Below are 57671 nucleotides of genomic sequence, written 5' to 3' on the forward strand. Positions count from 1 at the left end.
CAGCTGAATCCTTTAATGCAAAAATCAAAGCTTTCAGAGCATCACTAAGGGGCATCGTTGATGAAAAGTTTTTTCTGTATCGACTTGCAAAGATTTATGCTTATCCCCACTAAATTTCCACTGAGCCCAGAAACCCACTGCAAGCTCCGAAGGAGCGCAGCTGTGGGATAAGCATCCTCTCACCCTCTCTTGGTTCCGCAAAGCGGGACCGTCTATTGTGGGTGCGTGACTATGGCGAGACGCCATAGCCTCCTAAGTTTGTCACGGAAGCTTGTAACCCTTATCCTATAATTCGCTTAATTCGTCTCACCGCTAAACTGCGATTTTGCTTTATTCTTGTTCCGGCTTTATTTCTAAAATTTTATAAAATTTCTCTATATAATAAGGTATAAGAAAAAAAAAGCTTACTTTTGCGCCGAAATTATAAAACGAAATCAACAACATGCAAGACAACTTAGTTATTGTCGAGAGCCCTGCGAAGGCAAAGACCATCGAGAAATTCCTTGGCTCCGACTATAAAGTCATGTCCTCGTATGGACATATCAGAGACCTTAAGAAGAAGGAACTGAGCATAGATAAAGATACACTCCAGCCCGCTTACGTAATACCAAAGGACAAGGAAGCGCTCGTAAAGCAGTTGAAGGAAAACGCCAAGAAAGCCACTAAGGTCTGGCTCGCATCCGATGAAGACCGCGAGGGAGAGGCCATCTCATGGCACCTTTGCGAAGTGCTCGGACTGGACGAGGCATCCACCAACCGCATTGTCTTCCATGAGATCACGAAGCCTGCCATTCTCGCGGCAATAGAAAACCCGCGCCATCTGGACATGAACCTTGTGAACGCACAGCAGGCCCGCCGCGTGCTCGACCGCATCGTGGGCTTCAAGCTCTCGCCCGTACTCTGGCGAAAGGTGAAGCCGGCACTCTCGGCTGGACGCGTACAGTCGGTAGCCGTGCGCCTTATCGTAGAGCGTGAGCGCGAGATTCAGCAGTTCCATACAGAGCCTTACTATCGCATTAACGCCATCTTCGCCATCACCAATGCGGACGGATCGCAGCAGGAAGTGAAGGCAGAGCTGGACAAGCGCTTCTCCACACACGACGAAGCGATGGCTTTCCTCGACAAGTGTAAGGACGCCACGTTCCGCGTGGAGACCGTTACGAAGAAGCCGTTGAAGCGTTATCCCGCGGCGCCGTTCACCACATCCACACTCCAGCAGGAGGCAGCCCGCAAGCTCGGATTCTCCGTTTCGCAGACCATGATGGTGGCGCAGCGCCTCTATGAGAACGGTCTTATCACATACATGCGTACTGACAGCGTCAATCTCTCGCAGCTCTGCATCGGTGCAGCAAAGGAAGAGATTGTGAAGCTCTACGGCGAAGAATACAGCTCACCGCGCAATTTCCACACCCACTCTAAGGGAGCGCAGGAGGCACATGAGGCCATCCGACCCACATACATGAGCAACACCACCGTGGAAGGAACCGCACAGGAGCGCCGTCTCTACGATCTTATATGGAAACGCACAGCTGCCAGCCAGATGGCTGAGGCTCAGATAGAGAAGACCACCATCAGCATCGTGGCTGACAAACCCGCCGGCAGCCCCACCGGAAGCATTGAGGAGCACTTCATTGCCAACGGTGAAGTGGTGAAGTTCGACGGTTTCCTCAAGGTTTACCGCGAGTCGTCAGACGACGAGGACGAATCTTCTGCAGACGAGTTCTCGCACATGCTGCCCGTCATCAAGGAGGGCGACGTGCTCACACGCCGCGAGATTACGTCCACAGAGCGTTATTCGCAGGGTCCGTCACGCTACACTGAGGCAAGCCTCGTACACAAACTCGAAGAGCTCGGCATCGGCCGTCCGTCAACATACGCCCCGACCATTTCCACCATTCAGCAGCGCGAGTACGTGGTGAAGGGCGACAAGAAAGGCGAGGAGAGAGGTTATGTCATTGACACGCTCCGCGGACTCAAGGTTACGCAGACACGCAAGGTGGAGATGGCTGGCAACGAGAAGGGCAAGCTTCTGCCCACCGACATAGGTATCGTAGTGAACGACTTCCTCATCGAGAATTTCCCCACCATCATGGACTATAACTTCACCGCCAAGGTGGAGCAGCAGTTCGACCAGATTGCCGACGGCAAGGAAGAGTGGACAGACATGATGCGCCACTTCGACCAGGAGTTTGAGCCTACCGTTGACAAGGTGATGAACGCCCGCACGGAGCACAAGGCAGGCGAACGTCAGCTCGGCATAGACCCGAAGAGCGGACATCCCGTCTTCGTAAAGATAGGCCGTTACGGACCCGTGGTGCAGATCGGTGCAGCCGATGACGAGGAGAAGCCGCGCTTCGCACAGCTTCCTTCGGACAAGAGCATGGAGACCATCACCCTGGAAGAGGCACTCGAGCTGTTCCGTTTCCCGCGCACTCTCGGCGAGTTCGAGGGCAAGACGGTCAGCGTAGGTGCAGGACGCTTCGGTCCTTACGTGCAGCACGACGGCAAGTACGTGTCCATCCCGAAGACCGAAGACCCGATGGCAGTGACGCTTGAGCGAGCCATTGAGCTGATAGAAGAGAAGCGCAAGGCTGAGGCAGAGCGCCATCTGAAGACCTTCGAGGAGGATGACAAGCTGGAAGTGCTCAACGGACGCTACGGACCATACATCGCTTATGACGGCAAGAACTATCGCATTCCGCGCGAACTGCATCAGAAGGCAGCCGAACTTACATACGACGAGTGTATGGAAATCATCAAGAACCCGCCGGCTCCCAAGAAGAGAGCAGCGGCTAAGAAGAAGTAAGCATATACAATATAATGACACGCATTATCCTTATAGGTTATATGGGAGCCGGCAAGACCACTGTCGGCAAGGCGCTTGCCAAGGCTCTCGGACTTCCCTTCTATGACCTCGACTGGTATATCGAGACGCGGATGCGACGCACCGTGAAGCAGATATTCGATGAGTCGGGCGAGGAAGGCTTCAGACGCATCGAGCATAACATGCTGCATGAAGTGGCGGAATTTGAGAATGTGGTGGTGTCGTGCGGCGGTGGAACGCCCTGCTTCTATGACAACATCGACTATATGAACGCCCAGGCGCAGGTGGTTTATCTGAAGGCTTCGCCCGAAGTGCTCCACGAACACCTCAAGATGGGACGCGCCGTGCGCCCCCTGCTGCTCAACAAGACGCCGGAGGAGGTGGAGAAGTTCATCGGGGAACAGCTCGCACACCGCGAACAGTTCTACCAGAAAGCGCAATACACCTTCAACGTGGACCTGCTCGACAACTTCGAGAAGATAAACGATACCGTCAAGGAACTGCGTGCGTTGTTGGATAAATAACATACAGAACTTGCAATAGTTCAATAACATACTGAACCAAAATACAAACCGTTTAAAGAAACAACCCCTTAAAACCAAGAATAGAAAGAAATGAAGAAATGGACCATTGAAGATTCCCGCGAACTCTACAACATAAACGGATGGGGAACATCATATTTCGGTGTCAATGACCGTGGCGACATGTATGTGACGCCGTGTAAGGACAACGTCCAGATTGACCTGCGTGACGTGATGGACGAACTCCAGTTGCGTGACGTCACGCCTCCCGTACTGCTGAGATTCCCCGACATCCTCGACAACCGTATCGAGAAGACATCGTCATGCTTCAAGAAAGCGGCGGAGGAATACAACTACAAGGGGGAGAACTTCATCGTCTATCCTATTAAGGTGAACCAGATGCAGCCCGTCGTGGAGGAGATTATCTCGCACGGACGCAAGTTCAACCTCGGACTGGAGTGCGGTTCGAAGCCTGAGCTGCACGCCGTAATAGCCGTACAGTGCCAGAGCGACTCCATCATCGTCTGCAACGGATATAAGGACCAGAGCTACATCGAGCTGGCTCTGCTTGCCCAGAAGATGGGAAAGCGCATCTTCCTCGTCGTGGAGAAGATGAATGAGATTGGTCTTATCGCCGCTGCTGCCAAGAAGCTTGGCGTCAAGCCCAACATCGGCATCCGCATCAAGCTCGCTTCTTCAGGATCGGGCAAGTGGCAGGAGAGCGGTGGCGACGCATCGAAGTTCGGTCTGAGAGCGTCAGAATTGCTCCAAGCTCTGAAGACTCTCGATGATAAGGGACTGCACGACTGCATCCGTCTCATCCACTTCCACATCGGTTCGCAGATTACGAAGATTCGCCGCATCCAGACTGCGCTGCGCGAAGCAGCCAACTTCTACGTACAGCTGCACAAGATGGGCTATAACATCGACTTCGTTGACTGTGGTGGCGGACTTGGTGTCGACTATGACGGCACACGTTCGTCAAGCTCGGAAAGCTCCGTCAACTACTCCATCCAGGAGTATGTCAACGACTGCGTATATACCTTTGTGGAGGCTTCTGACAAGAACTCCATCCCTCATCCCAACCTTATCACCGAGAGCGGACGTTCGTTGTCAGCCCATCACTCCGTGCTTATCATCGACGTGCTCGAGACCACCACGCTGCCGCAGATGCGCGAGGATTTTGAACCGACGGAGACAGACCACCAGCTGGTGAAGGACCTTTACGAGATATGGGACAATCTCAATCCCCGCACAATGCTGGAGGACTGGCACGACGCCGAGCAGATACGCGACGAAGCACTCGACCTCTTCTCACACGGCATCGTAGACCTCCGCACCCGTGCCGAGATAGAGAGCATGTATTGGAGCGTCTGCCGCGAGGTAAACAGCATGGCGAAGTCGCTGAAGCATACTCCTGAAGAGCTTCGCGGACTGGACAAGCTGCTTGCCGACAAGTATTTCTGCAACTTCTCGCTCTTCCAGTCGCTCCCGGACGCATGGGCCATTGACCAGCTGTTCCCTATCGTCCCTATCCAGCGTCTCGACGAGCGTCCCACACGCAACGCCACGCTGCAGGACATCACCTGCGACTCGGACGGTAAGATAGCCAACTTCGTCACCAACCGTCAGGCGTCGCACGTGCTTCCCGTACATCCCATCCGCAAGAACGAGGACTATTACCTCGGCGTCTTTCTTGTGGGAGCATATCAGGAAATCCTCGGCGACATGCACAATCTCTTCGGCGACACCAATGCCGTGCACATCTCCGTAAAGGACAACTCGTACAAGATTGACCAGATTTTCGACGGCGAGACCGTTGAGGAGGTGCTCGACTACGTGCAGTATAATCCCAAGAAGCTCGTGCGCCAGCTCGAGATTTGGGTGACGAAGAGCGTCAAGGCAGGAAAGATTTCGCTCGAAGAGGGAAAGGAATTCCTCAGCAATTACCGCTCAGGACTCTACGGCTACACGTATCTGGAGTAATGATATATATATGATATTTGAGAGTTGGGAGTTGATAGTTATGTTGTTTGACATATCATAACTATCAACTCCCAACTCTTTTTTATGCCCTACTATCATTAAGTGCTTTTCGTATGACGTTTGGCTTGTTTTGTTTGATGTTGTCTCAATCTGTAAATTATCTGTCAATCTATATAAATTTGCATGTCAATCGGTAAAATTGTACGTTTGACGCGTGGTTTTCATATATCTTGTCCTATTTTTGCAATCGTAAACACCGATTTGCGACATTTCCCGAATCGTGTTATGCAATGAATGTCAAACCTAAAACCTATGTAATTATGGGATTATTCAGTCCGAATGACGAACTCACCAACCTTAAAGAGGATGTGAGTGCTATAAAGAAGCAGGTGGCAGAACTGCTTGCGGAGGTACAGTCGCTCCGTGCTGCAGGGCATCCTGCCGACGCTCAGCCTGCGACACCTGCCACTCCCGAACCGTCCCCTCAAACTTCCGCTCCCGAAGAGAAGCCGGCAGATGCCGTTGCTGAAGAGAAACCAGCAGACAACGCTTCCGCCGCTGAAGAAAAGCCAGACAACACCGAAGCCGTAATGAGATCCTTGGCTGAGATGAAAGGTTCGATTGATGGTCTCGCTGAGAAGATAGACACAGCGGTATATCAGGAGAAACTAATACGTGACCTGCATGACGAACTGCAGAAGATGCGTGCTGGACTCATCACTGACATCAAGCGCGGATACGCCCTTAACATTATCAGTATCTATGAACGCATGGCGCAAACCAGTGCCCGCTTCAATCCGTCTGATGAGGCTTTCGACGCAGAGGCGATGAAGAAGCTCGTAGACGGCGGCATGCTCTACGTGAAGGATATGCTGGAAGACGAGTATTCGCTTACGGCATTTGCTCCCGAACCGGGCTCGCCTTACAAGCCGAAGGAGCACAAAGCCATCCGTGTGATTGACACCACGGAGGAGGAAAAAGCCAATACCGTGTCAGAATGCATAGCGGAAGGATTCCGCGACGACGACAGCGGACGCATTATCCGCCCCGCCCGTATCGTGGTGTATCGCCTTAAACAGTAAATCATTAAACAACAATAATCTTTTAAACCTTTACAAAACATTATTATTATGGCAGAAGACAAATCACGTGCCGTTTATGGCATCGACCTCGGAACAACATATAGCTGTATAGCACAGGTGGACAAGTTTGACCAGGCAGTTGTGCTTACCAACTTTGACGGCGGAACCACCACTCCCTCTGTGGTATACTTTGAGAATAAGGAAAAGGCCATAGTCGGCAATGAGGCAAAGGGAATGCTCTCCACCGAGCCGCAGAACTGCGTGAGCTTCGTGAAGCGCTCGATGGGTGTGGACGCTGATTTCGACAAGTCGTCCAACAAGTTTCCGTACCACATGGACCCGGCAGAGATTTCGGCTCTTATCCTTAAGAAGCTTGTGAAGGACGCCAATGACCTTGGCGACAATCCCGAACCCATCACTGACGTAGTGATAACATGTCCCGCTTATTTCGGAACAAAGGAGCGTATGCAGACCAAGCAGGCAGGCGAGATAGCCGGACTCAATGTCCTCGGCATCATCAATGAGCCTACTGCTGCAGCCATCTCTTACGGCATGAAGACCACAGAGCGCAAGACGGTCCTCGTATATGACCTCGGTGGCGGCACCTTCGACGTTACCATCATCAATGTGAATGGCGGTGCCATCAAGGTTATAGCCACGGGCGGCGACCATCATCTCGGCGGTGTTGACTGGGATATGGAGCTTGCCAACTACATGCTCGCACAGTTTAATGAGCAGACCGGCGGCTCATATACTATGGACGACGAAGAGCTCAAGTATACGCTTCTCCTTGAGGCAGAGGTTAAGAAGAAGCAGCTTTCAGCCAAGACATCCGTAAAGTGCAACATACAGTATAACGGACAGTCGGCTCGCTTCGAGATCACACGTGAGTTGTTTGACGCACTTACCTCTCCATTCCTTGAGCAGACCATCGACGCCACGCGTAAGGTGATTGACGAAGCAAGGGCGAAGGGATATCAGAGCGAACTGGAGTTCCTCCTCGTTGGTGGTTCGAGCCGCATGCCGCAGGTGAAGCAGCGCATTGACGCCGAGTTCGGATGCGACGCCAAGCTTACTGACCCTGACCAGTGTGTGGCAAAGGGTGCTGCCATCTATGCACTCAACAAGGCATACAGAGATGCTGTGGAGGAATATATTGCAGGAGCCATTGAATGTCCTCCTGATCGTATGAAGGGTCCGCAGACTCGCGTCGTGAATGTGACGAGTAAGACCTACGGCACTGATTATACCGGAGACGATGGCACAGCGATGGTGCGCAACCTTATCTTTGCCAACACCTCGTTGCCGACAAAGGCTACTGCATCGTTCCTTACGATGTATGACGGTCAGAAGACCATTACCAATAAGGTGTTTGAGAGCGACTTCACCAATCCCGAGACAGAGTCGGCTGTAGAGGAGCGTTTCTGCACGATGCTGGAGGACCGTTATCTTGCCATTACACGCGAATGGCCTAAGGGCACGCAGATTGACGTTGTGTTCTCAGTGGACGAAGAGGGCATTCTCAGCGTTCATGCCAACGTGGCTGATGAGGCTCTCGACTTCACACTCAAGATTGAGGGCGTTAAGTCGGCGGAGGAACTCGCTGTATCAAAGAACATGATAGGAAAGGCAACCGTCGAATAAAACAACATTATTAAAGACCGAATAAGTTTAAGTAATGGACGAACACATTTTTAAAATGCGCGTCACGAAGTGGGAGGAGGGCGCCGCTTCCCTTCATGGAAGCTATGACGACCTTTCTCCCCAAGAACAGAACGCGTTCAATACCTTATATAATTTATGGCGCAACGCTGCTTTTAGTGACGACCTGAAGAATAGGGTGGAGAGACAGGTCAAACTGCTTAGCGATTCGGACAAGCTACATAACAATAACCGTGACATAGTGCTGGCAAGCAAGAACTTCAGAAGTATGTCGCGAGAGCTTTATGGTACGGATGTGGCAACGCTCCGACAGTTTGTGGCATACATGAAGAACAAGTGTGGAGGTCCGGTAAGAAATAATAATAACAGACCTCAGCCCACAAGCTCGCCCCGTCCAGTCACTAATAACAGACCTCAGCCCACGACGAATCATTCGTTCAGACCGACGGGTAACAGCGGGCATGGAGGAGATGGCAATGATGACACACACTTCAGCCGTGACATGATAGGTTATGCGGTCGGCGTTATGCTGCTCATAGGCATCTGCGTGGCAATGGCAACAGGATGGTCGCATGCCACGGCTCCCAAGCCGTACGATTATGCCAAGTGGCTAAGAACGGAATGGAACGGAGAGACAGGCGGAATGCCGACAACCTTAATTGTAGATACCGTCTGTGGCGACTCTGTTGAGGCACGCCTCATGATAAGCAAGGCAGGTGGTCTGGTGAAAGAGAATCTTAAAGGAAGTCTCGAGATAGCTTCCGAGGGATGTTACGTCTATCTGAGAAATTCTGATCCACAGACAAATGACAGTAGCGTCATACGCTTGCTTGTCGCACAGGAAGCAGTCAGAATGGGAGGGTCCGTGCAGACATCCGACTCCACGTCATTGGCTATGTCGCTCCTGCGTGCTGGCAGCAAGGAGAAGGTTCAGGCCGGCACTTCCCAACCTAAGCAAAGCAAGAAGAACCGCAAGTCACAGAGAACCCGCAAGACGGACAACTCCAACGGTTCGTACAGTTCAAGTAGCTCAACCAACACAAGTTCTGCATCGCATTCAGTAAGAAACAAGCCAACCGAGGAGGCACAGCCTGCAGCCAGCGAGCCGTCACAGCCCGACCCGTCGAAGGGAGGCTTCCGCCTTGAGGTTATAAAGAAGGAATAATCATGAACCAGACAGTACACAGACTTCTCCGTGCGCTCATGATGATGTTCATGTTAGCGCTTTTGCCGTTGTGCACACATGCCCGTCAGTTTGTTGTTGACCAGCCTTTGTCAGACAGCGTACGTTGTGAAGAGGTGGTCAGAAACGACACGGCGTGGACAACGAAAGGCGGGAATGCGCATATATATCTGCGCAATGGCGAGATAATCGATTCCTGCGGCTCTATATATAAGAGCAGCATAGTCTTCAGACACGGCAGCAAGTATTATTATCTCTCGCGCCACTCGCTTCTATGGAGCCGCACCAATGCGGATTATCTCTCTGATCCGATGACCTTCAAGCAGCACCTTGTCCATTCTTCTGTGGGACGTTTCTACAGTACGCTGTGGGCTTGCTGGACTGTTATTGGGCTTTTTGCCGTAGTAGTCATCATGCTGATATGCTGCAGGTTCTGGCCTCTTGCCATGGCTCAGGCATTGCAGGTGGTGATGCCGTTCAGCCTGTTTGCCGTTGCCGTCATTGAGGCGTTGGGCTATTGGGTGATGGGTAGCGACGCGTTCTGGTGGTGTAGTTCGGAGCGATATGGCTTCTTCGGCGTGGTGCTCCGTCTCATACCTTTCGTTTTCGTTGTTGGCTTTCAGGTTGTCAGTATCGGAATGTATGACTGGGTGTTGTTCCTTAACGACGGACCTGACAGTTCTCGCTCCATACACGTCAAGCCGGCAGCCGTCTGCATGGTGTTGTTCCTGCCTATAATGATAGGTCTGATAATCGTTGCAGAGCTTGTCTTCAGCCATACACCCGTATGGGCGGAATGGGTTATCGCTCTGTTCAGTATCGGCATCCTGCTTTACGGCATCGGCAAGACGCTGATGCTCAACATCCGGGAGACTAACGTGTGGAAGGGAACGCTCCTTACCGTCTTCGTCATCGTTTACATCATCGGATGTATTGTGGTGACAGTCTCTCTCGTTATGGTGGTGCTCAAGGTTATCTTCCAGTTGCTTTGTGCCCTGTTCCTGCTCTCTATTTTGTTAGGTGGTTCGGCAGGAAACAACAAGATATATAAGGACCGCTACGGAAATCTATACAGACGAATATCATAATAAAGAAGACCTGATATGCCAATCATAATTCATACCCACAAGACAGAGCGTCCGCTGATAGGCAAAAGCCATTGGTGGGGCGCCCCTGACCTGCCGGCGGACACGCCTTTTCCGTACGTGACGCTTGACGACGGCACGCCTGAACCGCTCACCTTTGTCTGTCAGATACGTTGCGAGGACCTCGCTGCACACGACCCTGACGGACTCTTGCCGCACGAGGGAATGCTGTATGTCTTCGCGCCGCTCGACCATTATCTCGGCGATATGGACAGCCCGCTCGACTATCACACCAAGCCGTGCGTCTTCTATACGCACCGCACCGACAATCTCCAGCCTTACGAGATGTGCTGGGAGGGAACCGATGAGAGCGTGTTCGAACCTGCCGAGGAGATAGAGTTCGAGTATACTGACGAGCCTTCCGGCGACGGACACCGCCTGCTCACCCAGCCTTACGAGGACGAGGTGGCTCTGCAGCACGCCGGACAGCTGTGTCTGCTCCAGATAGATGAGGACGACCGTTGGTCACTCCATTTCTATGACTGTGGCTCTTACTTCGTCTTCCTGCCCGATGGCGAGCTGAAGCCCGAGGAATGGCAGCAGACCGATAGCGCAATGTTCTATTATTAAAGGTATCTGTCCCAATGTTACTAACCCTACGAAAAAGATAAAGATATGGAAGAAACGTATGATCTTAAAGCCTATAAGGAGGAATACCGTCGTGTGCTTGACCTTGCCGAGAGCAAGCCGCTCGAAAAGACCGCAGAGGCTCTCGACCTTTATTATGACGTCTGCTGCGGTTGCGTTCTTGTGGCAGAGGCGAGTCTGCGTGAGCAGGAAAGCGAGTGGGAGATAGCCTCGCTGTGCAGAGTGCTGCTCAAGTATGCCGCATGGCTTGAGGAGTTCGACCACATGCTTGACTCCGCATACAGCGTTGTAAGCCGCTTCGAGGATTGTCTTATGGATCATCCGCGCCTTAAGCTTCGCCTTCTCGAGCTTGAGCTTGCCATCGTGCGACGCATAGAAGCGCTCCACGATCACGAACTCTCGCATGCCGAATATCTGGAAAGAGACATCAGCCTATATAAGCGCAACATCTACTTTGCCGACAACGACCAGCTCGACTCCATTGAGCAGACCGGATACGGCCTTAAGAAAGACCCCGTGGAATGGACAGCACGTTGGGAAGAGGTGATAGATGAGGCTGACCGCATGACAGAGGAGAAGCTGAAGGATCATCCGCGCGGCATGGGCTTTTGCCACGGTTTTTGGCATGAACGTCAGAAAGCGCTGAGAAAGCTTGGCGTTGTGTGGCGCTGCCCGACGGAAATGAATCCCGGAACGATGTTCGATTGATACATCGTCCGGTAAGTTCTGCCGAAATCAGAATCTGAATCCGAAGAACATCCTAACCCTCCATTTGTTTCGTTTTAGCTGGAGGTGGTCCTCATCACCAGCCACGGAGTAGTTGTATACGGCTGTGGCTCCGGCGAACTTGTTTCGCCAGGAATATACGGCGGCGGCTCGACTGGTGATGATGGCGGAAGGGAAGTGATATTCCATGTTGTGGCGTTCGGTATGCTTCACGCCGTCGTCAGTTACGGTAGTGGTCTTCGTATAGTCGTGCGAATACACTGTTACTGTGGGCAAGGCGGAGAGATGGAACAGGAAACGGTGGAAAGCCACAAGGTTAAAGGCATAGCCGGCGCCTACAGCCCATTCGTTGAGGCGGATGGTAAGGTCATCGGTGGTGGTCTTCGACCCGTCGAAGCTTGCTCCGATCATCCAGCTGCCGGCGCTGCGCTTCTGTATGTAGCTTTGGCTGAAGGCAGCAGGGAAGGAGAACTTGCGCGAGTTGAAGGCATAATAGAAGTTGATGTTTATGGCGTTCTGCGATATCTTTCCTTTGGGGATGTCTATGCGTTCCGTGCCGTTGTCCTTATGACCGTGCAGCGTCTTCGACGAGAGGTAAACCACGTCAAAGCCATAACGGTTGCTGTACGAGTTGAGATTGAATTCAAAGTCCTTGCTCTTGCCGGCAAGCTTTGCAGGATTGACTGCCACGCCGGCTGCCAGTCCGCGATATGCCACTGCCATACTCAGCGTACCGCGGCAGTCCGCCATCACGTGCGTGCGGTTCTCCACGTCCTGCGTCACCGTTGTGGTCTGCATATCAGCCCCCGAGAGATTGCCTCTGAACTTGATGGTCCAGCGTGCGTCGGGACGTGAGATATAATTGGTGTCGAATCTTACCTTCTTGTATTTGGCAGCGAGGATGGAGTCGCCCCAGAACAGCTTTCGGTCATAGAAGCTCAACCGTCGCTGTATTTTCGAGTAATGCTTCATAATCCTCTGCTTCTTCTTCTCGCTCATTCGGCTCTTGTCCAGTTCAGCCATGAAGATGGAGTCGCCCCATTGCAGCATTTGTCCGCGGTCTGCCGACTTCCTGAGTTCCTTTCTGAGGCTGTCCGCTATGCAAAGCAACTGCTTCAGCTTCTTGCGCGGCTTCTTTTCCTGCGCCTCTGCCGCGCCGACCGCCATAAACGACATCACCACCGCAAGCAACAGCGCCCGCAGCAACATCCCGTATCCATTATTTAGCTTGAGAATTCCGAACATATTATTTAGGTTTGTGTTTTGTAGAATGCAAAAGTAACTAATAGTTAGGAATCTCAATTATCATACACGCTATTTTTTCTTGGTGGCAAACAGGAATTTAGCGGTGAGACGAATTAAGACTGTATTCACAAGTAGCCAAGACAAACATAGGAGGCTATGGCGTCTCGCCGTAGCCCCGCAGCCTCCCATAGCAGAACACCAATCAGCGCCGTGTCCTGAAGGGACACGTATCTATCAGAAACCCACTGCAAGCTCCGAAGGAGCGCAGCTGTGGGATAAGCAACCCCTCACCTTCTCTTGGTTCCGCAAAGCGGGACCGACTATACTCATAGGTCAGTCCCCCTTCGGGGAACTATATGGGGTGGAAGTGTCGCACGTACCCACAGCTGCGCTGCTTCGCAGCTTGCAGTGGGTTTCTGATGGAAGGTCCCGCTTCGCGGAACCCACAGCTCATACTCAATCTGCTGGTTGTTCGTGGGTGCGTGGCTATGCCATGCAAATATCGTACAAAGAGTAAAAACATGTTACAAAATAAAAATTGATTTTAGAGTTCTGGATTGCTGTTTTTATGGTGTTATGCTGTGCAAACAGCACCCATACTTAACAATAGCGCCACTTTTACAGTACAATAGTGGCACTATTAGAGTGCAATAGTGGCGCTATTGTATGATAAAAGTGGCACTATTAGAGTGTAAAAGTGGCGCTATTGCAACCCTATGAGGCTTGTTTAGCTCAGTCTTTCATTGCACACTTCTCCTCTAAATAGCGTAATATGCAGAATGTCAGCATGTTGTCGCTGCACGCTCAAAACTCAAGAATTTCGCACCAAAGATTTAGTAGTGCGCTCAAATGGGAGTATTGAGCGTTAGAAATGCAAATATTGTCTCGGACGGCAAGGCGTCCGAATTAGGAATTTTGAATTTTGAGTTCTTGCTTAGGCAAGCGGCAAAGCCGAGCGGTGAATTATTCTCGGCTTCGCCTGCGATTTTGAATTATTCAATTGTGAATTACAGCAGACAAGGCAAACATAGGAGGCTATGGCGTCTCGCCGTAGCCCCGCAGCCTCCCATTGTATAAATTACTTCATTTGCTTGCAGCCTCCCATAGCATAACACTTCAATCAGCGCCGTGTCCCGAGGGGACACGTATCTATCAGAAACCCACTGCAAGCTCCGAAGGAGCGCAGCTGTGGGATAAGCAACCCCTCACCTTCTCTTGGTTCCGCAAAGCGGGACCGACTATACTCATAGGTCAGTCCCCCTTCGGGGAACTATATATGGAAGGGATGAGATAGCGCACGTACCCACAGCTGCGCTGCTTCGCCGCTTGCAGTGGGTTTCTGATGGAAGGTCCCGCTCCGCGGAACCCGCAGCTCATACTCAATCTGCTGGTCGTTCGTGGGTGCGTGGCTACGGCGGGACGCCATAGCCTCCTATGTTTGTCACGGCAGCTTGTGGCTTTCATCCAATAATTCGCTTCGATAAAAATTCGTTGTTTCGCCGTCTAAGGCAATATGTACTTCGCTTTGTTAATTCGTCTTACCTCTAAACTGCAATTTTTAATCTTCCTCAAACAAAAAAACGAATAAATCATTTGTGGAGCGGCTAAATTTAGTTAAATTTGTAGATATGACCCATACTTACAACACTCTCGTAGTCGTGGATGACAATGCTGCCATCCTTACGGCCCTTAAGATTTGCCTTGCTGCGGAGTTTGAGCGCATTGTCACGCTGACATCGCCAGACACGCTTGTCGCCACTCTTGCCAAAGAGGAGGCGGTGGACGCCGTGTTGCTCGACATGAACTTCTCGCTTGGCGTCAATACCGGGCAGGACGGACTGTTCTGGCTGCGGACCATCAAGAAGCTCCATCCCAATACGCCCGTCATCCTGATTACGGCTTACGCCGACGTGCAACTGGCGGTGAAGGGACTGAAGTATGGGGCTGCCGACTTCGTCACGAAGCCATGGGACAACGACCGCCTCATTGCCGCGCTGCACGAAGCCATCGACAAGAGCCGGGAGGTCATTCCGCTCGAGCAGATGGAGCAGGAGCATGTGCAGAGAGCTGTGGATCAATGCCACGGCAATATGAGCCGGACTGCCGAAATGCTCGGCATAACAAGGCAGACGCTCTATAAGAAGCTGAAGAAATAAAAACCAGAGATAAATGACCCCATATTATATCATAGCAGCTCTCGCAGCCGTCATCGTCATCATGATTCTTTGGCAATGGCGCCACCAACGGCTGCTCTCGCTGCGTGCCCAGCTGATGCGTGAGGCGCTGCACAACCATGACTTCTCCTTCCGCTTGCCCACGGACGGACTGCTCGCCGGTGAGCGCGACCTGCAGTCGGCGCTTAACGACACGGGCTTGGAGGTGAGCCGGCTGCTGGCGAGGAACGAGGTGGAGTCGTGGCAGAAGCTGACGCGCATTCTGACGCACGAGATTATGAACGCCACTACGCCCATCTCATGCATAAGCCAGGCTTACATGAGCAGCCCTGCCGTTAAGGGCACACCGCTGGAGGAGGGCATCAGAGCCATACACGACACCTGCGCTTCGCTGAACGTCTTCGTGGACAGTTATCGCAAGATAACGCAACTCCAGAAGGCTGTCATTACCGACGTAAGCCTTAAGCCGTTCTTCGGCGGCATGAGTGCCATGTACGCCAATCTAAGGTTCAGCTGCGACATAGAGGACGACGTCACTATTCGTGCAGACGAGAACATGCTGCGGCAGGTGATGGCAAATCTGACGAAAAACGCTGTGGAGGCAGGAGCGCACCGCATGGACATACGCCTCAGACAGCAGGATGACCATACCGACATACTCGTCAGCAACGACGGCTGTCCGATGAAGCCGGAGGTGGCACGCGAGGTGTTCGTGCCGTTCTTCACGACGAAGAAAAGCGGGTCGGGCATAGGGCTGCCGCTGTCGCGCCAGATGATGATGGCGCAGGACGGCGACCTCTCGCTCGCCGAACGCCCCGTGCCGTCATACAGCACCACATTCATACTCACACTACAAACTTATACCAAATAAATAGATACATTCTTTAATATATATGTCTCACGAAACAATGATGCGCCTCAGAGACTTCTCTTGCGGACTGTTCTTCATGCTGCAGGTGTCTGGCACCATCGTAATGTACATAAAAGGCAGAAAGCACAAGCTGCAGCGCTCAGCCTTCTACTTCATGTTTTATCTGCTTCTGATAAGCGTATTCGAGTTTTACGTCTTCTTCATTGACAATATCCTCGGCAGCCAGGAGCGACCCGTCACCGACATGCTGCAGACCACAGCCGTGCCGTTGGCGCTGTTTCTGCTTTATCGCCTCACCCATCCTTACAACATGCGCTTCGTGGCAGCAGCCTGCAATGTGGCGCCATACGTCCTTGCCATCTCCTCATACATCGTACAGCCTGACAGAAACGTGTATGAAGCCATTCTGTGGGTGGCGCTTGCACACTCCATATTCATCATCCTCTACGGAGCCTATGCCGTGAAGCGATTCAACAGCATCATCATCCAGTCGTTCTCTTCAGACGATCGGCTCTCGCTCCGCTGGATGTGGTACATTCTGGCGCTCTTTCTGGTGCTCGCAGCGACGTGGTTCGTAGCCACAAAGACAAAGTCGCCGCTCGGTGCTGCAGCGTATAACGCCATCTGCTCCAGCATCTTTGCGTCGCTCTGCTACTTCATCTACCGTCAGGAAGACATGCTCGAGATTCTTGACGCATCGAATAAGGATAAGGCAAAGGCTGACGTTACTGACACGCCCCCGTTGACGTTGAAGGCGATGGACAATGCAGGTCCGGACTACCACTTTGCGCAGCATCTGGAGAAGGTGTTCGTGGAGGACGAGATATTCCTCAATCCCACACTCAACATCAACGACCTCGCACAGGCGCTCCACACCAACCGCACATACATATCCAACTATCTGAACCAACAGCTCGACACCTCATTCTACGAGTATGTGAACGGATGGCGAGTGGACAAGGCGAAGCAGCTTCTCACCAATACGGAACTGACGCTCGAAGAGATAACGATGCAGTCAGGATTTAACTCGCTGAGCAGCTTCCGCCGCTACTTCGTCTCGGCTACGGGACTGACGCCTTCTGCCTACAGACGCCGTAATAAATAACATATATACATATATACACATGAACGTAAAGATAGACCCTTCATGGAAGGAGCACATCGGAGCGGAGTTCGGTAAGCCTTACTTCGAGCAACTCACCTCCTTCGTGCGCCACGAATACGCCACACAGACCTGCTATCCTCCGGGCAGCCTCATATTCAATGCTTACAACCTTTGTCCGTTCGATAAGGTGAAGGTGGTGATAATAGGGCAGGACCCTTATCATGAGCCGGGACAGGCTCACGGACTGAGCTTCTCCGTGGCAGACGGAGTGGCGTTGCCGCCGTCGTTGCAGAACATCTTCAAGGAGATACAGGCTGACCTCGGCAAGCCCATTCCCGCCTCAGGCGACCTCACGCGATGGGCTAAGCAGGGTGTGCTGCTGCTCAACGCCACGCTGACCGTGCGGGCGCATCAGGCGGCAAGCCATCAGCGCCATGGCTGGGAGGCTTTCACCGACGCCACCATACACGCCCTCTCCGAAGGACGTGAGCACTTAGTGTTCATACTCTGGGGAGGCTACGCACGCTCCAAGGCGTCGCTCATCGACGCTAAGAAGCACCTCATCCTACAGTCGGTTCATCCCTCTCCGCTCTCCGCCAACCGCGGAGGATGGTTCGGCAATCACCACTTCTCGCAATGCAACGCATACCTGCAGCAATGGGGAGAAGCGCCGATAGAATGGTAGTAAGAAGAAGTAAAAAAAACAAGAATGACATTATGATATTAGAAATCTCCAATATACTGGTTTCCTCGGACATAATAACCGAGAATTTCTGTTGCGACCTCGACAAATGTAAGGGCATCTGCTGCGTGGAAGGCGACGCAGGAGCGCCCGTCACACTGGACGAGATAGGCGGCATTGAGGCGGTGCTCGACACCGTTTGGGACGATATGTCGGCATCGGCGCAAGCCGTGGTGGACAAGCAGGGCGTGGCTTACACCGACCGCGACGGCGACCTCGTGACGAGCATCGTGGGCGGCAAGGACTGCGTGTTCACCTGCTACGAGAACGGATGCTGCCTTTGCGCTCTGGAAAGGGCTTACCGCGCAGGCAAGACGGGCTTCTGCAAGCCCATCTCATGCGCACTCTATCCCATACGTGAGAAGAAGTTTCGTGACGGCATCGTTGCCCTTAACTATAATCAATGGGACGTCTGTCGTGACGCCGTGCGTAAGGGCAACGAGCTGAAACTGCCGGTATATAAATTCCTGGAAGGACCGCTCGTGAGACGATTCGGCCAGGAATGGTATGACGAACTATGCGCCGTCGCCGAGGCGTTCCTTGCCTCTGGGGCGAGGTGATGCGCCGTTGCGATAGTCGGACGGCGACACGCCCATGTGTTCCTTGAAGTACTTGCCGAGGAACGACTGATTGGAGAAGTTGAGCGACTGCGCTATCTCCTTTATGCTTCTCTGCGAAGAGCGCAGAAGCATGCACAGCTCCATGATGACGTACGAGTCAATCCATTCGTTAGGCGTGCGCTTCGACACCGCCTTGACGGTCTCTGAAAGGTATTTCGGCGAGATGCAGAGCTGCTCCGAATACCATCCCACACGACGTTCCTCACGAAAGTGGCTCTCCACAAGCGTGAGGAACGTCGTGAATATTTCCTCTGCACGCGTGTTGTGTGTGGGCGAATGGGTCTGCACCTTATATATTTCGTCGCACATCTCGTACACCAATGTCAGGAACATCGACTGCACCATCTCACGCAGGAAATGATTGTCCGCCGCGTCTATCTTGCGCTTCATACGGAAGAAAATGTCGGTTATTTCCTCCGCCTTGTCCTCGGGAAGATGGAAGACGGGATGATTGCGGGCGAAGAGGAAGAGCGCGGACAGTTCGTGCACGCTCTTTATGGTGTCCTTGAAGAAGTCGTAATCGATGAGTATGCCAATGGCCTGGCAGTCGGGCGAGAGGGTATAGTCATACGTCACGCGGCCCTTGCTGACGATGATGATGTCGCCGGGACCTACGGTATGCGCCACCGAATCGACGAAATAGCTGGCATGGCCCTTCACGCACATGGCGAGGAAGAGGCTCTGCATGCGGCGCGGGTCTTTGCCGATAAGCACGCTTGTGATGTCGTCAAAGAGGAGAATGTCGTCGCCGACGTGGCTGCCTTCATGCTGACGTACGGAGCTGGCAACGGTTATGTCGCGATATTTTATATCATTGTTCATAGGTTTGCGGTTTTAGTGAGTGATTGTCAGTTGAGTCGGATGCGCAACTGATAGAGCGAAGCACCGAATATCATCAGCGAGAAGAGCATGCAAAGACCGATGCGGAGGGTGTCATGCTGGAAATATTCTGTAAGCGTCATGTCGGCGAATTGTGGCGCTATGCGGTAAAGGATAACCGCAATGGAATTGTTTACCCAATGAAACACCACGCCCGGCACGATGCTGCCTGTGCGGTAATACATCCATCCTATGAGCAGCCCGAGGAAGAAAGCGCCGAAGCCCTGCGCCAGATTGCCGTGAATGACGGCGAAGAGCAAGGCTGTTATGCCTATAGCCAGCCAGCGGCGCTGCTTGCCGAAGGCTGAGAGAAGGGTGCGCAGGATGGCTCCGCGAAACACCATCTCCTCCGCCAAGGGGGCGAGGATGCCTATGGCAAGGAAGCCAAGGTCGTGGCCCATCATGCTCTTGAACAGCTCGTTGTAGTTTTCGGGCAGGTCAATATGGAGCAGCTCTGTGGCTAATGACGTGGGGGCAATGCAGCCTATGGCTATGCAGACCACCCAGAACAGCGTGAACCACTGGCGGCGCTGTACGTATTCGCGTGAGAACGGCGACCACTTGCGCCATGCGAACAGTGCTATGGTGACGGCGCTGGCAATGAGCGATATATATACAAGGGCAGCTCCGCCTATTTGGGCTGTCTGACATGCAAATCCTACGATGCCACCGATGACAGCCTGGATGAGGACGAACACCACAAGATACAGGGCTGACGATAATAGTTTCTGCTTCATATTATTCTGATTTTTTATTTCCATATTCTTCTTTTAATAGAGTTATCCGTATACGTTCTTACATGTTGATGATGGCTTCACGGTCTTTTTCGAGTTGTCTGCGGAGGTCGTCCACGCTGTCAAAGCGTCTTTCTTCGCGCATCCAACGGTCGGTTTCCACGCGTATCTTCTTGCCGTAGATGTCGGCATCGAAGTCGAGGATGTGCGCTTCGAGGCTTACGTGGTCGCGGCAGAAGGTGGGATTGTTGCCTACGTTGAGCAGCGCCTTATGCCACTTGCCGCCTTCGATGCTGACGCGGGCAGCGTAAAGACCCATGCGGGGGACGAGCTGACACGGTTCGGCTGGTTGGATATTGGCAGTGGGGAAGCCTATCTTCCTGCCCTCCTGAAAGCCCTCCACCACGCGTCCTTCGATGGCAAAGGGATGGCCAAGGCAGAGATTGGCGTTGGCAACGTCGCCCTTTTCGGCAATAAGACGTCTCACGAGCGACGACGAGACGCGCATGCCGCTGACGTCCAACGGCGGCGCCTGCACCACCTCCATGCCCATCTCGCGTCCGAACCGGACGTATTCCTCGAAGCCTTCCGAACGGTTATGTCCGAAACGATTGTCATATCCCGTCATGAGCAGGCTCACACTGAGACGGTCGTGCAGCACGTTCTGCATGAAAAGGCGTGCCGGAAGGGCAGCCATAGCAGCATCGAAGTGGAGCGTCTCCACACGGTCAGCGTCCGTAGCGGCAAGCAGACGGAGCTTCTCGTTGAGGGATGTGATGAGGCGCGGCACGTAGTCGGTCTGGACCACTTGCCGTGGATGGCGGTCAAAGGTGATGACCATCGACTTCCTTCCGCTTGCATGCGCCATCTCAGTAAGCTTGCTGATAAGAAACTGATGGCCGCGATGTACGCCGTCGAAGAAGCCGATGGTGGCACAATAGCCATGATCGTCAGATGTAGGGGGTATGTTTGTGGAGATAGTGTTGTTCATACTTGTATGCAAAAGTAATGCTTTTCGTATGAACGGCAAAGGAATAAAGACTTTTTAAGGACTGGCGGAGCTTACCAATGGCGGAACAGCTCGATGCCTATGCGTATCGTAGCCTCCTTGAAATCCCACTTATGCTGAGACACGAACGCACCCACCGATATGGCACGGGTGCGAAATCCGTAGCCCCACTCGATGTAAGGATTGAGGTTGCGCACGGCAAGGGCGTTGAAGTAGATGCGCTCCTTCTCAATGAGTCGGCCGCAGAGAGGCAGGCGTGAGAGCAACATCAACGGCGATTCGTAGGCTATGTTGGCACGCACGTAATACTCCGAAGCGTTATACCAGTTAGAGTTGAGAAGCTCGAAGGAGCACGCCCAGTCATCGTTCCATCCTCCCGGCACGTTGTTCTCGCGGAAGTTGGTATAGTCAAGGAAGTAGCTGTCTGGTCCCTTATGAGTGTAGAATCCGGCTCCGGCACGCATCTGCAGGGAGCTGAGAGCGGACAGACGATGAATGTATTGTCCGTCAATCTCCATACGCTCGTAGGCGGTGTTCGATCCCATCAGACCGCGAAAGCTCCGCTCATAGTCGAGAGTGAAGACTGGACCGTTATATCCCGTTGGACGATAGGTCAGCTCCAGAAGCGGAGCCACGGACGTATAGTGTGATGGCTTGTCTGCCTGAGAGAAGCCGTCCGTGAAGATGGCGCGGCGCTTTCGGGTGATGATGCCCGTCTCAAGACCCCATTGTGGAGTGGGGTCGTAGTGGGCGAAGACCTTCAGATAATGGCTTCGGAAGTAAGTAAGGTTGAGAGCGTCCCAGTCAATGGAGTCGGCACGCTCCTTCTTTATGGCGTCCACCACCTCCGAACTGGTCATGCGTCGTCCGCTGTCCCATTCGGTTCGGATGTAAGCGTCGTGCTTGCGGTCGAGATAGAAGGTGAAGGGAAGATTGAAGAAGAACTGCTTCTCCTTGAACGCATAGCCCGCCTTGAAGCGCAACTGCAGCGCCTGATGGTCGTTAAAATAGTAAGATCCACGAATGTCGAACTTGTATGTGAAGCCTCGGCGCGAGCTGTAGCTGAAGTAGAGCGGATTGAGGATAGGCGCCACACGCACCGATCCCTGTCCTTTCGATCCGAAATCCTGCTTCATCTTGTCCACCAGACCGCGTCCCACAGCCCCCCAGAAGCGGTGTGAGAAAGTCTTCTTCTGTTCCTTGCCGTCGCTGCGTAGCGTGTCGTTGCCCTTGTTTCGGGCAGCATAATACTTGTGATAGAGATATTCCTCATGACTGGTGAGAGGGATGGGGCGTACGCGATTGATGAGCGCCGTGTCGCGACGGTTGACGATGGTGTCGCCGATTACCTTCGGAAGTCCGATGGCAAGCGTATATTCAGACGTGATGTCGTTGCCGAGAAAGAGGAAGCGCGAGTTGAGGCTGCACTCCGAAGGCAGCACAGACCACGCGCCCTTCGTGCCCATCGTGACGGCGATGTGGAACCTTATCATGTCGTATTCGCCGTCAAAGGCACCCTCAAGGATGCGTCCCGTATGAACGTCTACACGCGCCCAGCCCCTCACCATCTGCGTATTGTTGGTACGCGGACGGAAGCTGACAAGCGCCTCGTTCACGGAGAACGGCGTCACCTGATAGCGATAGAAGCGGCGGTTGCGGAAGTGGAACGGTGAAAGCACCCTGCCTTCGATGAGCATCTCCTCGTAAGGACGAGGCGTAAGATACTTGAAGAGCGTGGGCATGGTGTTCATCTGGTGCGGAACTGTGGAGCGGTCGAGCAGTCTCTTCGCCTTAATTTCGCCGTTCTTGCCGATGGTGATGCGGTCGTAAGTCTCGCCTATATACTCGCGGTCGCCCCCGTTTGCAACGGCAAACATGGTGGGGATGGCAAGCAGGATGGCATTTCGGCGGTTTATGCGGATGTCATACTTGAGGTATGCACGCGTGTCGACGGAGCGCAGACGTGATGTATCCACAGTGGAAGCATAGCGGAACACACGCGACATGACACGAAATCTGTAACTCCTGCCCGACGCCATGGCGAAAGAGACGGTAAGCAGGAGGAGGAAAGTCAGGACGGTTCGCTTCATATTCCCCGCCGACACGGTTATCCTCGAAAGATTTGTCATATATAAGGTGTGCGTAATGTTAAGTGTTGACACTATGGTAAGTAAACCGATGGACGACGTGTGCAAAAGTAATGAAAACATTTGTAAATGCAAATTTTAGTGGAATTTATTTGGCGTTTCCCTCAAAAAGTAGTATCTTTGCATCCGCAAACTTATTCCACACAAGGTCTAAGTCGGACTTGTAGCTCAGTTGGTTAGAGCAACAGACTCATAATCTGGAGGTCCCTGGTTCAAGCCCAGGCTGGTCCACCTCATTAGAATAGTGCTAATCGCTTATTATTTAAGCCTTTAGCACTTTTTTATTTGTCTGTACTTTCTTTGGGGCGCACAACTTGCAGCCAAAGGCACATCAACCTTATGCTATTTTGTTGACTAATTGTTGACTAATAAAAATTAGCGTAAGATGCTTACAATCAAAGCAGAGATTAAAAGACAAGAGCAAAAAGCGGACGGCACTTATAATATTAAGGTGCGCTTTACGCTCAATCGAAAGGTGAAAAGACTGTCAACAAGCTTATTCATCAAACCGTCCGACTTAACCAAGACAGGCAATTTCAAGAAAGGTACAGCCATTTACAAGGAGATTGAACAGCTTGTTACAGGCTATCAGCAGAAATGCGATGCTATGCAAGTTGACATAAACGGCTACACTCTTGATGAAATTTTCAAGCGTTTAAAGTTTGGAGAGCAGAAAGACAAAGAGATTGATTTCATACAGTTTTCTCGCCAATGGATTGCCAAAGCAACCATCAAAGGTGCAAGCAACTACAAGACGGTTATCAACTCACTTGTTTCTTTTATAGGCAAAGAAGAACTGAACATAAAAGAGGTTACTGTTTCGTTTCTCAACAAATACACCCAATATCTGAACCAACGCAGAAATGAAAGAATCAAGGAATTGGAAGCAAAGGGAAAACGCATACCGTCTAACAGGATGATTTCTCTTTACCTTGGGAGTTTGCGCCACCTTTACAAGGAAGCGCAACGCAAATACAATGATGTGGAGAATGGACTTATACTTATTCCATCCTCACCATTTGACAGCATTTCCATTCCCAAGCAAGAAGCCACACGCAAGAGAGCACTTGACAAAGGCATCATCAAAAGAATCTACGACCTCCCTTATAAAGAGGTAGGCAAAGGTTTGAAGCACACCTGTAGATTTGACCTTGCCAAAGACTGTTTTATTATGTCGTTCTGCCTTATAGGAATGAACTCCGCCGACTTATACAACGCTACAGAGTTGAAAGATGGCAAACTGACCTATTACAGAACAAAGACAAAGGACAGACGAAACGACAAGGCTAAAATGGTGGTTGAAGTTCCTGCTTTCGTCCAACCTCTAATAGAAAAGTACAAGGACAAAACAGGAAAGCACCTGTTTAATTTCTATCAGACCTATGCCAATAGCAAGGCTTTTAACAAGGCTATCAACTACGGTTTGAAAGAGATTGGCGAACTTTTAGAGGTTGACGATTTGGAATACTATGCAGCTCGCCACTCTTGGGCAACAATCGCCCTCAATAAAGTTGGCATTGATAAATACACCGTCCACGCAAGCCTCAACCACGTAGATGAATCCATGAAAGTGACAGACATCTACATTGAACGTGATTTTGCGAATGAGAACAAGGCTAACGCCAAGGTTCTAAAATACGTGTTTGGATAAGAAAGATACAAGGGCATTCCGTAGCACATACGGTTTGCCCTTTATTTTTTCAGATAAATTCGTAGCCATTCTTTCGGCTTCCATCATCAAGCGTTATTTTTATTGCTTTCATTTTGAAGCCATACGTACTTTCTAAATGGCTTGCTACCCCTTTTTGCTGAATGCCATATTTAGAATAGACACTATTCATTTTTTCCTTTATCACAGAAACAAGCATCCTTGTACCAACAGGAAAGAGAATACTAAAATCCTCTAACAAGCGGTGCGTTTTTCGTTTCTTTAGCAACTCATTCTTTAGATTACTCTCTTTATAGCCAAGAGCCTTTATCCTATCATAGCCCAACGCATCATAATATACCGCCAAGTCTTCATTTTGTCGCTCCATCACCCTATTCGCAAAGTGGAACTTAGCCAAGTCCTTGTTTTTGCGATATTCACAGTAGCGTTTCATCCTTTCAGCAAAACTCTCCTTTTTAATGATGCAGTCTAATTGCTCCTTATAGTCCGATTGGAGTTCTTTTCCATCTACTGCAAACCCATTTTCTTCTAATTGCCGCTTAACAATGAGGCTATTCTGATAGTTTTCTTTCTGAACATCATAAGCAAAAAGGTCATTCAGATAAGCCATCTTGTTTATGGAGAACCTATCCTTTACCGAATCATACCACACGTAACTTTCGCTATACTTGTTGACTTTCTGTAAAGACACTGTTTCCTTTATAAGTTCAGCCCTAAGGTCTATATTATCCACCTCATTTTTATGAGCGGCATTCATTTCGGACGTGTGAAGCCTTTTCTCCAAGAAAGCCTTATACTCCCTTTCTTCTTCCTCGCCAATATCCATATTATAGATGAAAGAAATTTCCTTTCTAAAAGGATTTATGGCTAATCGTTGTCTCCCTGCTATCTGTCTAAGTTCTGTTGCAATATCAATGGAAGTGTTTACCCTCTTGTTGTCGCTTATAACAAAGGTAGATGCACAAGTAGAATAGAAATCGCATCCTGCAAAAGCCGTGGAAGTACAAAACGTAATCATTTTGTGAGCCTCCCCTTTAAGCGGAATCCTGCCAAGTTCAAAACCTTTTCCTAATTTCTTTATCAGCGTCTCATTTTCAGAAGATGAAGCTACTATAATATTCACCTCATTTGGCTGCAAATTCGTGTGCTTGATGATGTTCAGAATATTATTCACGCTATTCAGAAATATCACGCATTCTTTAGATTCTACCACTTTACCGCCAGCCTCAACACTTGGAAAGATTCCTTTCTGATAGTTCCTTACTATTTCTATCGCATTGTTGACAGGACATTTTGAAACGAGCCTGTTGACTTTTATCCTATCGAAGCCATCCCACCTTAAAACATAATATGGGACACCCTTAAACCATTCCATTTGCAACATATACTTGTCCGCTATTGGTGTAGCAGAAAGATAGGTGACATACGGAAAAGTTCTGATTGCCTCCATCAGCCTCATTTCCGTTTCAGACTTGAAGCTGCTATCAATAAGCAAATACTGATATTCGTCAACAACTACCCTCCAATCGTCTTTGTCAGCAATCAATCTCGCCAAACGTGGCATTGAATCATAAGTAGCCAATATCTTTGGCTTTTCCGCATTCCTCAAATAGTCGTCTATCTCCGCATTTGTCACATCACCATAAACCGCCAAAGCACCTTTATGCTGTTGGCACTTGTTCTTTATCAAATTAATTCTTGGGCAGCAAATAATAGTCTTATAGTCATCTACTAAGGCGAGGGTTGTCGCACCACAAGCCGTTATCCCTTTGTTTAATACCCCACAAGGCAATTCAAAGCCTTTCCATTCTGTTAAATAATTTACTTTGTTTGGAACATCAATCACTTGTTTCATAACCGTTTGATTTACTCTTAAAAATCCGCATCTCTTTACTCTTGTCTATTTTCTTATCTATTACTCTTACTCTATTAAGACAGCCAAGACAAAAAATCAGACTGTCCGAAAATCTATTGCTTCTATTTTCTATCTAAGGACACCAAGAAAGAAAATCAGACACCACCCACAAAATAAAACCGAAAGCGATATTTCTCTCGGCTTTACTCTCTTGAAACAAGCGAATACTTGATTTTATGTGGGAAAGGTCTGACAGTAAGCTAAACTTCCTTTGAACCTCTTATATAAGCAAATATATACTGCTCCGAGCATTTTTCCAAATTAAAATCATCGTCAATTCCATTTTTCTTACATTCTTCATTCATTTGATACTACACTACCATAAAAGCATTTTTTCATAGAAACGAAACAGAGGGAAAAATATTGCATATCAGAATGAAATAAAACCACACAAAAACATAGCCGAAATATAGAAAACGAAACTTAACTAAAGCTAAGATTAAAAATTCCCCTTTACACCTTATCTAAAAAGCAGAGGGCTATTGTACAAGCGCAAGTTTACAACATCTTTCAGTCCCCCTACAAGATTTAGAGGGAAAGTAAAATCAAAAGTTACATTTTGCTTCTGAATACGACATTTATTCTACATAATATAGTTAAAATTGGAGCATTTCCTAATTTTAATCGTTAAAAAGAAGAGATTATCAACGCTTTTTCGTACCTTTGCAACTGACATTCGTAAGTTTGTCAAGACATTTTAGAAAACGAAGAGCGTTATTGAAACTCGCCTTTACCATCAAATTCTCGCAAAATTTGAATACACAAAAGGGTCGGGCTGCAACAACGCTCACGCTACGGATATATACTATCCCGAAAGGGGTAACTATATACTCGCTTTGCGTGAGCGACTGTTGCTTATCCATTTGTGTAGGCAATGCGAGAAGCCTGATGGTAGGATAAGCAAGATACAGTCCTCACGCTTTTTGCATTTATAAACTTAGTGTTCCAATGGGGGATGAGGGACAACGCAAAATGTTATGAAGACATTAAGATTTATCGGAATGGCAATTTTAGCCGTAGTAATTAGTGTTAGCTTTATGGCTTGTTCAAATGATGACAATGATGAAACAGAAAAGGACAATTTTGTTTCCATTATCACCAATGGAGCTTGGTCACAAGATGGAGACAACGACATTATTAGCATTTCTAAAGATGGTACAGGCTTTATGTTTGAGAACTCTAATTCTTATAATAGCAATACAAAAACAGGCTATTCATTTAGTTGGGTTTACAGCAACAACACAATCACCATCAAGACTACAGGATATTACGAGAATGGCAACAAGACTGAAAGCTATTCCGACACCGACAAATGGATTGTTACGTCTTTTTCCAATTCAAAAATCGTACTCACTAACGCAGAGGATGAAAGTGATATTTGGACTTGGAAACGCTACAATTAAAAGGACAATTTTTATTCACAACTTAAAGATAGAAAAGAATGAAGACATTAAGACTATTAGGGATGGCACTGTTAGCCATTATTATGAGCGTTAATATTATTGCTTGTTCAAGCGATGACAATAACGACAGTGAAGAACAGCAGGCAACGGCTAATCTTTTAGGCACTTGGAAATGTACCTCTACAACTCCTTATGAGGAACATAGCGCAACACAAGGAGGCGATGGACTTAGAGAAGGACTAAAGATAAAATTTATACAGAACAACAAATGTTTCATAGACTATTGGGGGAATGGCTTTGACACAGGAAGTGGCAACATCAATAATCCAACTGAATCAGATTGGCATTCTGAGGAGGGTTGCAAATGGCTTTTAAGTGGCAACAACCTTACTGTTATGGAAAGCGATTTAGACCGTTGGGTTGGTACTGTTACCATTAAAGGGAATGAAATGACATTCACTTATAAATATCAAGATTGGAACTACGATAAGCAAACTATGATTTCCGAAAGCAAGGAAACCTATACATCAAAGTTCACCCTTACTTCAAGAAACTAACGAAAGATGCAAGTCTATTCAAAAAACTACTTGCATTGCTTAGAGAGCAGTTGTTGACTGATTGTTGACTAATTGTTTCTCGCTTAGAGTTTATTCATGGTCAACGGCATAGCTATAAGGATTTGTAGCTCAGTTGGTTGCACACAAAAGCGCAGCTTTCGTGTGCCGCAGAGAGCAACAGACTCATAATCTGGAGGTCCCTGGTTCAAGCCCAGGCTGGTCCACGCTTCTATTACAGCGACTTACGCTTCGGCGTAGGCCGCTGTTTTTGGTTTCTGCGTAAACAAACTGTTTGAGTTAGGTGTGTTTACGCTGTGATATTTTATGAAACTCCCCATCATTCCATAAGATGTTATATCGTGTCTTGTTTTAATGAGCTATTGAAGAATTTGCTTATTCCAATAAATTTTTCATCGAAACATGATACATTGTCATGCAAAAGCCTTACCTTTGCGATGTCCATACTCATACCGAAAGCCCCGACGGGCAGAGGTAGGGCAGACATATACATATAATAAGGCGTAACTGTACGCTTTGGTTTTGACTTGTTAGAACTTCGCAAACTCTATGGATTGTCAAAAACAAAGCAACGGAAACGCCTCATGGGGTGTATTGTATACAGCCCTCATTGGCTTCGGACGGCTCTGCCGCTCGTTGTCATTGAGGGTGAATTATATACTTACACTAACGTGGGGCTTTCAACGTTGCTCGTTTCGACAATCCGGGCAATGCGAAGGCCTTAACAAGTGGAACGAGTAACAGGACTGGCTCCACGTTTGAACCAGTATGTTTTTTGTAAGTATCTGTAAATCAAAAGAAACTTTACGGCATCAAGCGTAAATGATACCATAAAGTTCCCGTTGTCTGCAAGAAATCAGTCTTGCGTTGTTTACATCAGAAAATGAATTGCTTGATGCAAATTAGCGATTAACATCCATTAACTCCGCTTTTGCTGTTTCAATGGCAGAAAGTTTCAATTCATCTTCATCCTCCAAATCACTTAGAATTTTATCAGCAAGCCAAAGAGTTAGCATTTCCTTTTCGTCCACTTTGAAGTATGTTGCCATTTGAATTACTTGGCATCTTTTTGCTCGTCTGTCCCCGCGTTCAATCTTGCTGAACATGGGTGTGTCTATTTCTAAGTATGCAGCCACTTGACGCTGCAATATTCCTTGTTCGTCTCTAAGAGACCTTATCTTGTTTCCTAATAACATATCCGTTTTATTCTTTGTCTAATATTACAATTTCCCAATAGCCTCCAAATCTACCACCTGTTCGTTTAATTTTGCCTAATTCACGAAGTTTACGTATTTGCTTCTCAACTCCTCGTGAAGACATATTCAATTGCATTGCGATTTCTGCGGCTGTTATATGTGGGTCATGTTTTATAATGTCTAATATCAAGTTCTTTGTTTCCGAACTTCTTTCCGAACCTACTGCGTTTCTTTCCGAACAACATATCTTTTGCAATTTTAATTTGACCGAAATTGTCGGTTTATCGGTCTGATTTTGTTCTAATCGGTCGCTTCCGCTGTAAAATCCGTTGGATTTCGACGGATATGTGTGAATTATGACGGATTTACTACGACTATTTCGCTATAATTATGACGAATCCGCTATAAATCCGTCATAATTCGCTATAATCTGATATGTTCGCTATAATTGAGACACTATATACCATGTTCGCCCTTCTGCCTTTATTGTATTCTCTTTGCTCATACTTTTTAGCAAGTCTCCAAGCATGCGTATCTGTTGCTCTTCCGTCTTATTCTGAGGAAGCACATCCTTCAAATATTCGTAGATGCTATCCCTTTTGGCACCTTCCTCACCTGCATTACTGAGAAATTGAAGAACCATTTGGCGCAGTTTCTCCTTGTCTAAACCCTTTGTCTTAGTGTAAGAAGGCAGCTGGTGCGTGTCTTTTGCGACACTTAGGGAAATGCTGTAATGTGGAGGCTCACCATCTATAAGTCCACGTCTGAGCAAGTCTTGCGCTACATCCTCATGAATGGTTCTTCCTTTCTGCACTGCATCAAGCGAGATGCAATCCCATAGAGAGAGTGTGTCATTTGTCTTCAGCAAATCTGTGTATCGCTTGTTGATTTCGTTGCCATAAATGCGTACTACGACTTTCTTCTTTGCTTGATCAATCTCATAATCAGGCATGGGGAAGTGTCTGCGCCATTGCTCGTTGAACATCTTCTTGATACCACGGCTTACGGTATCGATCATGTTGAAGTCAACCATAGCTCTACACAGACATTCATTGCGGAAATGAGTCTGCGGTTCTTCGTTTCTCAAAGCATTCTCCAATGTGCCAGGGATAAATGTTCCTGCGTTGGAGTAATACAAGTAGCCTGGATTTTCCACAAAGTTGATGCGTTGCAGAAGTGTGTAATCCTGATGGGCAATGCAGTTGTGCAATGCCTCACGAATGGTGTAGTCATCATACTGCTTCATCGTATCAGGGAACAACGTACCGCCAGGCATCTCACGCAACGTAAGATTTTCTATCTTTGAGAGGATTTCATCCACTGTCAATATGAATGGAACTGTGAAATGTTCATAGTCCACTACATCTTGTCTCGCGTCTCGTCGTGTCCAAGTGACTTGCGCAACGGCTGGACGCAGTTTGAATGCCGATTCGTATTTGCCCAGCAATATGATGGCAGCACGAGTGATGCTACCATCCCTTATCAATCCACATTTACCGAGGAACGTCTGAACGCTCCAACTATTCACTTCTTCAGCAGGTATGCGACTATGTACTTTCTTGAACATCATGCTAGCCTTAGCGATAGCCACTTCATCCAAATCATCTATAGTAGCATCTGACACAATCTCTGCCGACCAGTCTTTGGCGGTATAGATTGGCTCTTCAAGTATGACAGCCATTCTTTCCTGCGTCAGTTCTACCAAAGAATCCTCTATCCGTTGCCATGCCTTCTTGTGGGCAAGTACAGGACGACGAGGCTGATGCTTCGGAATATGTATTATCCATATTCGCTTGTTTGTATCATCAGTTACAAATTCCTCTATGCTTAGACCTTCCGATGACAGATAAGTGCATTGTTCTGTAAGTTTGAACGTTGCCGACTGCGTGTTTGCTGATTGGCCATTAAATGTAAGCCTTGAAATGTCGGTACCGACTATTTCAAGTGTCTTGTCTTTAACACCAATCACAAGATGTCCTCCCTCCATGTTGGCGATAGCCGACACGTAGGAAATGACATCGCCCTTCTCATCCCCACAGAACGAGTTCTTCAGATTCTTAAATTCCTTCCACTCACATCGCGCATTCTCCTGAGGATATTCACGAAGGAGATATTGTTGTAGTTCTTGTTCGAGCATAATCAATACTTCATTCTGTTTCAGTAATATTTATATCTCAATATAATCACGTCTTCGTGATAATGGTAGTTCTCTGAAAATAACAGGATTCCCTTCACTTGTCAAAAATAAGGATACTCTGTTTCCATAAAACTTGGTTAGGAATAAATGAAAACTTTTGAGTCCATCATCTTCACAAAACCATTCGTCTTTGGGAACAATAAAATATTCATCGCCGATATTGTTATTCTGATAGTCTGACTTCCTTACCACCAAAACATCTTCATTTGTGTCATACGTTCTTATCAGATTCATTTTTCTTCTTTTATTTTTATTTATTAAACATTGCAATTGAATAGTCATCGTATGCTATCAATCCTTTTCTAATTAGGCTTTGTATGTATCTTATAAAGATGCACAGCTTCTATATATACCATTCATATTCGCGATGTTCTGTTAAGAATTGCACTAATTAAGAAATGACTTTTCGTATTTATTGAACACCCTATGTTGTTGATATCTCATTATACAAACAATCACACTTCATAATTCTGTTTTTATATAATAATGACTCTGTTCAACTCTGACACACGCTCTTTACCATGAAGATAAGTATATTGTTCAAAGACTTCTTTTGCTCGTCCAATGTGTAAATAATGTTCTACTTCCGCAGATTTATTAGCTATATACTGAATATATTCTTTTATAAGATAGGTTATATGAGCTTCTTTTGAATATGACTTTCTGGCCATTTCTCTGATTCTACTATCTTCCAAGTGCATTTCGTTTATTTCTTTCTTTGATGTCCAAGGCCAGTTTGTGGTATATCCAGAATCTTTGTATTCGCTATGGTAACTAGGTAATATGGTTTCTAAATATGCATCAGAATAATATGAATATCTATGTGTTTCAGAATAGAATGTGTCATCATCTCCAATTTTTGTTTTTGTCCATTCCGATATAGTCGTTTCGTATGAGTCAATAATACTGTTAATGTCTAACTTATCAACTTCTTCTTCAATTTGTTTTATTACATCTCTGATGTCTGTCTTTAACCTTTTGTCAACTTCATAATAGTATTTAATTGCATTCTTTTGCAAATCTTCAGATCCAACATATATACCATTGTGGGTTATTTTTGTGTAACGGCTTGAGGTTTTAAGAAAACCCTCAGATATATTCGAAGCATAATGGTCTTTATAATTGCTATAAATGTGAATATCACCGAAAAACATGGCAAAACAGCGTTGGTTCATGTGATTAAAACTGAAGATTCTATTTGACCATTCATCACTTAAACGCTCTGTATAATAAAACCTAAAGTTAGTTAGGCACCATATGTACGAATATATATCATCTTTGCCTATTTCGATTCCACATCTTAAAGTCTCATAATCATCGTCAACCAAAAACTTGTCTATATTATCTGCTTGGAATTCTTTTGCAAACTTTAAATGCTCTAAAGAGTAGCAGTCTCTTAATGCGCCGAAACCTATTTTGATGACACCAATTGCTAATATGGAAGCAAGATTAGGACAATCGCAAAAAACATACTCGGGCAGATTTGTTACATGATTAGGTAAGCTTATACTTTTAATCTTGCTTCGTTGAAAAGCATGATTTTTTAAATGCATATATTTGCATAGTGAAAAGTCCAAACTTTCTATTTGGGCATTTGGGCTTATACAAAAGGATTCCATATATTCAAAATCTTCTCCAAAAGAAATCTGTTTGATAGGTGGCCACCCATCAAATGATTTCTCTTTTAATATTTTTATGGTAGAAGGGTCAAATGTTACCTTTTCCAATTTAGGGCAGTTGGCAATGGACGGAATATTATCCGTTAATGTTGGCATTATAATCTCTGTAACATGTGGGAAACCGCTAATTACTTTTGGTACATTAGGGCACATTGATAAATCTAATATGACGATATGTTCCTGCCTGATGGCAGTATACAGACTATAATTGTAATTTCCCATTGTAATATCACTAATTCTATTGTCATAGAATGTGAACTTACCATTTTCGTAGCAGTATTTGTAGCTTCCGGTATTCAGAATAGTTTTAAGACTCGTTTTCATAAAAGTGAGTTATCTTCATGATTATTACACAATATATGCAATCTAAATATGGAATCGGGAATAGCTTCGCTAACTTGCTCAAAATCGCAATAGACGAAGCATTGAATATCTTCTTCTAATATTTTTAATATTGAACTCGTATCATTTCTTTTTTTGAAACGTCAAACATCTATCTCACAATTCTCTCCAGGAATGAGAATATCATATCCATTGGAAGAATTCCATATCGTTTCTGTGTGCTTTATATCAATAAGAGAATAATCAAGCAATCCATTACCATATACCAGTAGTGGAACTCTTTGTGTATGTTTATTCAGTTTCTCTACATTTTTTTTAAATTTAACGCTGTCAGTATCTTCGATTACAGAATTCAAGATGATATATTTTAAGGCTTCACCATAATCTACATATTCCTCTTTTTCAAGGTTGGGACAGCGCTTAATAAACCTATACTCTTGTTCATGCTCCCATTCGTTGCGCTTGTGAAAGAATATTTTTTTTATTTGCTTCTGTATGTCATACTGAATACTTTGAGAGTCATTGGGCTTTGCTATATAAAACGACTCTACAGCTTTATCGTATGACACATTTATATGTTGAACATCTTTATCAAGATTGTTACATAAAGTATCTTTATCAAATACAAGGCAGACACCTTTACCTTTATCTGCATATAGCCCCCACATTTGATGGAGGTCAAATCCCAATTTGTTTTGTTCCATATCATCAATGGTAAGGCTAATTTGACGATATTTGGCCATCTCATTTTTTATTGTTTCCAATATGTCAGATGACAAATGTTGAATAGAATTCCCTGATAAATCAACATAGGAAAGTTTGTTATTTTCATGAATGTCATTCATGTCACATAAACTTCCAAATCTAAGACTGTGGGATTCCAATATTTTAATGGCTGTATCAAATTTCGTGTAATGATACAATTTGCTTATGCTCTCGAATTCTTCTCTCATATTTGAATATTTTGTGTTACTGGCATTGCTTCCAATAGGCACATTTTCTACCGACACCCCACCTTTGTTCTTTGAGATGGAGGGCGTACAAGAGGTAAGTCTTGCACTTGGACACGATAAGCCTGTGTCGGTAGGCTGCCCATTATACAATGAAGCGTCAGCCGTTAAAGGCTGTTTGGTGTTATCTTCCAATGTTATTGCTCAGAGGTTAGATTAAACCAATAGACTTTCTTTTGATAGAATTGTCAATTATTGACCACAAAAGTAGTAAATCTTATTCAGACGAAAGAATAAATAACTGGAAATCTTTATTTTGGCATCGCATTTCTATAATTTGAGGCGATTTGCAGTAACCAACGCTACAAATCGCCTCTCATTGTCATTATCTGGATAAACCTTGTGACTTCTTTTTTGGTGGTGCTCCTAATCCCAACTTCTGTGTTCCGTCCCAATTCGTAAGTTGGTCAGCACAACCATTGGAGCCACCGAGTGAAACGTATGTATCTGCGCTGCACGACATGTAATCAATGAACGAAAGGAAGTTCTGAATGATGGGTTCGGTATAAACAACCTCATCGGTAGCAAAGAGTTTTGTCCAGTGTGCGACACATTCTCTCCGATAGTTGCCACAACCATTCCATTCCATGCTCGCGAGAAATCTTTCAACGGCAAACTTTGTTCCTTGTGGAGAGCAAAGCGCAATGTTGGATTTTGTAGCAGTAGCCATAATACCATAATAGATTGCTTTGGCTTCTTTTTCATCGAAATCTATTCTGCTTGATTGCGAAAAGGCTTTAAGCTGTTCATTACCTTCACTAATGAATCGGTCAAGTACACCTTGGTATCTGTCTTGTCTTGCCTGTTTCTCACGTTTTGCCTCCGCTTCTTGTTCCTTGCGTTCTTCCACACGTTTAACAGCTTCAATTATTTCTGGCTGCTTTGTTAAGTCGTTCCATTGAATAACCAAGATTTTGTATTTCTCCCATAGAGTATTGTAATCAGTCTTGAGTTTTGTAATGTCTTCGTTTTTTGAAGCTAATTGGGTATTGAGCCTTTCAATAACGGCATCCTTTTGAGCGGTTACTCGTCTGACTGCGTTCTCGTCAAGTTGCGATATGCGTTGTTTCACCTCCATAATTTCGGCCTTTAGTGCTTCATTCTCATTCTGCAATGCCTTGTTCTCTACAATCAGTTTGTTGAGATTCTGCATATAGTAAGTGTAAGTTTTGTTGACAGATGCTCGTATACCATTATTCTGCTTGTCACGTTCAGCGTTGATGGCAACGACAAGAGCCTTGATAGCATCATTGATGTTTGTTGTCCGTTCCTCTCGCCAAGTCTTTTGTCCGATAAGTGCAGGAATAGGAATGGCAAGTTCTTTCTTAACGGCATCCATTGCCTCTTGAACTGGTGTCTTGATGTTTAGAAGAGGGAATGTAAGCTCTTGCTTGTCAATAGTGGCAAGCACAGCGTATTTCTCCACCTTGTCAAGAGCAGCTTTCGCCTGTCGCTCGGCTTCAAGAACGATTTTGTTCTTATGCCTTCGTCCTCGCTTTTCCTCCTCGGACAATTCATTGTAAGGGATGCCGCGTGCAAGACCATACTTGCGGCCAACCTCATTGTGATAGTCTGTATGAAGTTGCGAGAGATATTCCGACTTTGCTTTTCTCGTCTCTCCCCACACCTTGGCATAAGACACACGCTCAACATAATCCTTTGAGGCAGTATGCTTGGTGTAGTTGTTTCGCTCCTCTTTGGGTAATGCTCTCCATTCCTTAGTTGAAAGCACTATGTCGGGATTGTTCTTGTTGACATACTTGCTACCAATGCGTCCACGTTTCTTGACTTTCTCCACAGGAATAGTCTGCACATGGGCATGGATGCTTGTTTCGTCACAATGGACTGCGAAACTGATAATATTCTCCTCGCCCCATTTTCGACAGGCAAAGTCGTAGGTGTCCTTTGCCCATTTATAAATGCCTTGTTGCAATACGATGTGGCTATGATCTGCATCAGGATTGGCAGTGTCTATCCTTTGGTTGCCAAAAGCGAGGTTGTACAGCACGTCGTGGTCGCCACTGAATATCATGCCGACAGTGCAGTTCGGACTGTTCTTTGAAACTTGGTCAAGATGCTTGGCATCCATATATGGTTTGAACCCCAATTCATCAAGACTCATCTGAATGCGCTCATGGAGTGGAATGGGATTGGAACCAAGAGGGACAATCTTTCCATCCTTGACTATCTCAAAATTGAGATTCTTGCGAGAGAAATTATAATGGTTGTTCTTCTCCTTGTCGGCATTCTTCAACCGATAGACATTCTCGTCCCAACCTCTGCGCTCCGCCTCGTTACCTACTTGGGCGGAGAATGATTTCTTGTCTTTGCCGACATGGATAGCGGCACGTGGTATGTTGCTTTGCATATTGTATTTCTGTCTTGTTGTACATTGTAAAAGGCGTAACTCGGTATAATGGCAGCAGGTCTCGGGCGGAGCCTGAGCATAATAGAAGGACTTTTTAAGTGAACAGCGTCAGCAGGTGAATCTAAAAGTCCCTATTATGTTCATGGACTTTTGCAAAAAGTCGGCTCCCTCACGAAAGACTGCCTCTATCCTTGACTGTCCGCCATCTGTGCGTTTTCTGTCCGGTAGGTTGGATTACGATAGACCACCTTTGTCATCATCTCGTTGAGTCGGTCGGCAATTCGGTCACCATATCGCTGACGGATTTCCTTGGGCTCAAGGTTTGTGGTGAAGACCGTGAACAGTTGAGCGTCATACCGCATAGCCAAGAGTTCCTTGATGGGATAAATGAAATTGCCGTAGTCCTGCACTTCAGCAGGTTCAGTACCAATATCGTCTATACCTAATATATCAGCTTCCGCCAATCTGCAAAACTTATTATAGTCCGTCTTGCGGATTTGCACAATCTGCATGGCATTGACAATGGTAAAACTATAGTAGTTATCAGAACTATGTCCAGCATTAGGCGATAGGTTCGGTTTGAGGATTTCCAATCGTCTGACAAGGTTCTGCAATGCCTTGAGCATAGTGGTCTTGCCGTTGCCGCATCCGCCACATAAAACGATTCCGAATTTTGCAGTGTTTGCAGTCAGGCAATTGGCTACCTGTTTGAGTTGCTCTTCAACAAAACCATTATAGATAAACCTGCGATAGCGAAGCTGTACTTCCATGATATATGCTGCCAGAAGATATTCGTATGCCTGCTCCTCCAACATAGGCAGTCTAAAACGCCCCGTCATAGTCCGTCCCTTCCGCAGGAACTGGACAAGTCCTGCGATTTTCTTTTCGTTTGCTATTTCCATATACACCTCCGTTTTTACTGTCAAAAATCTCACACCTTCCCTTTATAAAAGAATCTTTGCTTTGGTGTTTGTCTTTATCTTTAATATGTGTCAAGTCCTGTGTCAAACCATGCGTCAAGTTATCCGTCAAGCCTACTGTCAAGTTATCTGTCCATTCAAGCAGTGTGTAATTGGATGGTAGATGGCGGGATTTGCCTTCTGTAAAAGCGATAAGTTTGCGCTCGGCTAGATGCTTCCGTGCCGTGATGACAGTTTGCCTTGATAGGCGCAAGTCTTCACATGTTCTTGTTGTGGAGCACGCAAACGGCATTTTCCAATACCGCTTGTTGCTCTCGTTCACAAGATAGGCAAACAAGGCTATCTCACTCGCTGGCATTGGCGACAACAAAGCAGAACGCCAAAGCTGGTTCATGTATTCGATATACGTCATACGCTCTCTTTACTATCGTTGTCGTAAGCATTAGGCAAGTTCTTGTCCACTTTACTCTTCCGTTTGCAATAGCCTACAACTGTTTCGTTCATGGAGCGAGCGTGTGTAATGGCTTTGACTGCCGAGGCAGGGTACATGTTCTTGTTGCCAAACTTGATGTGCTGCAAGTAGCCTGTGCGATGCCACTGCCATAGAGTAGCAGGACATACATTGAAAATTTTGCAAACCTCCTCTGTCGTAAGAAAGGTTTCCTCTGATTCTTCCTTGCGAACAGACGCAGCTTGTTCCTCCCATTCCTTGCGTGACTGCGCCAAGAGAGCATTTGCAAAATGGTGAAGGTCTTCAGGAGTAACGGTTAGTGCAACCTGGCCTCCCATCTTTGTCAATGACATGATGTCAACCATATTTTTTCTTTTGATATTCGTTATACATACGCTGTCTTGCTCGTAAACCAGGATGCTCTTTCTCGCAGCGTGATAAAAAAGAAACACCGTCAATCCGCTGATTTGTCGGATTGACGGTGCAAAGGTATATGGCTTTTGACGGCTCTCGATGAGATTTGAATAGGCATTAGGATGCGACTACTATTGACTACTCTTTGTTAATGGAATTAACGTGACAACATCAAAAATCCTTAGCCAAATGCTGTTTTACGTTTGACTAAGGATTGTAAATGGTAGCAGATTGTCAGAAACGAAATATGCTGCGACAATATGCAATAATCATAGAAAGGAAGTTCTTGCGTCCTAATTTGCGGTCGTAGAAGTGCACTTTATTTTCATTGGTGACATTGTAGCCTATGGCATTTCGTAAAGACCTTCTGTGATATTTGATTTTCTCCTCAACCTGTTTCTTGACGGCATCGGACTCGTATTTCAGGTTTATATGATACTTGCTGAAATACTTGTCGAAACTACTTTTCTTCAGGTTGAACTCATCGACCAGCAGACTGCGAGGAATTGTTGGGAACAATATGCCGTCCTCTATTGCACAATGGATAATGACGGCTGCATCATCTGGATGTTCACCTCTGATAAGCTGGTGAAGTCCGTACTGGATAGCATAGTATTGGGCTGCGAATGGAGTATATTCAATAAGTTTGGTCGGACGTTCTTCATTCGACACCCCACGAATAATCTTCAAGAACCCTAATACCATCTTTTGGGTAATGCCATCAAAGTGCTTCCGTATCAGTTCCTTGGTCAATGCCTCCATCTCGTCATAATGGCAGTTTCCTCTAATGGCAATATATTTGAGTGTCTTGCGGATTGAAGGTTTCTTTGCCAATTCTTCCCAAGGCGTAGTTTGGTATGACATAACAGCAAGAATGGTCATGCCGAAGGCTTCAAGACTTGGCTTTTCGATATTTTCGTTCACTTTCGTTCCATCAAATTCTTCCTTTATGAGCGAAAGCATGAACCTAACGTTCTCTTCTGTTATGTTGCGAGGCTTGCCGAACTGCTGTTCAAGATCCTCGCCGAGTTCGTTTATGTTCATGCCTTTCGGTAATTTAACTGTCTAATTTGCTCGTTGAGCGTTGACAACTTGCTTATCAGTTCATCAAAAGAAGGCACCTGTCCGAAAATCATGTGCTCACACATGAATTTATAGTCATCTTGCCATAGTCTTGCAATATCCTCGTTGGGCACGATACATAATGTGGCAGGATATAGCTCATCATAGTTGAAGCCCTTAAGTCCGATGAACTTTCTGCGATGTTCAAGTACCGCCTTATACAGGGCTTCGTTGTGGATTGCACGATATGCAATATTACCTTCAGAATCCATCATCATTGCCAAATCATATATATGGCGAGACATACGCTCCACTCTTACCTCATTCTTCCTGAACTCTTCATGCAGCAGGAAAACCTTTTCAAGGAATGTACGCTCTGGAATGACAGCGTTCACCTCAAATGGCTTTTCTGCAAATGGAGCTTTGCTGAAATGGGCGTCAATAGCAGCGTTGATTGCTTTTTTCTCAATAGGCTCTATCATCGATCTGCCGCTGATTTCTATCTTTACCGTATTCTTGATATATGGTGATACTTCATACAAACTATGATAGGTTATAGTTATCACCTCTGGGTCTGTTGTCGTAACTGGTGTGATTATAACATCCACACTAAAGGCATCTGCCCGTATGCCCAAATCCACTAAAGCTTTCCTTACATCATGCTGCATCTTCTCTCTTACGAAAGAACAGGCGGTGCGACGTAGTCTGTCGCTGATTTGAGTTTTCGATAATTCACCGCTAAAGCCAAGGAATTCTCGGCTGAGTGCAATATCCACGTCTTCGGAGAATCTGGCAATCAAGTTCCAGCATTTGCTGAGACTTGTACCTCCTTTGAAAGCAATATGTTCTGCATATGGCAAAGTATGAAGGACTTTCAACACCTGCGTTACCCACCAGTCCTTTTCGATACTTGACGGCGGTAATCCGGTCTGCAATGCCACGGTATTGATAGCTTCACGTTGTCTATCTTCTGGTATGTCTATGAATTTCATCGTACAATTAGTATTTTGCGCACCCATGCAGGGGCAAGTTTTATATCATGGTTGAAATCGTTGTCGTTTACATTCTTTGCGTGCTCGACAAGCACGTTGCGTTCCTCGTCGGTTATTTTGTTCTCGCCTATGGTGCGCATGGCTGTTACAACAAGCATCATCAGCTCTGATTTATAGGCAAAGTTCTTGCCCGAAGAAGAATGCTTGAACAGGATGCCACGCCCGTTTCCGATCTTTATCCTACGTGGTGCGCCGTTGGTCAGGAACACGACATTCATGGGCATCTGTGTGGACAATCCGAGACGATTCAAGGCATATGCTCCCATAGGTACAATCTTAGCCTTGTCTCGTTTGACTATAGCCTGGGCAATGTCTTCAACAGACGGATAGATAAAGCCAAGTCCATATTCCTTGTCCTCTTTGGGGTAATAATAGATACCATGAGCCAGACGCACCAACATTCCGTCGGTGTACATCCGATGGAATGTTGACTTCACGGCTGATGGTGTTCCGCAGTCTGCATAGTCTTGTTGAAAAACTATCGAACCACGTCCTTTCCCTCTAAGCCTCATTTCTATCTTATTTACAGTGCTTTGGCTTGATGTCTGTACCATATTTTTGAAACCTTTTTATTATATTTTTGGTTCTTGTTCGTCTGCAAAGGTATAGTATTTTCTTCTAAACGCCAACGTTTTTATTTAATAACCGTTTTTGAAACGCAATTTTGGCAAACTCGCAATAGGTCAGTCTATCAATTTCACCAGCTCGCGTTTCATCTCGTTGTCGATTTCTCTATAACGTGCAAAAGCTCGACTGCCATCTGTGTGTCCCGAAAGAGATGCAACAAGATTTGGATCTTTCACCTTCTTGTATAGGTTGCCTATGAACGTCTTTCTTGCAGTGTGGCTTGTCGCAATATCGCAGATTGGTTTCTGTATAGGCTCACGAGTCTTGTTGTCAATAACAGTCACCATGCGGTCAATGCCGAGCAGTTTTAGAATTTTCTTAATCTGACGGTTGTATATGTTCTGATTTATCTTTGGCAACAACCTCGTTTCAAGGTCTGCATATTTAGCGAGAATCGCTTTCGCCTTATCATTGAGCGGTACTCGGATGGTGCGTGGCTTGTGGTTCTTTGTCTTTTCAGCAATGTATTCCACAGCACCATCAACGATGTTGGCACGTGTCATCTTTTCAAGGTCTCCCACACGGCAACCGATGAGACAATGAAACATGAATATGTCACGATATACTTGTGTGGATGGTGTTTCGTTACTGAGGTCGGCATAGTAGACTTTGTCACGCTCTTCAAGTGTCAGATAGAATGGAGGGCTGTCCAGCACCTTAGGCATCTCAAAGGTGGCGAAAGGGTCGTTTGTCGTGATATTATGCTTCAAACACCAGTTCACAACCGTGCGTATTCTTCTGAATATAGTATTGATGGAATTTTCCGTTAGTTGGCGTGGTTTGAAACGCTCCTCTATGTCATCGAAGATTTGAGGGTAATGTTCATAATATTCAGCCTCGTTTACCAGATATTTATGAAACTCACGCAAGTCACCGGCTGTTATGGCATCAAGTCGCATGGTGTAACCTCGTCTACGCATGATTTCCCTTTGGAAACGCTCGAAGTGCTGCAGCTTACGTACGTTATGCTCATGATGCCTTATGGATTCCTTTTCCATTGGATGGTTCTCGGCATACTGTTGGCATTGATACACAAGGCTGTATTCGTCACCTTTTCTGCCTTGGCGGATGTTGATGTTTGGATGATGAAACTCCTCAATAACACCTTTTAGCCAACGGCTGTCCGCTCCATGATAATATTGTGCGGATATAAGCGCCGTCATGTCCTGCACGGCTTTGTCGAATGCCGTGCGCTTTGCTTCCGCTACAAGAGCCACACGTGTCTTGTAACCCTGCCGTTCCGCGCTCCAATGATTAGGATTGATGGATAACTCGCTGACAGCTTTGATGTCAGTCTTTCCGTCACGCACACGGAAATAAACGTGCGCCTGGTCGGTTATGTTGTTCTTTGCCGAGGTTTCTCGGATGAATGCTGTTACTTTCATGCTACTCTATATATAATGAGGTATAACTGGTAGATTGTATAAACGTTAGTTGATGAGGTTGACAAGATTTACTTTCGTTTCCTCATCAATCTCTCTGTATCTGGCGAAAGCTCTGCTTCCGTTTACATGTCCTGTCATGGAACTCACAAGCTCGGGGTCTTTCACTTTCTTGTATAGGTTGCCGATAAAGTTGCGTCTTGCCATGTGGCTTGTAGCGACATCACATATTGGCTTCTGAACCTCCTTTCCTGTGACGGTGTCAAGGATAGTAACCATTCTGTTAATGCCACATTCTCGAAGCACGGCACGGATGCCCTCGTTGTATTGATACACTTGCTTTGTCGGCAGAAGCTTTTCTTGCTTGCCATCGTAACGTTTTAATATTTCCATAGCCTTTGTGGTAAGCGGGACGCTCACGGTCTGCGACCGTTTGCGCATGGTCTTGTGTGGAAGATACTGCAATATGTCACCGACTATATTGTCTTTGGTAAAAGAAAACAGGTCTCCGACTCTACAACCCACCATTGATTGGAAGATGAACAAGTCACGATACACTTCTAACTCTGGCTTGTTATGTAGGTTTGCATTGTAAACCTTGTCACGTTCTTCTATCGTCAGATAAAAAGGTGTGCCTTGTACCGCTGCTGGAATAGTGAACGCATCGCATGAGCGATTTGTTGTAAACCCCATCTTGATGCACCAATGCCCAACAATACGCAGATGATGCATGATACCTATAATCTGTGTGCTTGACATCTGCTTGGGAGGGTGCATGCAAAGGTTGAACTGTTCATAAAACTCTGGGTAGTCATTGTAATGAATATATTCGTTTATGACATACTCACGAAAATCAAGATACTCTTCGGGGCGGATTGTCTCGCAATAGAGCGTGAAGCCTTCCTTTCCCTCTATTTCCCTCTTGTAGGCTTCATAGCGTTGAAGCTTCTTGATTGTTGGTTTATAAACGAGTGCTGATTTCGGACTCATGGGATGTTCCGCAATGTATTGTTCCATTCTCGAAACAACTGTAGTCAATGTCTCTGTTGACCTTGAAGTTGAATTGACACATTCATCAATCACATTCTTCATCCATGCAACATCAGCAGTCGCAGAGTTATACTGCTCGCTAAGAGCCGTTGTAATGGTCTGCACCAAAACCTTGACTTTCTTCTGCTCGTCAGATGGTAATTTCTTTGTCCTTCGATAGGAAAGTGCATCATTGTCCCAATAGTCAAGCATAACCTCAATGTCGGAACGGACTTTGAGGTCAACACCCTTATCTCGGAGTCGAAAACAAAGATTGGCTTTTGCAGGAGCGTCTTTGTCTTTGGTCTTGCATTCCTTTGTGATGATGGTAATCTTCATGTTCCTATGTTTTTTATTTCAGCCACAAAGGTAATATCTTTCCCGTAAATGTTCCCACATATCCCCAATAAACTATGATTCGTTTAAATCTATTTATGATTTGGTTTTTGCACTTTCCTTCCTTATTATCAGTTATTTGCAGGTATTATCGTCAAAATTAATCAAGTCGAATCATTGTTGTTTTAGTATATACAGTTTCCACGCTTTTATATATGTATATGGCAAACTTAATGAAATAACGGACCAATCAGGGAGTCGTTGGTTTATTTGTACAACAACAACGATGAAAAAATTTTGTTTATTGATTGCTCTGTTGATGTCAATACAATTAGCATCAGCACAACGAAAGACAGTCATCGTAGAAACACCTACAAACCAAGTCCAAGATGATGGAATGGTATTGAAGCGTAAAGTAGCAATTGGGCGTTTTTCAAATGAGACCCAATATGCTAAAGGCATTTTCTACGACAAGGAAAACGATCCTATGGGAAAACAAGCTTTGGACATTCTTTCAACAAAGCTAGCTTCTTCGGGAAAATTTATTCTTCTTGAACGTAGTGACCTTTCGACACTCTTAGAAGAATGCCAGAAGAATGGTGGAGGTTCTGCTACTATTGGTGCTGATTACATGATTATTGGCTCCATAACAGAATTTGGAAGAAAAAACACAGGTAAGAATGGGGTTTTCTCTTCACAAAAGACCCAAACAGTTGAAGCTGCTGTTGCTATTCGTTTAGTTGATGTTTCTTCAGGACTAATCATTTATTCGGATGAAGCTAAAGGAAGTGCAGAACTTACAACGAAAACAACAATGGGTGTTGGAGGTTCAGCAAGCTTTGATGCTACGCTGAGCGATAAGGCTATTTCAGAGGCTATCGGTCAACTAGTCGAAAACATTATCAATAAATGTACAAATAGTCCTTGGAAAACATACATCATTTCAAGTGATGCCGATGGTACGCTTATAGCTGGAGGAGCAAGCCAAGGTATTAAAGAAGGTATGAAATTTGCCATCAAAACAAAAGGTAAAAAGGTTAAGAATCCACAGACGGGAATAATGATAAACCTCCCAGGCAAACAGATTGGTACAGCTACCATACTTTCTACTGGCGGTGATACTCCCGAAACAGAATATTCGTTTGTTAGTGTGGATACCTCAGAGCCCATTAATGAATCTACAATGAATAATTATATAATTGAGCAAATGAAATGAAAAAATTAATAACTCTATTATTCGTCATACCTCTCTTACTGATTGGATGTCGCGCCCATCTTCCAGTTGCGCAAGAAAGTGGAAAAGAAGACATTGCTTACCTTTTATTTGTCAGTTCGAATGAATATGCAGGTAAAAATGTTGCAGTGAAAATTGATAATAACATGCCATTTATCGCAAAAGTCGTTAAGAATTCGAAAGCAAACAGACGTGGCTCTCAATACGGCATTGCTGTAGGAACAAGAAACTTAACAGTATCTTATAATGGTAAAAACATCTATCAAAAGAAGATATTCGTATCAACCCAAGAAGTTAAACAAATAATATTACCATAATGAAAAAGATAATTCTATTAGGAGCTATAATTGGACTTTTTGCCTCATGCAGCTCAACCAAACCCTTATACTCATGGTACAACTATGAGGATGCTACATACCAGTATAACAAAAAACGTACAGATGAGTTAAAGGTGAAGATGATGGATCAATATCTTAAACTCATCCAAAAACAAAAAGGCTCGCGTGGAACAGTTCCCCCAGGACTTTATGCAGAATATGGGTACGCTCTTTACATGGGCGGAAAGAAAGAAGAAGGTTTGAATTATCTTAAGCAAGAGATGAAGCTTTATCCCGAATCTGAGACTTATATTTCACGAATCATTAAACAGCTAGAAAAATGAAACAGATATTAATGCTTGTGCTAACGGCAATTGTTGTTGTCTCATGTTCTTCGACAAAAACAATGGGTGAACAATATCCGGCTATGTATGAAGAAAAGCCTGTAACAATCGCCATTATGCCTCCTATAAACCAGACTACGCATGCAGAGGCAAAAGACTATTTTTACACAACCATGTACCTTCCTCTATGTGAGAAAGGATACTATGTCTTTTCTCCGTATTTAACGATGGAGATGTTCCAACAAGAAAGTGCATATGATGCAGAAAACTTTTTGGAAGGTGACCTCTCCATATTCCGCAAGGTACTGGGCGCTGATGCAGCAATGTTTACAATTATCAAAAATTGGAAACGTAATAACGTTGGTGGGAAACTAACGGTTGATGTTGAATACATTCTTCGCTCTACTAAGACTGGGCAAACACTTTACACACGCGAAGGCAATATCAAGGTTGACACAAGCGTAAATGGTGGTAGCGGTGGTTTTGGGGCTATAGTCGGTCTCATAGCAACTGCTGTTAACACAGCTGCAACAGACAAGGTCATTGCAGGAAGAAAATGTAATGCATACGTATTAACAGATTTACCTGCTGGCAAATACTCCGAGTTTTACGAAAAAGATTCAAAGAATCCTGCTGGCAAGAAGTTTGTTAAAGCAACAGTGAAATAGACATGGGACACACGACAATTACTATTTGGCAAAGAACGAAATAGTGTAACAAAAGCCTCGGTGGAAAGAATATCCCATCGAGGCTCTTTTATCTCTATTACGTTTTACATGTCTATATACGAAACGACAAAAAGCAATCGAAATGATCGTATAAAGGAAACTCGGCAAGAAAATCCAAAGCAAAGTCTTTACCCAACCATTTGACAACCACACACCTTCATTTCTTGACATCATATTAGACATGTCATAGAAATGGCGAGTAAGGATTTCCTTATTCGCCTTTCGGTGGTCTTCAAGAAGTTTGGACTCATCGCCAATGAGTTTCTTTCTGTCATCTGTCAGTCTCTCAATGTCGGCATTCAAGGCTATATTCTTGTTGATGACATCCAGACAGTTCTGAGTAATCTCTTGCGCAAACTTAGAAAGGAAGGAAAGATTAGCAACACCACTATAGCTGGCAATAAATCGACTTGGGCGCTTGTAAATGGCTAAAATTTACAAGCGCTTACAAGGTTTTACATGCGGTTTTTACTTGCAATAGAGGATGCACGCATAACGTAAGTGCCTGATTGTCTGGATTTATTGTTATACAGTGAGAGCTTGTAAGGAACAGAAAAATTCCGCAAGGTTTCCGTGTGCACAACTATCTTAGACAAAGACATCGTATGGTATGGCGCTGTAAATACTCTTGGCTATGCAACAGAAGAGGACAATGTGATAAAAGTGGTAGACAACAAACTTGCCAATGAATTGTTGGAAGTTCTGCTCACTTCCTAAATTCTGCGTAAACAATGCGTAAACCAAACTGTTTGAGTTTGGGGGTATGGAATGTGTTTGTGTCTGTCAATGCAAATATTGTGACGTGTGAACCATCATTAAGAAATATTTTATTACCTTTGCATCGTTTTATAAAGCATTTTGCAATGGCTTTATGGCAAACCGAAGCATATTGAAAGCCGTCGGGATAACAATGAATACACATTAGATATGGATAACGTCAACGATTTTTTCGCCACGCTAAGCTCGTTTCTTTGGGGCTGGCCCATGATTGTACTGCTACTTGGTACGCACGTTTTTCTTACCGTCCGCTTGCGTTTCCCGCAACGTAAGCTGTTCACAGCCATCCGTATTTCCGTACAGCGCGACAAGTCGCAGAAGGGTGATGTGTCGCAGTTCGGGGCGCTTGCCACAGCCCTTGCCGCCACCATCGGCACCGGAAACATCATTGGCGTTGCCACAGCGGTGGCGTTAGGCGGTCCGGGAGCGGTGTTCTGGTGCTGGCTTACAGGCGTGTTCGGCATTTCGACGAAGTATTCCGAGGCGTTGCTTGCTATAAAATACCGTGTGAAGTCTGAAAGTGGACGCATGCTTGGTGGTCCGATGTATACTCTGGAACGTGGCTTGGGATGGCGTAAGATGGGAATGTTGTTTGCCGTGTTTACAGCCATTGCTGCTTTCGGCATCGGCTGTACGGTGCAGGCCAATGCCATTTCCACGATAATGCACGCCTCGTACGGCATCAATACTGAGGTGAGTGGCGGCGTGCTGATGCTTCTTTCGGCGGCTGTTATCATCGGTGGCGTACGAAGCGTCTCGAAGGTCTGTAGCATGCTGGTGCCGCTTATGGCATTGCTTTATGTGCTGGGATGTATATTTATATTGTGTGTGAATGCCGGTTATGTGATGCCTGCGCTCAGGCTGATAGTTTGTTCGGCATTCTCGCCGCAAGCCGCAGGTGGCGGTTTTGCAGGTGCCTCAGTCATCATGGCTGCCCGTTACGGCATTGCACGCGGACTGTTCAGCAACGAGTCTGGACTTGGTTCGGCTCCTATTGTCGCTGCCGCTGCCCGTACCAAGAATCCGGTACGCCAGGCTTTGGTTTCCTCCACAGGCACTTTCTGGGACACGGTGGTGATATGTGCGCTCACCGGACTCGTAATCGTAAGCAGCATCATTGCCTATCCTGACATCGACTATAGCAATGGTGCGGAGCTTACGAAGATGGCTTTCTCGAAGATTCCCGTCATCGGTCCGTTCATATTGAGTTTCGGATTGCTCACTTTCGCCTTCAGCACCATTCTCGGTTGGGGCTATTATGGTGAGCGTGCTATGGAATATCTCAAGGGTAAGCGCTGGACTCACGCTTACCGCATGCTCTACATCGTTGCCGTTTTTGTCGGCAGCGTCGCCAATCTCACTATTGTGTGGAACATTGCCGACTGCATGAATGCGCTCATGGCCATCCCTAATCTTCTGTCCTTGATAGGTCTGAACGGCGTCATCGTACACGAAACGCGCAAGTATCTGTGGCGCAACCGGCTCGACCGCGAGATGAACGACTGACCTCAGCCTTCCTGCTCCCTTAATTGTCTTATTTTTGTGACACAAATTGGTGCATCATTGATGCACTAATTGCATCTAATGTCTGCAAATATACTCGAATTCGTCAAACCGCTCAAATCCCATTTGCTTTAATGCTTGCTTGCTGCGCTCCCGGTCTTCCGGCGTATTGAATTGAGGAATGAGCGGCAGACGGATGATGATTTTGTCTTTATGCTTGGCATGGGTGGAGAGCCATACGAGGTTGTCTATGACTTGCTGGTTGCTCTTGCCCGTGTAGGCTTGATAGATGGCGGGGTTCATGTCCTTTATGTCGATGATGAAGGAATGGATGAAGGGAGCCACTTCCTCCAAGTGGCGGCGAGGCACGTTCAGACTTGTCTCCATCGTAAACTGCCATCCTTCCGGGCATTGCCCGCAAAATTCCTTGATGAAGGAGCTTCGCAAGAGCGGTTCGCCTCCACCGAAGCAGATGCCGCCTCCCGTAGCGAGGAAGTAGAGATTGTCCATCTCCACGTCCTTCATCAGGAGTTCCGCGTCCGTTTCCTTCCATACGTCTTCGGCTTCAAGGCATTGCGGATTGAGGCAGTACTTGCAATGTAGAGGACACCCGTGGAACGCCACGAGCGTGGTGACCCCCTCACCGTCTATCGTAAGGCGGTGGCGGTCGATGCAGATAAGTGGAACTGTTGTCATTTTATTCTGTTCGGAAAGATACGGGTACTGTGTATTTTGTCTTCACCGCTTTGCCGTTCTGTTTACCGGGATTCCATTTCGGCATACCTTTCACAATCTTAACAGCCACCTCGTCAAATTCAGGCGTAAGGCTTCTCAATACCTTTACATCACTAATGCTTCCGTCCTCATTGATAACGAAGCCGACCATCACTCTGCCTTGAGCTGCTCCTTCACACATCTCTTCCGGATAATAGGTGTTGTCCTTGATGTATTGCATCAATGCTTTCTCGCCACCCGGAAATGAAGGCATCTCCTCGGCAGCACCGAATATCTTGCTGCTTGTTTCTTCCGGCTGACGGTATGGAGCAATCCCTAACAGTCTGGGACTTTCCTCTTCCGCTGGCTTCTCCACTCTTGGCTTGGCATTATCCGAAGCCGTTCTTTGTATCTTGCTGTTCGAGCATGCAGTCATGGCAACTATTCCAGCAGCGACGCCTGCCACCTTGATAGCCGTTCCAGCCATCTGTCGGAGTCTCAACTCATACTCCAGGTCTTTCACCTCCTGCTCGCATTTCGGGCAAGTTCCCCTGCATTCGCCCTTGAAGTGACATTCCTCGGGTGAATATTCAATTCCGTTGGCATCCGCTATTTCCTTGCGGATAGCCTTAAGCGTATCGCAGATATTGCGTCCTCTGGTTTTCATATATAGTTGGTTTTAGGTGTATTACATTTATTTGCAAAAATAACATATTATCAGCAAAACTCTTTGTGATTTAGCAAATAATTCTTTGTATCTTTGTGACTGACAACAAAACGTAGTGAGATATGAAGAAACTGATGGCTTTTTTGATGTTCTTGTCGGCAATGACGATGGGGGCTGCGGCGCAGGAAGTGTCGGGGCTGACACAGCCTATAACGCCTTCCTATTCGGACATTCTGATGATGAAGGCGATGGCGTCTTCTGATGTTCTTGCCACGCCAGTCATGCTTTCGCCTATGCCTATGTCGTTCGCTGTAGAGCAGCCGCTTGCCTACGGTTATGATGCGAGCCATACGGAGGCTACGTCGATGGAAGTGTCGAAGAATCTGAGTTTTACTGCCGTAGGAAACTATCGCAGCTACATCGGACTGATGGATGTGCAGTCAGTGAGTGGCGGCGTGCAGTACAGTCTTGGCGATCTGACCGTGCAGGGCATGCTCTCTGCCAACCGCTACCTCTATTACGATCGCGTCACCTCGCAATACGGCGTGTCTGGACAGATAGCCTACAGCTTCAGCCCGAACCTTTCTCTGACCGTCTTCGGCACTTACTACAACTCCAACCCGTTTATCTGCATGGCAGCATTCCCGTATGTGCCTACCACAAGTTACGGCGGATATATGACCGTTGGCAACCGCCGTTTCTACATGAATCTCGGTGTGGAGCGCCGCTACAATCCGTTCGAGCGCAAGATGGAGACCGTTCCCATCATTTCGCCTGCATTCAAGATTTCCAATAAAGTGACCGTAGAACTCCCCTTGGGCGACTTGATAGAGCATCTTGTTGAGGAGCTGGTGATGAAGAACAACGGACACGGACCGATGGTGCCACGCAGAAGGTAAAGGGATTATAAATTGCAGTTTTCCCTTTACTTGTATATTTCTTCATAATTCGCTATTTTTGCAGACGTTATTATTTTCTCTTGCTTCACAGGCAAGATTTGCCACCTTTGTGGTTTTTATGGATGTCAACCCAATATCAGAATGTTCGGAATAACCCTTAACAAGACACATAGCGAGGAGCGCCTGCTGCGGAAAGTGCAGAAGGGCGACACGTCAGCCGCGGAGTCGCTCTATAGGCTGCACGTGCGCTATCTGTCTGCCCTATGCTCGCGTTATCTTACCAATGACGAGGACATAAAGGACGTGCTGCAGGAGGCGTTCATTAAGATATTCACGCTGATCGGCGACTTTGAATATCGCGGCATGGGATCGTTGAGGGGATGGATGGCGAGGATTACGCTTAACGAAACTCTTAAGTTCCTGCGCACCGACAGCCGACTCAATTTCGTCGAAATGGACGAACGGCTGCTGGACGTGCCTGACTCCGACCTTGATACGGGAGACATTCCGACGGACGTATTGTTCGGCTTTGTGAGGGAACTGCCGGAAGGCTATCGCACGGTGTTCAATCTTTATGTCATAGATGGCAAGAGTCATAAGGAGATAGCCGCGCTGCTCGGCATCAAGGAGAACACTTCGGCGTCGCAGCTGTTTAAGGCGAAGGCGATGTTGGCGAGAAAGATAAAACAGTATAGAACCATCAATTCAGTTTAAGACACAATGAAAACAAATTGGCAAAAAGACATACACGACCGCTTGGGCAGCTACGAGAAGGATGCGCCCGAGGGACTCTGGGAAGGTATCAGCCGGAGAATGCCGAAGCTGAATGATGGTGTTATGCTGACGCACAAGCCTCAACGTACAGCCAAGTTCAGAATGTGGCGCGTGGCTGGTGTGGCTGCCGCAGCAAGCGTGGCGCTCGTCATAGGTTATAATTTCCTCGGCAATGACACGAAGGACAATATTAATATAGCGACAAACACAACTAATCATCATAATATGCTTGCTTCCAGCCAGAAGCCCATCGGCAACGAGCCTACGGACATCTGCGCTGATCAAGCCACGCATTCTGCGGACGATTTATTGTCGGAGCAGCCTAAATTGGCTAATGCCTCTACGGAGCAACCGACATTGGCTTCTGCCTCAATGGAGACAGACGTTAAGGAGATTAGCAGCAAGGAGGAGAACAGCAAGGAGGAGAACAAGCAGACGGTGACGAAGCCGGCGAAACGTGAGGACAGCTATGTGCTTCCCCAAAAACCGGACAACAATCTCCTGGCTTTCAACGACATGACGGAAAGAAGAGGGGATGAAGACGCACCGTCACGATGGAGCGTCTGCACGGGCGCAATGGGCGGTCTGGGCGCATCGGGCACCACTACCGCTTACGGCGACCACCTTGTGCTCTCATCTCCGGGAGTTGCGGACACGAAGGACTCGCCCATGCTGGACATGAACACCATCAACCGCGACATAGAAACAAAGACGGAGTATGATCATCATCTGCCCATACGCATAGGGCTGAGCGTGGCTTACGCTCTGACTGACCGGCTGAGCATCAGCAGCGGACTGACCTATACGCGCCTCTCGTCGGACATCAAGGACGCCTCAAGGGAGAGCAAATACATTGGAGAACAACGCCTGCATTACGTCGGCATCCCCGTGAACGTAAGCTATAAGGTGGCGTCATTCAGATGGTTGGTGCTGTACGGCACGGCGGGAGTGCTGGCGGAGAAATGCGTGTCGGGAACTACGGACGAGGGGTATGTTGAGAACAATACGATGAAATACACCAACACGCAAGACATCAGCAGCAAGCCTCTGCAGATGTCAGTAAACGCCGGAGTAGGCATACAGTTTGACATCATTGACAATGTCGGCATCTACGCCGAGCCTGGCCTCAGCTATTACTTCGACGACGGTTCGGCGCTGCAGACCATATACAAGGAAAAGCCCCTGAACTTCAATCTTAACGTGGGAGTGAGGTTTAAGTTGTCTAAATATTGAATTTGGATTTTTGAATTACAGCAGACAAGGCAAACTTAGGAGGCTATGGCGTCTCGCCGTAGCCACGCAGCCTACTATTGCAGGTTTTCTCCTCAACATCATACGGGATGCGTCAGTCCCCCTTTGGGGAACTATATGGGGTGGAAGTATCTCACGTACCCACAGCTGCGCTGCTTCGCAGCTTGCAGTGGGTTTCATAATATAGGTCCCGCTCCGCGGAACCCGCAGTTCATTATCAATCTGCTGGTTGTTCGTGGGTGCGTGGCTATGCCATGCAAATATCGTACAAAGAGTAAAAAGCTGTTACAAAATAAAAATTGATTATAGAGTCCTGGATTGCTATTTTTATGGTGTTACGCTGTGCAAACAGCACCCATACTTAACAATAACGCCACTTTTACAGTCCAATAGTGCCACTATTAGAGTGTAAAAGTGGCGCTATTGTATGATAAAAGTGGCACTATTAGAGTGCAAAAGTGGCGCTATTGCAACCCTATGATGCTTGTATTCATTGCACACTTCTTTCCCCGTCAGCATAATCAGCTGTGTGTCAATGCACTATCGCTGCACGCTCAAAACTCAAGAATTTCGCACCAAAGATTTCTTCGTGCGCTCAGCTCATAGTATTGAGCATCAGAAATGCAAATATTGTGTCTAATCAGTTCTGCCCGCTTTATGCTTCTTCTCCTTACCGTTAAAGCTCTTCACTTTCATGCCGAGCTGGTCAGGAAGGATGGCGTTGAGGAAGATGCCTACGAGGGCGGCGAGAGCTAAACCTGAGAATGAGACGGAGCCAATCTGTACGCCACCGTCCGTGCCGTACTGCACACCGATGGACACCACCATGATGAGAGCTGCGACGAAGACATTGCGCGATGAAGAGAAGTCGACGGAAGTCTCAACGAGGTTGCGCACACCAACAGCCGAAATCATACCGTAGAGGATGAGGCTCACACCGCCGATGGTGGCAGCCGGCATCAGACCGATGAGGCAAGCGAACTTCGGGCAGAAGCTAAGCAGGATGGCGAAGCAGGCGGCGAGGCGGATAACGGCAGGGTCGAACACCTTGGTGAGGTTGAGCACTCCCGTGTTTTCGCCGTACGTGGTGTTGGCAGGTGCACCGAAGAGAGAGGCGAGGAAGGTAGCAAGTCCGTCGCCGCAGAGCGTGCGGTGAAGTCCCGGATCCTTTATGAAGTTCTTGCCCACGGTGCTCTGAATGGCACACATGTCGCCGATGTGCTCCATGATGGTGGCGAAGGCGATGGGGAAGATGGCGATGATGGAGGTAAGGATAAGGTCGAAGTTGGGATCCTTGAAGACGGAGATGGCTGTGCGGTCCATGTCGATGGGCAGACCTATCCATGCCGCTTCGCTCAGCTTCGTGAAGTCAACCTCGCCCATCGCTGCAGCCAAGGCGTACGAGCCGAGCACGCCGAGGAGTATGGGGACAATCTTTATGATGCCCTTGCCCCAGATAGACGTACTGATGACGATGACGATGGCTGTAATGGCGAGCAGCCAGTTCTGCTGGCAGTTGCTGATGGCGGAGCCTGAAAGCGTCAGACCGATGGCGATGACCATCGGACCGGTCACCACTGGCGGGAAGAAGCGCATCACCTTCTCCGTGCCGAACATCTTGAGGAGGAATGCCATGACAAAGTAGAGCAGAGAGGCGGCTGCCACGCCGATGCAGGCATAGTTGAGCGCCACTTCGTCCGTCAGTCCCTGCGCCACGCAAAGTTGCTTGACGGAAGCATAGCCTCCGAGGAACGCAAAGCTGGAACCGAGGAAGGCTGGCACCTTCAGCTGCGAGACGAAATGGAAGATGAGCGTGCCTATACCCGCAAAGAGCAATGTGGCGCTGACGTCCAGTCCGGTGATGAGGGGAACGAGAATGGTGGCACCGAACATGGCGAACAGATGCTGGATGCCGAGTACTACAAATTTGGGCTTACCCAATTCACGGGCATCGTATATGCCCTGGTTGTCTGTGGTCATAATATTATGAGGTTTGTTTTAAATGGATATATATACAGTATATTTATATATCATAACGATTATACACATTTTTTATTGCCTAATGGATAAGGCAAAATTCGGTGCAACGCACCGCTATTGTATGATTTTCATACACTTTTCGTATGATTTGCTTTCGTTTCTTGTTTTTCTTCCGATTCATTATTACGTCGTACGTTTCCAGTCGTTAAATTTGCAACGTAAAAACAAAGAAACGACATGATGAAGCATCTACTTCTTATTATTTACGTCATTGCTGCCGCCTTGCCGCTGTCCGCTTCAGAGCCTTGGACCGTGGAGCGCTGCATGCAGTATGCTGCCGACCACAGTCACGGCGTGCGCCAGCAGCAGTTCGCGCTTGAGGACAGCCGTGCGGCGAAGACACAGGCCATCGGCGCGTTCCTGCCGAGCGTCTACGGCTCCGTGGACGGACAGATGAATTTCGGTCGTGCCATCGACCCGTCCACCAATACCTACACTGATGTAAGTACATTATACAACGGTTACGGTTTGCAGGCGTCGCTCGTGGTGTTCGACGGCTTGCAGCGATACAACAATCTGCGGCTTGCCAAGGCTAACGAGGCAATGGGTCGCAGCGGCGTAAGGGCAGAGAAGGACGATGTGGCGCTGAAGGTCTATAAGGCTTACATGGACCTCGTGTATTGCGAAGGCGCTGTCAGCCAGACCGCCAAGAAGCGCGACGAGAGCCGTGAACTGCTCCGTCAGACCAGTGTGATGGCTGAGGTGGGGCAGAAGAGCGATGCCGATGTGGCGCAGATGCGTGCCACGCTTGCCGCTGACGAATACGAGTTGGCGCACATGCAGAGTCAGACCACCAAGGCACGTTTGGCGCTGAAGCAACTGATGGGATTACCCGTTGACTCCGCTCTCGCCGTCATACAACCGTCCTTCGATGACGAAATCCTCACAGCCGAGGACGCTTCACAGATATCCGCTTTCGCCGCCACAGACAATCCGCGCATCTTTATGGCGCAGCAGAATGTGGAGGCGGCACGCTACAGTCTGCGTGCAGCACGCGGAGCATTACTTCCGACAATCTCTCTCTCTGGTGGCGTGTCCACTTCTTTCTTCCGCAATATGGATAAGGGCGGACACGCTTCTTTTTCTTCCCAGTTCCGCAACAACGCCGGCGAGTACGTAGGGCTGTCGCTCTCTATTCCGCTGTTCGACCGCCTCGCCTCGTATTCCACGATACGCCGACGCAAGACGGCTCTCGTTCAGGCGCAGGAGAACCTCGCGTACGAGCAGTCTGAACTGCGGCGCATCATTGTTGAGGCTGCCTCGGACGTGGCGAACAGCACGAAGGAGGTGGAGAAGATGCAGGAACAGGTGGAGGCGGACAGCATCGCCTCACGCCTCACCACACGCAAGTATGAGGAAGGCTTGGCATCATCCATAGACGTTAAGACGGCAGCTGTGACGCTGCTGCAGAGTAGGGTAAGGCTGTTGCAGAGCCAGCTGACAATGGCTTATAACAAAAAGCTATTAGCATATTATAAAGGAGAAAAATTATGGACCGACCTATAGAAAAGAAATCATTCATTCGCCGTTATGCTTTGTATATTGCGGCGGCG

The 57671-nt window shown here is 47.1% G+C and carries 52 protein-coding genes, 2 tRNA genes and 1 pseudogene (1 of these 55 running past the window's edge); 31 read left to right on the forward strand and 24 right to left on the reverse strand.

Annotation, left to right across the window (positions count from 1 at the left end):
- The 10 genes and pseudogenes from CHL74_RS16065 to CHL74_RS00820 form a co-directional block, all read left to right on the forward strand.
- Window positions 1–113, forward strand: a pseudogene (locus tag CHL74_RS16065) (ISAon1 family transposase); the annotation flags it as partial.
- A gap of 329 nt (window positions 114–442) precedes the next feature.
- Entirely contained in the window at window positions 443–2806 is a 2364-nt protein-coding gene (gene topA, locus CHL74_RS00780) for a type I DNA topoisomerase (protein ID WP_094879226.1), read from the forward strand.
- A 14-nt stretch (window positions 2807–2820) separates the two neighbouring features.
- Complete coding sequence (locus CHL74_RS00785; protein ID WP_094879227.1) at window positions 2821–3348, forward strand: shikimate kinase; 528 nt, start codon at window positions 2821–2823, stop codon at window positions 3346–3348.
- Window positions 3349–3438: 90 nt separating this feature from the next.
- Entirely contained in the window at window positions 3439–5331 is a 1893-nt protein-coding gene (speA, locus tag CHL74_RS00790) for a biosynthetic arginine decarboxylase (protein ID WP_094879228.1), read from the forward strand.
- A 320-nt stretch (window positions 5332–5651) separates the two neighbouring features.
- Complete coding sequence (grpE, locus tag CHL74_RS00795; RefSeq protein ID WP_176452134.1) at window positions 5652–6413, forward strand: nucleotide exchange factor GrpE; 762 nt, start codon at window positions 5652–5654, stop codon at window positions 6411–6413.
- A 48-nt stretch (window positions 6414–6461) separates the two neighbouring features.
- Window positions 6462–8057 carry an Hsp70 family protein gene (locus tag CHL74_RS00800; RefSeq protein ID WP_094879230.1) on the forward strand — a complete coding sequence of 532 codons (1596 nt, stop codon included), beginning with the start codon at window positions 6462–6464 and terminating at the stop codon, window positions 8055–8057.
- A gap of 34 nt (window positions 8058–8091) precedes the next feature.
- Entirely contained in the window at window positions 8092–9240 is a 1149-nt protein-coding gene (locus tag CHL74_RS00805) for a hypothetical protein (RefSeq protein WP_094879231.1), read from the forward strand.
- A gap of 2 nt (window positions 9241–9242) precedes the next feature.
- Window positions 9243–10346, forward strand: a complete 1104-nt coding sequence (locus CHL74_RS00810; RefSeq protein ID WP_094879232.1) for a hypothetical protein — start codon at window positions 9243–9245, stop codon at window positions 10344–10346.
- Between the two features lie 15 nt (window positions 10347–10361).
- Window positions 10362–10973: a DUF1963 domain-containing protein gene (locus CHL74_RS00815; protein WP_094879233.1), complete on the forward strand. Its 612-nt coding sequence runs from the start codon at window positions 10362–10364 to the stop codon at window positions 10971–10973.
- Window positions 10974–11018: 45 nt separating this feature from the next.
- Window positions 11019–11699, forward strand: a complete 681-nt coding sequence (locus CHL74_RS00820) for a hypothetical protein (protein ID WP_094879234.1) — start codon at window positions 11019–11021, stop codon at window positions 11697–11699.
- 27 nt (window positions 11700–11726) lie between these two features.
- On the opposite strand, the gene CHL74_RS00825 is transcribed toward CHL74_RS00820, so the two are convergent.
- Window positions 11727–12962: a DUF4421 family protein gene (locus CHL74_RS00825; RefSeq protein WP_094879235.1), complete on the reverse strand. Its 1236-nt coding sequence runs from the start codon at window positions 12960–12962 to the stop codon at window positions 11727–11729.
- 1628 nt (window positions 12963–14590) lie between these two features.
- On the opposite strand from CHL74_RS00825, the gene CHL74_RS00830 reads away from it, so the two are divergent.
- The 5 genes from CHL74_RS00830 to CHL74_RS00850 are packed head-to-tail and all read left to right on the forward strand — an operon-like array spanning window position 14591 to window position 18414.
- The gene (locus tag CHL74_RS00830; RefSeq protein WP_094879236.1) at window positions 14591–15118 is read left to right on the forward strand and encodes a response regulator; all 528 of its coding nucleotides are present in this window, start codon (window positions 14591–14593) and stop codon (window positions 15116–15118) included.
- Window positions 15119–15131: 13 nt separating this feature from the next.
- Window positions 15132–16007, forward strand: a complete 876-nt coding sequence (locus CHL74_RS00835) for a sensor histidine kinase (RefSeq protein ID WP_094879237.1) — start codon at window positions 15132–15134, stop codon at window positions 16005–16007.
- A 37-nt stretch (window positions 16008–16044) separates the two neighbouring features.
- Window positions 16045–17112 (forward strand): helix-turn-helix domain-containing protein, encoded by a 1068-nt coding sequence (locus CHL74_RS00840; protein ID WP_176452135.1) that lies wholly within the window; start codon window positions 16045–16047, stop codon window positions 17110–17112.
- A gap of 19 nt (window positions 17113–17131) precedes the next feature.
- On the forward strand, window positions 17132–17797 hold the full coding sequence (ung, locus tag CHL74_RS00845; protein ID WP_094879239.1) for a uracil-DNA glycosylase: 666 nt from the start codon (window positions 17132–17134) through the stop codon (window positions 17795–17797).
- Window positions 17798–17829: 32 nt separating this feature from the next.
- Window positions 17830–18414: a DUF3109 family protein gene (locus tag CHL74_RS00850; RefSeq protein WP_176452136.1), complete on the forward strand. Its 585-nt coding sequence runs from the start codon at window positions 17830–17832 to the stop codon at window positions 18412–18414.
- Here the strand turns inward: CHL74_RS00850 and CHL74_RS00855 are convergent.
- The 4 genes from CHL74_RS00855 to CHL74_RS00870 all read right to left on the reverse strand — a co-directional run bounded on the left by CHL74_RS00855 (window position 18370) and on the right by CHL74_RS00870 (window position 23225).
- Window positions 18370–19296 (reverse strand): helix-turn-helix domain-containing protein, encoded by a 927-nt coding sequence (locus CHL74_RS00855; RefSeq protein ID WP_094879241.1) that lies wholly within the window; start codon window positions 19294–19296, stop codon window positions 18370–18372. The two genes, CHL74_RS00850 and CHL74_RS00855, sit on opposite strands and share 45 nt — an antisense overlap.
- 26 nt (window positions 19297–19322) lie before the next feature.
- Window positions 19323–20090 (reverse strand): CPBP family intramembrane glutamic endopeptidase, encoded by a 768-nt coding sequence (locus tag CHL74_RS00860; protein ID WP_094879242.1) that lies wholly within the window; start codon window positions 20088–20090, stop codon window positions 19323–19325.
- Between the two features lie 58 nt (window positions 20091–20148).
- Window positions 20149–21078 (reverse strand): bifunctional riboflavin kinase/FAD synthetase, encoded by a 930-nt coding sequence (locus CHL74_RS00865; RefSeq protein WP_094879243.1) that lies wholly within the window; start codon window positions 21076–21078, stop codon window positions 20149–20151.
- A 71-nt stretch (window positions 21079–21149) separates the two neighbouring features.
- The gene (locus tag CHL74_RS00870; protein ID WP_141241185.1) at window positions 21150–23225 is read right to left on the reverse strand and encodes a DUF5686 family protein; all 2076 of its coding nucleotides are present in this window, start codon (window positions 23223–23225) and stop codon (window positions 21150–21152) included.
- Window positions 23226–23400: 175 nt separating this feature from the next.
- Here CHL74_RS00870 and CHL74_RS00875 point away from each other — a divergent pair.
- Window positions 23401–23474: transfer RNA gene (locus tag CHL74_RS00875), tRNA-Ile, on the forward strand.
- A gap of 154 nt (window positions 23475–23628) precedes the next feature.
- On the forward strand, window positions 23629–24894 hold the full coding sequence (locus tag CHL74_RS00880) for a phage integrase SAM-like domain-containing protein (protein ID WP_094879245.1): 1266 nt from the start codon (window positions 23629–23631) through the stop codon (window positions 24892–24894).
- Between the two features lie 49 nt (window positions 24895–24943).
- Here CHL74_RS00880 and CHL74_RS00885 read toward each other — a convergent pair whose 3' ends face one another.
- On the reverse strand, window positions 24944–26767 hold the full coding sequence (locus CHL74_RS00885; RefSeq protein WP_094879246.1) for a DEAD/DEAH box helicase family protein: 1824 nt from the start codon (window positions 26765–26767) through the stop codon (window positions 24944–24946).
- A 1037-nt stretch (window positions 26768–27804) separates the two neighbouring features.
- Here CHL74_RS00885 and CHL74_RS00895 point away from each other — a divergent pair.
- The 3 genes from CHL74_RS00895 (at window position 27805) to CHL74_RS15645 (ending at window position 29011) form a co-directional block, all read left to right on the forward strand.
- Window positions 27805–28230, forward strand: a complete 426-nt coding sequence (locus tag CHL74_RS00895; RefSeq protein ID WP_094879248.1) for a hypothetical protein — start codon at window positions 27805–27807, stop codon at window positions 28228–28230.
- A gap of 38 nt (window positions 28231–28268) precedes the next feature.
- Window positions 28269–28787, forward strand: coding sequence for a hypothetical protein (locus CHL74_RS00900; RefSeq protein WP_094879249.1), 519 nt, complete (start codon window positions 28269–28271; stop codon window positions 28785–28787).
- Window positions 28788–28905: 118 nt separating this feature from the next.
- Window positions 28906–29011: transfer RNA gene (locus CHL74_RS15645), tRNA-Met, on the forward strand.
- 696 nt (window positions 29012–29707) lie between these two features.
- Here CHL74_RS15645 and CHL74_RS00905 read toward each other — a convergent pair.
- The 15 genes from CHL74_RS00905 to CHL74_RS00975 form a co-directional block, all read right to left on the reverse strand.
- Complete coding sequence (locus CHL74_RS00905) at window positions 29708–30001, reverse strand: helix-turn-helix domain-containing protein (RefSeq protein WP_094879250.1); 294 nt, start codon at window positions 29999–30001, stop codon at window positions 29708–29710.
- A gap of 7 nt (window positions 30002–30008) precedes the next feature.
- Window positions 30009–30191 carry a winged helix-turn-helix domain-containing protein gene (locus CHL74_RS15650; protein ID WP_176452137.1) on the reverse strand — a complete coding sequence of 61 codons (183 nt, stop codon included), beginning with the start codon at window positions 30189–30191 and terminating at the stop codon, window positions 30009–30011.
- 252 nt (window positions 30192–30443) lie between these two features.
- Window positions 30444–32138: an RNA-binding domain-containing protein gene (locus tag CHL74_RS00915; protein ID WP_094879252.1), complete on the reverse strand. Its 1695-nt coding sequence runs from the start codon at window positions 32136–32138 to the stop codon at window positions 30444–30446.
- A 30-nt stretch (window positions 32139–32168) separates the two neighbouring features.
- Window positions 32169–32432 carry a hypothetical protein gene (locus tag CHL74_RS15655; protein WP_094879253.1) on the reverse strand — a complete coding sequence of 88 codons (264 nt, stop codon included), beginning with the start codon at window positions 32430–32432 and terminating at the stop codon, window positions 32169–32171.
- Window positions 32433–32674: 242 nt separating this feature from the next.
- Window positions 32675–34201, reverse strand: coding sequence for a leucine-rich repeat protein (locus CHL74_RS00925; protein ID WP_094879254.1), 1527 nt, complete (start codon window positions 34199–34201; stop codon window positions 32675–32677).
- 161 nt (window positions 34202–34362) lie between these two features.
- Window positions 34363–35364: a DUF2971 domain-containing protein gene (locus CHL74_RS00930; protein WP_141241186.1), complete on the reverse strand. Its 1002-nt coding sequence runs from the start codon at window positions 35362–35364 to the stop codon at window positions 34363–34365.
- Between the two features lie 190 nt (window positions 35365–35554).
- Entirely contained in the window at window positions 35555–37597 is a 2043-nt protein-coding gene (gene mobV / locus CHL74_RS00935) for a MobV family relaxase (RefSeq protein WP_094879256.1), read from the reverse strand.
- Window positions 37598–37782: 185 nt separating this feature from the next.
- The gene (locus CHL74_RS00940) at window positions 37783–38436 is read right to left on the reverse strand and encodes a hypothetical protein (protein ID WP_254923185.1); all 654 of its coding nucleotides are present in this window, start codon (window positions 38434–38436) and stop codon (window positions 37783–37785) included.
- Window positions 38420–38929, reverse strand: a complete 510-nt coding sequence (locus tag CHL74_RS00945; protein ID WP_094879258.1) for a hypothetical protein — start codon at window positions 38927–38929, stop codon at window positions 38420–38422. The genes CHL74_RS00940 and CHL74_RS00945 overlap by 17 nt, the downstream gene beginning before the upstream one ends.
- Window positions 38926–39333 (reverse strand): helix-turn-helix domain-containing protein, encoded by a 408-nt coding sequence (locus tag CHL74_RS00950; RefSeq protein WP_141241187.1) that lies wholly within the window; start codon window positions 39331–39333, stop codon window positions 38926–38928. Before CHL74_RS00950 ends, CHL74_RS00945 begins: the two co-directional genes overlap by 4 nt.
- A 283-nt stretch (window positions 39334–39616) precedes the next feature.
- Window positions 39617–40426 carry a hypothetical protein gene (locus CHL74_RS00955; RefSeq protein WP_094879260.1) on the reverse strand — a complete coding sequence of 270 codons (810 nt, stop codon included), beginning with the start codon at window positions 40424–40426 and terminating at the stop codon, window positions 39617–39619.
- A complete protein-coding gene (locus CHL74_RS00960; RefSeq protein ID WP_094879261.1) occupies window positions 40423–41436 on the reverse strand; it encodes a nucleotidyl transferase AbiEii/AbiGii toxin family protein in 1014 nt (337 codons plus the stop codon). Before CHL74_RS00960 ends, CHL74_RS00955 begins: the two co-directional genes overlap by 4 nt.
- On the reverse strand, window positions 41433–42050 hold the full coding sequence (locus tag CHL74_RS00965) for a DUF6088 family protein (protein ID WP_141241188.1): 618 nt from the start codon (window positions 42048–42050) through the stop codon (window positions 41433–41435). The genes CHL74_RS00960 and CHL74_RS00965 overlap by 4 nt, the downstream gene beginning before the upstream one ends.
- A gap of 129 nt (window positions 42051–42179) precedes the next feature.
- The gene (locus CHL74_RS00970; RefSeq protein WP_094879263.1) at window positions 42180–43508 is read right to left on the reverse strand and encodes a tyrosine-type recombinase/integrase; all 1329 of its coding nucleotides are present in this window, start codon (window positions 43506–43508) and stop codon (window positions 42180–42182) included.
- A gap of 45 nt (window positions 43509–43553) precedes the next feature.
- Window positions 43554–44873 carry a site-specific integrase gene (locus CHL74_RS00975; RefSeq protein WP_094879264.1) on the reverse strand — a complete coding sequence of 440 codons (1320 nt, stop codon included), beginning with the start codon at window positions 44871–44873 and terminating at the stop codon, window positions 43554–43556.
- A 283-nt stretch (window positions 44874–45156) separates the two neighbouring features.
- Between CHL74_RS00975 and CHL74_RS00980 the strand changes: the two genes are divergently transcribed.
- The 6 genes from CHL74_RS00980 (at window position 45157) to CHL74_RS01005 (ending at window position 49776) form a co-directional block, all read left to right on the forward strand.
- On the forward strand, window positions 45157–46086 hold the full coding sequence (locus CHL74_RS00980) for a CsgG/HfaB family protein (RefSeq protein ID WP_094879265.1): 930 nt from the start codon (window positions 45157–45159) through the stop codon (window positions 46084–46086).
- Entirely contained in the window at window positions 46083–46421 is a 339-nt protein-coding gene (locus tag CHL74_RS00985; RefSeq protein WP_094879266.1) for a hypothetical protein, read from the forward strand. The genes CHL74_RS00980 and CHL74_RS00985 overlap by 4 nt, the downstream gene beginning before the upstream one ends.
- Window positions 46421–46765, forward strand: a complete 345-nt coding sequence (locus CHL74_RS00990; RefSeq protein ID WP_094879267.1) for a DUF4810 domain-containing protein — start codon at window positions 46421–46423, stop codon at window positions 46763–46765. The genes CHL74_RS00985 and CHL74_RS00990 overlap by 1 nt, the downstream gene beginning before the upstream one ends.
- A complete protein-coding gene (locus CHL74_RS00995) occupies window positions 46762–47433 on the forward strand; it encodes a GNA1162 family protein (RefSeq protein WP_094879268.1) in 672 nt (223 codons plus the stop codon). The genes CHL74_RS00990 and CHL74_RS00995 overlap by 4 nt, the downstream gene beginning before the upstream one ends.
- 252 nt (window positions 47434–47685) lie before the next feature.
- Window positions 47686–47925: a hypothetical protein gene (locus tag CHL74_RS15660; RefSeq protein ID WP_176452138.1), complete on the forward strand. Its 240-nt coding sequence runs from the start codon at window positions 47686–47688 to the stop codon at window positions 47923–47925.
- A 495-nt stretch (window positions 47926–48420) separates the two neighbouring features.
- Entirely contained in the window at window positions 48421–49776 is a 1356-nt protein-coding gene (locus tag CHL74_RS01005) for an alanine/glycine:cation symporter family protein (protein WP_094879269.1), read from the forward strand.
- A 75-nt stretch (window positions 49777–49851) separates the two neighbouring features.
- Here the strand turns inward: CHL74_RS01005 and CHL74_RS01010 are convergent, their stop codons facing one another.
- Both CHL74_RS01010 and CHL74_RS01015 read right to left on the reverse strand, forming a co-directional pair.
- Window positions 49852–50469 carry a radical SAM protein gene (locus tag CHL74_RS01010; protein WP_094879270.1) on the reverse strand — a complete coding sequence of 206 codons (618 nt, stop codon included), beginning with the start codon at window positions 50467–50469 and terminating at the stop codon, window positions 49852–49854.
- 1 nt (window position 50470) lies between these two features.
- The gene (locus CHL74_RS01015) at window positions 50471–51154 is read right to left on the reverse strand and encodes an energy transducer TonB (protein ID WP_094879271.1); all 684 of its coding nucleotides are present in this window, start codon (window positions 51152–51154) and stop codon (window positions 50471–50473) included.
- Between the two features lie 122 nt (window positions 51155–51276).
- Between CHL74_RS01015 and CHL74_RS01020 the strand changes: the two genes are divergently transcribed.
- From CHL74_RS01020 to CHL74_RS01030, 3 genes are all read left to right on the forward strand, one after another.
- Entirely contained in the window at window positions 51277–52053 is a 777-nt protein-coding gene (locus CHL74_RS01020; protein WP_094879272.1) for a hypothetical protein, read from the forward strand.
- Window positions 52054–52194: 141 nt separating this feature from the next.
- Window positions 52195–52767, forward strand: a complete 573-nt coding sequence (locus CHL74_RS01025) for an RNA polymerase sigma factor (RefSeq protein ID WP_094879273.1) — start codon at window positions 52195–52197, stop codon at window positions 52765–52767.
- 6 nt (window positions 52768–52773) lie between these two features.
- Window positions 52774–54060: a porin family protein gene (locus tag CHL74_RS01030; RefSeq protein ID WP_094879274.1), complete on the forward strand. Its 1287-nt coding sequence runs from the start codon at window positions 52774–52776 to the stop codon at window positions 54058–54060.
- A 654-nt stretch (window positions 54061–54714) separates the two neighbouring features.
- On the opposite strand, the gene CHL74_RS01035 is transcribed toward CHL74_RS01030, so the two are convergent.
- Window positions 54715–56058: a uracil-xanthine permease family protein gene (locus CHL74_RS01035; protein WP_094879275.1), complete on the reverse strand. Its 1344-nt coding sequence runs from the start codon at window positions 56056–56058 to the stop codon at window positions 54715–54717.
- 237 nt (window positions 56059–56295) lie between these two features.
- Here CHL74_RS01035 and CHL74_RS01040 point away from each other — a divergent pair, with 237 nt between their 5' ends.
- Window positions 56296–57624 (forward strand): TolC family protein, encoded by a 1329-nt coding sequence (locus CHL74_RS01040; protein WP_094879276.1) that lies wholly within the window; start codon window positions 56296–56298, stop codon window positions 57622–57624.
- Window positions 57609–57671: the 5' end (the start) of an efflux RND transporter periplasmic adaptor subunit gene (locus CHL74_RS01045; RefSeq protein ID WP_094879277.1), read on the forward strand. The gene runs 1185 nt beyond the window's last position; only the first 63 of its 1248 coding nucleotides appear in the window; it begins with the start codon at window positions 57609–57611; its stop codon lies beyond the right edge, outside the window. The genes CHL74_RS01040 and CHL74_RS01045 overlap by 16 nt, the downstream gene beginning before the upstream one ends.

This window comes from Prevotella sp. 885 (genome assembly GCF_002265625.1).
Classification (GTDB): domain Bacteria; phylum Bacteroidota; class Bacteroidia; order Bacteroidales; family Bacteroidaceae; genus Prevotella.

What these genes read in the sequence shown, in the direction of transcription:
- CHL74_RS01035 (WP_094879275.1), bottom strand. Translation starts at nt 56,058, where the DNA reads ATGACCACAGACAACCAGGGCATATACGATGCCCGTGAATTGGGTAAG.
- CHL74_RS15655 (WP_094879253.1), bottom strand. Translation starts at nt 32,432, where the DNA reads ATGAATCTGATAAGAACGTATGACACAAATGAAGATGTTTTGGTGGTA.
- CHL74_RS01015 (WP_094879271.1), bottom strand. Translation starts at nt 51,154, where the DNA reads ATGAAAACCAGAGGACGCAATATCTGCGATACGCTTAAGGCTATCCGC.
- CHL74_RS00980 (WP_094879265.1), top strand. Translation starts at nt 45,157, where the DNA reads ATGAAAAAATTTTGTTTATTGATTGCTCTGTTGATGTCAATACAATTA.
- CHL74_RS00900 (WP_094879249.1), top strand. Translation starts at nt 28,269, where the DNA reads ATGAAGACATTAAGACTATTAGGGATGGCACTGTTAGCCATTATTATG.
- CHL74_RS00805 (WP_094879231.1), top strand. Translation starts at nt 8,092, where the DNA reads ATGGACGAACACATTTTTAAAATGCGCGTCACGAAGTGGGAGGAGGGC.
- CHL74_RS00850 (WP_176452136.1), top strand. Translation starts at nt 17,830, where the DNA reads ATGATATTAGAAATCTCCAATATACTGGTTTCCTCGGACATAATAACC.
- CHL74_RS00830 (WP_094879236.1), top strand. Translation starts at nt 14,591, where the DNA reads ATGACCCATACTTACAACACTCTCGTAGTCGTGGATGACAATGCTGCC.
- CHL74_RS00955 (WP_094879260.1), bottom strand. Translation starts at nt 40,426, where the DNA reads ATGAACATAAACGAACTCGGCGAGGATCTTGAACAGCAGTTCGGCAAG.
- CHL74_RS01020 (WP_094879272.1), top strand. Translation starts at nt 51,277, where the DNA reads ATGAAGAAACTGATGGCTTTTTTGATGTTCTTGTCGGCAATGACGATG.
- mobV (WP_094879256.1), bottom strand. Translation starts at nt 37,597, where the DNA reads ATGCAAAGCAACATACCACGTGCCGCTATCCATGTCGGCAAAGACAAG.
- CHL74_RS00960 (WP_094879261.1), bottom strand. Translation starts at nt 41,436, where the DNA reads ATGAAATTCATAGACATACCAGAAGATAGACAACGTGAAGCTATCAAT.
- CHL74_RS00975 (WP_094879264.1), bottom strand. Translation starts at nt 44,873, where the DNA reads ATGAAGATTACCATCATCACAAAGGAATGCAAGACCAAAGACAAAGAC.
- CHL74_RS00945 (WP_094879258.1), bottom strand. Translation starts at nt 38,929, where the DNA reads ATGACGTATATCGAATACATGAACCAGCTTTGGCGTTCTGCTTTGTTG.
- CHL74_RS00865 (WP_094879243.1), bottom strand. Translation starts at nt 21,078, where the DNA reads ATGAACAACACTATCTCCACAAACATACCCCCTACATCTGACGATCAT.
- CHL74_RS00825 (WP_094879235.1), bottom strand. Translation starts at nt 12,962, where the DNA reads ATGTTCGGAATTCTCAAGCTAAATAATGGATACGGGATGTTGCTGCGG.
- CHL74_RS00940 (WP_254923185.1), bottom strand. Translation starts at nt 38,436, where the DNA reads ATGACGGGGCGTTTTAGACTGCCTATGTTGGAGGAGCAGGCATACGAA.
- ung (WP_094879239.1), top strand. Translation starts at nt 17,132, where the DNA reads ATGAACGTAAAGATAGACCCTTCATGGAAGGAGCACATCGGAGCGGAG.
- CHL74_RS01005 (WP_094879269.1), top strand. Translation starts at nt 48,421, where the DNA reads ATGGATAACGTCAACGATTTTTTCGCCACGCTAAGCTCGTTTCTTTGG.
- CHL74_RS00820 (WP_094879234.1), top strand. Translation starts at nt 11,019, where the DNA reads ATGGAAGAAACGTATGATCTTAAAGCCTATAAGGAGGAATACCGTCGT.
- CHL74_RS01025 (WP_094879273.1), top strand. Translation starts at nt 52,195, where the DNA reads ATGTTCGGAATAACCCTTAACAAGACACATAGCGAGGAGCGCCTGCTG.
- CHL74_RS00815 (WP_094879233.1), top strand. Translation starts at nt 10,362, where the DNA reads ATGCCAATCATAATTCATACCCACAAGACAGAGCGTCCGCTGATAGGC.
- CHL74_RS00985 (WP_094879266.1), top strand. Translation starts at nt 46,083, where the DNA reads ATGAAAAAATTAATAACTCTATTATTCGTCATACCTCTCTTACTGATT.
- CHL74_RS00835 (WP_094879237.1), top strand. Translation starts at nt 15,132, where the DNA reads ATGACCCCATATTATATCATAGCAGCTCTCGCAGCCGTCATCGTCATC.
- CHL74_RS01030 (WP_094879274.1), top strand. Translation starts at nt 52,774, where the DNA reads ATGAAAACAAATTGGCAAAAAGACATACACGACCGCTTGGGCAGCTAC.
- grpE (WP_176452134.1), top strand. Translation starts at nt 5,652, where the DNA reads ATGGGATTATTCAGTCCGAATGACGAACTCACCAACCTTAAAGAGGAT.
- CHL74_RS00880 (WP_094879245.1), top strand. Translation starts at nt 23,629, where the DNA reads ATGCTTACAATCAAAGCAGAGATTAAAAGACAAGAGCAAAAAGCGGAC.
- CHL74_RS00995 (WP_094879268.1), top strand. Translation starts at nt 46,762, where the DNA reads ATGAAACAGATATTAATGCTTGTGCTAACGGCAATTGTTGTTGTCTCA.
- CHL74_RS01040 (WP_094879276.1), top strand. Translation starts at nt 56,296, where the DNA reads ATGATGAAGCATCTACTTCTTATTATTTACGTCATTGCTGCCGCCTTG.
- CHL74_RS00905 (WP_094879250.1), bottom strand. Translation starts at nt 30,001, where the DNA reads ATGTTATTAGGAAACAAGATAAGGTCTCTTAGAGACGAACAAGGAATA.
- topA (WP_094879226.1), top strand. Translation starts at nt 443, where the DNA reads ATGCAAGACAACTTAGTTATTGTCGAGAGCCCTGCGAAGGCAAAGACC.
- CHL74_RS00950 (WP_141241187.1), bottom strand. Translation starts at nt 39,333, where the DNA reads ATGGTTGACATCATGTCATTGACAAAGATGGGAGGCCAGGTTGCACTA.
- CHL74_RS00800 (WP_094879230.1), top strand. Translation starts at nt 6,462, where the DNA reads ATGGCAGAAGACAAATCACGTGCCGTTTATGGCATCGACCTCGGAACA.
- CHL74_RS01010 (WP_094879270.1), bottom strand. Translation starts at nt 50,469, where the DNA reads ATGACAACAGTTCCACTTATCTGCATCGACCGCCACCGCCTTACGATA.
- CHL74_RS00870 (WP_141241185.1), bottom strand. Translation starts at nt 23,225, where the DNA reads ATGACAAATCTTTCGAGGATAACCGTGTCGGCGGGGAATATGAAGCGA.
- CHL74_RS00990 (WP_094879267.1), top strand. Translation starts at nt 46,421, where the DNA reads ATGAAAAAGATAATTCTATTAGGAGCTATAATTGGACTTTTTGCCTCA.
- CHL74_RS00965 (WP_141241188.1), bottom strand. Translation starts at nt 42,050, where the DNA reads ATGGTACAGACATCAAGCCAAAGCACTGTAAATAAGATAGAAATGAGG.
- CHL74_RS00895 (WP_094879248.1), top strand. Translation starts at nt 27,805, where the DNA reads ATGAAGACATTAAGATTTATCGGAATGGCAATTTTAGCCGTAGTAATT.
- CHL74_RS00840 (WP_176452135.1), top strand. Translation starts at nt 16,045, where the DNA reads ATGATGCGCCTCAGAGACTTCTCTTGCGGACTGTTCTTCATGCTGCAG.
- CHL74_RS00785 (WP_094879227.1), top strand. Translation starts at nt 2,821, where the DNA reads ATGACACGCATTATCCTTATAGGTTATATGGGAGCCGGCAAGACCACT.
- CHL74_RS15660 (WP_176452138.1), top strand. Translation starts at nt 47,686, where the DNA reads ATGGCGAGTAAGGATTTCCTTATTCGCCTTTCGGTGGTCTTCAAGAAG.
- CHL74_RS00970 (WP_094879263.1), bottom strand. Translation starts at nt 43,508, where the DNA reads ATGAAAGTAACAGCATTCATCCGAGAAACCTCGGCAAAGAACAACATA.
- speA (WP_094879228.1), top strand. Translation starts at nt 3,439, where the DNA reads ATGAAGAAATGGACCATTGAAGATTCCCGCGAACTCTACAACATAAAC.
- CHL74_RS00915 (WP_094879252.1), bottom strand. Translation starts at nt 32,138, where the DNA reads ATGCTCGAACAAGAACTACAACAATATCTCCTTCGTGAATATCCTCAG.
- CHL74_RS00885 (WP_094879246.1), bottom strand. Translation starts at nt 26,767, where the DNA reads ATGAAACAAGTGATTGATGTTCCAAACAAAGTAAATTATTTAACAGAA.
- CHL74_RS00810 (WP_094879232.1), top strand. Translation starts at nt 9,243, where the DNA reads ATGAACCAGACAGTACACAGACTTCTCCGTGCGCTCATGATGATGTTC.
- CHL74_RS00925 (WP_094879254.1), bottom strand. Translation starts at nt 34,201, where the DNA reads ATGAAAACGAGTCTTAAAACTATTCTGAATACCGGAAGCTACAAATAC.
- CHL74_RS00860 (WP_094879242.1), bottom strand. Translation starts at nt 20,090, where the DNA reads ATGAAGCAGAAACTATTATCGTCAGCCCTGTATCTTGTGGTGTTCGTC.
- CHL74_RS00855 (WP_094879241.1), bottom strand. Translation starts at nt 19,296, where the DNA reads ATGAACAATGATATAAAATATCGCGACATAACCGTTGCCAGCTCCGTA.